Raw genomic sequence first — 57092 nt, forward strand, 5'->3', positions numbered from 1 at the left:
CCAGGCGAGCACCGGGGTGACCACGAAGTCGCTGACCGGGATCCAGAGCCGGGGCAGCTCGGCAAGCACAGTGACGCTGGCCGGGTCGAGGCCGACCTCCTCGTTCGCCTCGCGCAGCGCGGTGGCCGGGGCGTCGGCGTCCTCCGGGTCGGCCGCGCCGCCCGGAAAGGCCGGCTGACCGGCGTGATTGCGCAGGGTGGCGGCCCGCTGCAGGATCAGCACGTCCGGGCCGGTGCCGGGCTCCTCGCCGAGCAGCACCAGCACCGCGCTCTCCCGGCCGCCGTCGTCCGGGGTGGCCAGCCGGGTGAAGTCCTCGGTACGGGCGGTGCCGAGCCGGTGCAGCAGCGGCTCGATCCAGGCCGGTGGCCGCCGGTTCACGCCGGCACCGCCAGGCCCAGGTGCTGCCGGACCAGCGCGGCGAGGCGGGCATCGTCCAGCGCGCCGGACGCGTCCACGTGCCGCACCCGGCCCTGCCCGTCGACGAAGAGGGTGAGCGGGATGGCGTTGCGGCCCAGCGCCCGTTGCAGCGCCTCACCCTGGTCGACCAGGACGGGGAAGCGGACGCCGAAGTCCTCGCCGATGGACTGCGCCCCGGCGCGGCTGTCGCGGCTGTTCACCCCGAGCACCCGGAGCTGCCCGCCGGCCCGCTCGCTGAGCCGCTGGAAGGCGGGCAGCTCGGTACGGCAGGGCGCGCACCAGGAGGCCCAGACGTTGACCACGGCCGGGCCGCGGACGTCCCGGAGGGCGACCGGGGCGCCGCCGGTGAAGCAGTTCAAGGTCAGCTCGGGCAGCGGGTCGCCCCCGCCGGCCGGCGACCCGGTCGGCGCGCCGGTGGCGCCCGGGGCGGCGGTCAGCGCGGCGCAGTCCTGGAACGGCGACGGCCGGCTGGCGGCCGCCCCCTGCCGGGTAGGCGCCTCCTCCTGCCCGGTGGTGCCGGTGCAGCCCGCGACCGCCAGCAGCAGCGGGACGAGCAGGGCAGCGAACCGCCGCTTCATCTGCACACCGTTGGCAGAATGGGCTCCCGCGCGCTCACGGTGCCACCTCTGTTCGCGACTGCGGGGCTCGCAAACCCGGCTCACTCCTCGCGCTCACGGTGCCTCCGCGACGACCGCCTGCGCCGGCACCAGCTCCGGGTCGACCCCGGCGGCGACCGCGAGGTCGCGGGCCCGGGGGCCCTTGAGCAGCTTGGCGGCGGCGGCCGGCTCGGTCGGCCCGGTGCCGTACGAGGGGCAGAGCTTGGCCAGGGTGCAGGCGCCGCAGGCCGGCTTGCGGGCGTGGCACACCCGCCGGCCGTGGAAGATCACCCGGTGCGAGAACATCGTCCAGTCGCGCCGCTCGATGAGCGCCCCGATGGCGTGCTCCACCTTGACCGGGTCGGTCTCGCCGGTCAGCCGCCAGCGCCCCACCAACCGGTGGAAGTGGGTGTCGACGGTGATGCCGGGCACGTCGAAGGCGTTGCCGAGGATGACGTTGGCGGTCTTGCGGCCGATCCCGGGCAGCGTCACCAGGTCGGCCAGCTTGCCGGGGACCCGGCCGTCGAAGCGCTCGACCAGCGCCTGGCCGAGCTTGATCAGGGAGTCGGTCTTGTTCCGGTAGAAGCCGGTGGGGCGGATCAGCTCCTCCAGCTCGGCCCGCTGGGCGCCGGCGTAGTCGGCGGCGGTCGGATAGCGGGCGAAGAGCTTCGGGGTGACCTCGTTGACCTTCTTGTCGGTGCACTGGGCGGAGAGAATGGTCGCCACGGCCAGCTCCAGGGGGCTGGAGTGGTCGAGCTCACAGTGCGCGTCGGGGTGGGTCTCGGTCAGCACCCGACCGATCTTCCGGGCGCGACGTTTGCGGCCGAGATCGGTCTCGGCGGCACCGGGAGAGCTGGTGGTCACGCCGGCCAGCCTACGTCGCCGGTCCGACGAACCGCCGGGCCCCACGCGCCGAGCCGGCGGATCAGCCCTCCGCCGGCGGGCTGATCCGGCCGGAGTCGTCGAACCGGGCGCCGGTCTTCGGGAAGTCGCTGCGGGTCAGCTGCCGCACCAGGCCGAGGCCCCGGTCGTCGCGGTCCATGGTCGGCTTGCCGGCCGAGTTCATGTACGTCGAGACGAACGAGCCGCCGGCCCAGCTGCCGTCCGGCTTCAGCGACACCTTGAGCACGCCGCCCCAGCCCAGCCGGCCGGCGTTGCTCAGCGAGTTGCCGCCACCGGCGAAGTTGCCGAGGCTGTACGCGATCAGCCGACCCTTGTAGAACTCCATGCCGCGCAGCACGTGCGGGCCGTGCCCGACGATCAGGTCGGCGCCCGCGTCGATCATCGCCTTGGAGAACTTGACCGGATCGCCCCGGTTCTCGCCGAGGAACATCTCGGTGCCGGGCCGCACCCGGGTCTTGTCCGACCCCTCGCCGCCCATGTGCACCTGCACCACCACCAGGTCGGCCATCCCGGCCGCCTTGGTGATCACCTGCTTCGCCTCGGCGATGTCGACCAGACTGTTGGACCAGACGTACGACGAGAAGCCGGCGACCGCGACCTTGACGCCCTCCACCTCGACCACGGTGATCTGGTCGGGCGCCCCGGTGTGCGCGAGATCGTACTTCTCCAGCGCCTTCTGGGTGTTCTCGTAGCCCTTCGGGCCGTAGTCGTAGCCGTGGTTGTTGGCCTGGTTGAGCAGGTCGAACCCGGCGTCGCGCAGGTGCGCGGCGTACTCGGGCGGGGCCCGGAACTGGAAGCAGCGGGTGGAGTTCGCGCCGCACTTGCCGGTGCCGGTGTCGACGGTGAGCGGCTCCTCCAGGTTGCCCATCACCAGGTCGGCCTCGAGCGCCTTCTCGACCGAGTCGAAGAAGCCCTTGCCGCCGTTGGCGGGCAGCCGGTTCGGCGCGTTGCCCATGATGATGTCGCCGGTGGCGGAGAGCGAGATGGACTTCTCGGCCGGCGTCGCGGAGGCCGAGCCGACCGGGGCGCCGGTGCCGCCACCGCCCGCGCCGGGCTGCCAGACCGGCCCGTCCACCGACCCGTCGCCACAGCCGGCCGCGAGCAGGGCGGCGAGCAGCACGACGAGCGCCAGCGCCGGGCGGCGGCGCGGACGGGGGGTGGTGCAGGCGGCAGCGTACATCGCCCGCGACCCTACCGGGCGGCAAACGGGCCGGCGAGGGCCGATCGGCCAGGAATTCAGCCCGCCAGCCGATCCGACCAGGGGACCACGGTGCCGGCCCCGCCGGCCAGCACGGCGGCGTGCACGGCCCGGGCCAGCGGCGCCCCCCAGACCGAGCGGGGGCCGCCATACGCGGCGACCGGGCCGTCGGCCGGGCAGAGCACGGTGACCGCGTCGGTCGGGGTGCCGGTGCCCGCCATCCCCAGTTCGCCGATCGCCTGCGCCTTCGCCTCGGTGGCCGTGGCCACCGCGTTGACCAGCGCGGCGTCACCGAGCCGGGCCGGCACGTACAGGACGATGTTGACCGTGCCGACCCGCTGCCCGGGCGCCACCGGCGCGGGTGCGGCGGCCCAGACCGGGGTGCCGAGCCCGACCGTCGCCCAGGCCCGCACGCCGGTGTCGGTCCGGGCCACCACCTCCGCCACGTCGACGCCGGTCAGCAGGCCCACCCCCGGCCCGGCCAGGCCGAGCTGGTCGGCCAGGCCGGCCAGGTGGTCGGCGGGATCGTCCCGGTCGTACGACATCGGCACGGTCGCGTTGACCACCCACCGCCGCTCTCCGATGCCGCCGCCGAGCGGCGCGGAACTGACCGCGCGCAGCGGGCGGTCGGCTCGCCAGACCAGCAGCGGCACGTCCCGCCCGCCCTCGTGGCGGGTGGTCAGCAGGGGGTCACTCAGCACGCCGTGACCCTACGGCCCGGGCTCCCGGCGACCGGCCGGGGTCCGGAAATCGCGCGATCTTACTGGTCGGACGGGTCGGGTGGGTTACGCCCGGGGATCAAGATTCCAGGGGTGCACCTCTGATTCCCGCGCTGTTGTGCCTAGACTTGGCGGCGCGCGAGGGATCAGCGGACGGCGGACCCGGCCGAGCAGACGGCACGCGCAACCGGAGGTGCGCGATGGACGAGGTACTGGCCCGCAGCGGGATCTTCCAGGGGGTCGACCCGGAGGCTGCCGAGGCGCTCGCCAAGGAGATGGAGACGATCGAGGTCCGCAAGGGCGAGGTCGTCTTCAACGAGGGCGAGCCCGGCGACAGTCTCTACATCCTGCTGTCTGGCAAGATCAAGGTCGGCCGCCGAGCAGCGGACGGTCGGCAGAACCTGATCGCGGTGATGGGCCCGTCGGACATGGTCGGCGAGCTGTCACTGTTCGACCCGGGTCCGCGTACGGCGACCGCCACCGCGGTGACCGACACCCGGCTGGTGCGGCTGCGCAAGCAGGCGCTGCGACCGTGGCTGAACAACCGGCCCGAGATCGCCGAGCAGTTGCTCCGCGTGCTGGCCCGCCGGCTCCGGCGGACCAACGACTCGCTGGCCGACCTGATCTTCACCGACGTGCCCGGCCGGGTGGCGAAGAACCTGCTCCAGATGGCCGGCCGGTTCGGCACCCGCGACGGCGGCGTGCTGCGGGTGACCCACGACCTCACCCAGGAGGAGATCGCCCAGCTGGTCGGCGCCTCCCGGGAGACCGTGAACAAGGCGCTGGCCGACTTCGCCTCGCGCGGCTGGCTGCGCCTGGACGGCAAGAGCATCATCATCCTCGACCCGGAGCGCCTGGCCCGCCGCGCCCGCGTCTGACCACGACCGGGGCCCGTCCCCGGCCGCCATGGCAATCCCGGCCCGGACCGCGTCGTCGGTCCGGGCCGGTTCGGTCGTCTGTCTGCCCGGCGCAGAATTCCTGGACCTGACCCCACCGGTCCCGCACCCTGGACCGATGCTGAACCGGGTCGCTGTTCTCTCCGACATCCACGGGGCGTTGCCAGCGCTGGAGGCCGTACTGGCCGAGCCGGACGTCGCCGCCGCCGACCTGATCGTGCTCACCGGCGACATCGCGGCCGGCCCGCAGCCGGTCGAGGTGCTCGACCTGCTCGCCGGCCTGGGCGACCGGGTCTGCTGGGTACGCGGCAACGCCGACCGGGAACTGGTCGAGGCGCGCGCCGGCCGGAAGTCCCCGATCGACGTCTCGAACTGGGCCGCCGGGCAGCTCCGCGACGACCAGTCGGCCCGGCTGGCCGCGCTGCCGCTGACGGTGACCCTGGAGGTCGCCGGCCTCGGGCCGGTGCTCTTCTGCCACGCCACGCCCCGGGACGACGAGGAGGTCGTGCTGGTCGACACCCGGATGGCGCGCTGGGCGGAGGTGTTCGCCGGGGTACCGGCCGCGGTGCGCACGGTGGTCTGCGGGCACACCCACATGCCGTTCACCCGGCTGGTCGACCGGCGCATGGTGGTCAACCCGGGCAGCGTGGGCATGCCGTACGGCGGCCCGGGGGCGTACTGGGCACTGCTCGGGCCCGGGGTGGAGCTGCGCCGGACGGACTTCGACGTGGACGCCGCCTGCGCCCGGGTGGCCGCTGAGTCGACCTTCCCGGACGCCGCCGAGTGGGCCGACGAGTACCTGCGCTCCCGGCACAGCGACGCCGACGCGCTGGCCGTCTTCGCCCCGCGCGACGGCCGCTGACCCCGACCGGGCCCACCCCCGGCCCGGCCGCAGAAAAAGTCAGGCTTGACTGTTTGTTTCTCGGGCGGCACGCTGTCCCCGTGCCCGCCGCATCGATCCGCGTCCCTCAACAGGAACGCAGCCGCGCCACCCGCGCCCGGCTGCTGGAGGCGACCGTCGAGTGCCTGGTCGAGCACGGTTGGGCCGGCACCACCACGACGCTGGTCGCGGCCCGGGCCGGCGTCTCCCGGGGCGCGCAGCTGCACCACTACCCCACCAAGGCCGCCCTGGTCATCGCCGCCGTCGACCATCTCGCCGAGCGGCGGGCGGTCGAGCTGCGCACCGAGGCGGAGGCGCTGCCGGCCGGCCCGCAGCGGCTCGACCGGGTGATCGACCTGCTCGGCGCCGCCTTCACCGGGCCGCTCTTCGTCGCCGCCCTGGAACTCTGGGTCGCCGCCCGCACCGACCGCGAACTGCGCGAGGCCCTGGTGCCGCTGGAGGCCCGGGTCGGCCGGGAGATGCACCGGCTCACCGTCGCCCTGCTCGGCGTCGACGAACGCCGCCCGGGCGTACGCGAGGCCGTCCAGGCCACCCTCGACCTGCTCCGCGGCCTCGGGGTGGCCAACCTGCTCAACGACGATTCGACCCGCCGCACCGCCCTGCTCGCCACCTGGAAGCGCCAGCTCGCCACCGTGCTCACGCCCACGCCCTGACCGCCCGTTCCGACCGGAGGCACCATGGTCGACATCGCAGACCTGCTCGCGGATCTGGCCACCGAGTCCGAGCAGCTGGACGCTCTGGTGAGTCCCCTGGCACCGGCCGACTGGGCCCGACCGACCCCGGCGCCGGGCTGGACGGTCGGGCACCAGATCGCCCACCTCGCCTGGACCGACCACGTCGCGCTGCTCGCCGCCACCGACGCCACCGCCTTCTTCGCCTCGGTCGCCGCGGCCCCGGATCCGGCGCGGCTGGTCGATGACGGCGCCGAGGAGTTCCTCGCTCCGCCGGCCGAGCTGCTGGCCCGTTGGCGCGCCGGCCGGGCGGCGCTCACCGCCACCCTGGTGGCCGCCCCGCCCGGCGGGAAGCTGCCCTGGTACGGCACCCGGATGTCGCCCGCCTCGATGGCCACCGCCCGGATCATGGAGACCTGGGCGCACGGCGAGGACGTGGCCGACGCGCTCGGCGTCACCCGCCCGGCCAGCGCCCGGCTCCGGCACGTCGCGTACCTCGGGTTCCGTACTCTCGGGCACAGCTTCGCCGCCCACGGCCGGCCGGTGCCGACGGCGCCGGTACGGGTCGAGCTGGCCGCACCCGACGGGACGACCTGGAGCTTCGGCCCGGCCGACGCCGCCGACCGGGTCACCGGCCCGGCGCTGGACTTCTGCCTGCTGGTCACCCAGCGCCGGCACCGCGCCGACCTGGCCCTGACGGCCACCGGCCCGGTCGCCGACGAGTGGCTCGACGTGGCGCAGGCGTTCGCCGGCCCACCGGGCCCGGGCCGCCCACCCGCCGGTGGCCCGACCCCGGACGCCACCGTCGGGAGCGGAGCGCCGGCATGACCGGGGTGCTGCGGGTGGGCAACGCCTCCGGCTTCTACGGCGACCGGTTCAGCGCCTGGCGGGAGATGCTCGACGGCGGCGACCTGGACGTGCTGACCGGCGACTACCTGGCCGAGCTGACCATGCTGATCCTCGGCCGGGACCGGCTGCGCGACCCGGCCCTGGGCTACGCGAAGACCTTCCTCCGCCAGCTGGAGGGCTGCCTCGGCACCGCGCTGGACCGGGGCGTACGGATCGTGACCAACGCCGGTGGGCTGAACCCGGCCGGGCTGGCCACCGCGATCGGCGCGCTCGCCGAACGGCTCGGCCTGCCGGTCCGGGTCGGCTACGTCGAGGGCGACGCGCTGGACCGCCCGGACGCGCTCACCGCGAACGCCTACCTCGGGGCGTTCGGCATCGCGGCCTGCCTGGACGGCGGCGCGGACGTGGTGGTCACCGGCCGGGTCACCGACGCGTCCCTGGTGGTGGGCCCGGCGATCGCCCGGTTCGGCTGGGGCCGCGACGACCTCGACGCGCTGGCCGGGGCGACGGTCGCCGGCCACCTCGTGGAGTGCGGCGCCCAGGTGACCGGCGGCAACTTCAGTTTCTTCACCGAGCTGCCCGACGGCGGCCACCGCCCCGGCTTCCCGGTCGCCGAACTGCACCCGGACGGCTCCTGCGTGCTCACCAAGCACCCGGGCACCGGCGGCGCGGTCACCGTCGAGACGGTCACCGCCCAGCTGCTCTACGAGGTGGGCGGGCCGGCGTACCTGGGGCCGGACGTGGTGACCCGGCTGGACACGGTGACCCTGCACGCCGACGGCGCTGACCGGGTCCGGGTCAGCGGGGTACGCGGCACGCCGCCGCCGGAGACCCTCAAGGTCGGCGTCAACAACCTGGGCGGCTTCCGCAACTCGATGACGTTCGTGTTGTGCGGGCTCGACATCCCGGCGAAAGCAGCCCTGGTGCGCGGCCAACTGGAGGAGGCGGTCGGCAAGGAGGGGCTGGAGTTCACCCTGGCCCGCACCGACCACCCGGACGCCGCCGACACCGCGGCGGCGAGCGCGCTGCTGCACGTACACCTGCGCGCCGGCGACAAGGCGCGGGCCGGGCGGGCGTTCTCGGCGGCCGCGGTGGAACTGGCGCTGGCCTCCTACCCGGGCTGCACCCTCACCACGCTGCCCGGCGACGCGACGCCGTACGGGGTGTTCACCGCCGACACGGTGCCGCAGGACGCGGTGGCGCACGTCGCGGTGCTCCCGTCCGGTGAGCGGGTGCCGATCCCGCCGCCGACCCGGACCGCCCCGCCGGCAGCCGAGCCCACGCCGGCCGACCCGCCGCCGGCCGCCGCCGGACCAACCCGGCGGGGCCCGCTCGGCGAGCTGGTCGGCGCGCGCTCCGGCGACAAGGGCGGCGACGCCAACCTCGGCGTCTGGGCGCGCACCGACCGGGCGTACGACTGGCTGCGCGGCTGGCTCACCGTCGCGCGGCTGGCCGAGCTGCTGCCGGAGACCGCGTCGCTGGCCGTCGAGCGGTACGAGCTGCCGAACCTGCGCGCGGTGAACTTCGTGATCCGCGGGCTGCTCGGCCAGGGGGTGGCCGCGTCCACCCGGTTCGACCCGCAGGCCAAGGCGCTCGGCGAGCTGCTCCGGTCCCGGATCGTCGACCTGCCCACCGACCTCGCGGCCGGGCCGGCCGCCCCCACCGGGGAGGACTCGTGACCATCGTCGACACTCCGGAGCGCCGGCAGCTGCGGGAGCTGACCCGGTCGTTCGTCACCCGCGAGGTGCTGCCGCACCTGGCCGACTGGGAGCGGGCCGGTGAGGTGCCCCGGTCGCTGCACGAGACCGCCGCCAAGATCGGCCTGCTCGGCATCGGCTTCCCCGAGTCGGTCGGCGGCAGCGGCGGTGACCTGCTCGACTCGATAGTGGTCACCGAGGAGATCATCCGCGCCGGCGGGTCGTCCGGGCTGATCGCGGCGCTCTTCACGCACGGCATCGCCCTGCCGCACATGGTCGCCGCGGCCGGCGGCCGGAGCGGCGGCCTGCTCCGCGGCCGGCTCGCCGCTGGTCAATTCCGGGGTGACGACGACCTGGTCGACCGGTACGTCCGCCCCACCCTCGCCGGGACGATGATCGGCGCCCTGGCGATCACCGAGCCGGACGGCGGCTCGGACGTCGCCGCGATCCGCACCACCGCCCGCCGCGACGGTGACCACTACGTGGTGAACGGGTCGAAGACCTACATCACCAGCGGGGTCCGGGCCGACTTCGTGACCACCGCGGTCTGCACCGACTTCCCCGGCAGCGGCGAGCTCAGCCTGCTGGTGATCGACAAGGGCACGCCCGGGTTCACCGTGGGCCGCCGGCTGGAGAAGCTGGGCTGGCACTGCTCGGACACGGCCGAACTCTCCTTCGTCGACGTCCGGGTGCCGGTGGCCAACCGGATCGGCGAGGAGAACACCGGCTTCCTCGCGATCATGCAGCACTTCGCCACCGAGCGGCTCTCGCTGGCCACCCAGGCGTACGCGACCGCGCAGCGCTGCGTCGAGCTGGCCACCCGCTGGTGCCGGGACCGGTCCACGTTCGGCCGTCCGCTGGCCAGCCGCCAGTTGGTCCGGCACCGGCTGGCCGAAATGCACACCCGCGCCGAGGCGGCCCGGGCGTACGTGCACGAGGTGGCCGCCCGGGTGGCCGCCGGCGAGCCGGTGGTGACCGAGGTGGCGATGGCCAAGAACGTCGCGGTGGCCGCCTGCGACCACGTGGTCGACCAGGCGCTGCAACTGCACGGCGGCTACGGCTACCTGCGCGACGCCGAGGTGGAGCGGCACTACCGGGACGCCCGGATCCTCGGCATCGGCGGCGGCACCACCGAGATCATGAACGAGATCATCGCGAAGGGGATGGGGCTGTGACCACACTGGACACCGCGGTCGACCCGTCCGCGCCGGGGTTCACGGCCAACCGCGCGGCGCTGCTGGACCGCCTCGCCGAACTGGACGCGGCGCTCGACCGGGCCCGCGCCGGGGGCGGCGAGAAGTACGTGACCCGGCACCACGCCCGGGGCAAGCTGCTCCCCCGGGAACGGATCGAGCTGCTGCTCGACCCGGACAGCCCGTTCCTGGAGCTGTCGCCGGTGGCCGCGTACGGCACCGACTTCCCGGTCGGCGCGAGCGTGGTGACCGGGATCGGGGTGGTCGAGGGCGTCGAGTGCCTGGTCGTCGCCAACGACCCGACGGTACGCGGTGGCGCGGTCAACCCCTGGTCGCTGGCCAAGACCCGGCGGGCCGGCGAGATCGCGCTGGCCAACCGGCTGCCGATGGTGAACCTGGTCGAGTCGGCCGGTGCCGACCTGCCCACCCAGGCGGAGATCTTCATCCCGGGCGGGCGGGTGTTCCGCGACCTCACCCGGCTCTCCGCCGCGAGGATCCCCACGGTCAGCGTGGTCTTCGGCAACGCCACCGCGGGCGGGGCGTACGTGCCGGGGATGTCCGACCACGTGATCATGATCCGGGACCGGTCGCAGGTCTACCTCGCCGGTCCGCCGCTGGTGAAGATGGCCACCGGCGAGGTCACCGACGACGAGTCGCTGGGCGGGGCGGCGATGCACGCCACCACCTCCGGCCTGGCGGACTTCCTCGCCGAGGACGAGCGGGACGGCATCCGGCTGGCCCGGCAGTGCGTACGCCGGTTGAACTGGCGCAAGCAGGGCCCGCCGCCGCGCACCCCGGTCCCGCGTCCGCCCAGGTACGACCCGGAGGAGCTGCTCGGCCTCGTCCCGGCCGACCTCAAGGTGCCGTTCGACCCGCGCGAGGTGCTGGCCCGGCTCCTGGACGGAAGCGAGTTCGACGAGTTCAAGCCGGCGTACGGCAGCGCCCTGGTCACCGGCTGGGGCGAGCTGCACGGCTACCCGGTCGGTGTGCTGGCCAACGCCCGCGGCGTGCTGTTCAGCGAGGAGGCGCAGAAGGCGGCGCAGTTCATCCAGCTCGCCAACGCGGCCGACACCCCGCTGCTCTTCCTGCAGAACACCACCGGCTACATGGTCGGCACCGAGTACGAGCAGCGCGGCATCATCAAGCACGGCGCGCTCATGATCAACGCGGTGTCGAACTCGACGGTGCCGCACCTGACGGTCAACCTCGGGGCCTCCTACGGGGCCGGCAACTACGGCATGTGCGGTCGGGCGTACGAGCCGCGGTTCCTGTTCACCTGGCCGAACGCGAAGTCGGCGGTGATGGGGCCGGCGCAGTTGGCCGGCGTGCTCTCCATCGTGGCCCGGCAGGCCGCCGCCGCCCGGGGCCGGGAGTTCGACGAGGAGTCCGACGCCGCCATGCGGATGATGGTCGAGCAGCAGATCGAGTCCCAGTCCGGCGCGCTCTTCCTCTCCGGCCGGCTCTACGACGATGGGGTGATCGACCCCCGGGACACCCGTACCGTGCTCGGCCTCTGCCTCTCAGCGATCCACAACGCACCGGTGAAGGGCGCCGACGGCTTCGGCGTCTTCCGGATGTGAGGGGGTAGGTCATGATCAACAGACTGCTGGTCGCCAACCGGGGTGAGATCGCCCGCCGGATCTTCGCCACCTGCCGCACGCTCGGGATCACCACCATCGCGGTGCACTCCGACGCCGACGCCGACGCGCCCTTCGTCGCCGAGGCCGACCTGGCCGTACGGCTGCCCGGGAACACGCCGGCCGAGACGTACCTGCGGATCGACCTCATCCTCGACGCGGCCCGCCGGGCCGGCGCGGACGCCGTCCACCCCGGCTACGGCTTCCTCGCCGAGAACGCCGAGTTCGCGACGGCGGTCACCGACGCCGGGCTGACCTGGGTCGGGCCGCCGGCCAAGGCGATCGCCGCGATGGGCGACAAGATGGCGGCGAAGGCGCTGCTCGCCGAGGCCGGCGTGCCGATGCTGCCGACCTGGACCGACGCCGACCAGGTCACCGGCTTCCCGGTGCTGGTGAAGGCGTCCGCCGGGGGCGGCGGGCGTGGCATGCGGGTGGTCCGCGACGCCGATGGGCTCGCCGAGGCCGTCGCCGGTGCGCGCCGCGAGGCGGCCTCGGCCTTCGGCGACGGCACGGTCTTCATCGAGCGGTACGTCGAACGCGGCCGGCACGTCGAGGTGCAGATCTTCGGCGACACGCACGGGACGGTGGTCGCCCTCGGTGTCCGGGAGTGCTCGATCCAGCGCCGGCACCAGAAGATCGTCGAGGAGGCGCCGGGTGTCCTCCCCGACGAGGTGCGGCAGCGGCTGTACGAGGCGGCGGTGGCCGCCGGCCGGACGGTCGACTACGTCGGGGCCGGGACCGTCGAGTTCCTGCTCGCCCCGGACGGCGACATCCACTTCCTGGAGATGAACACCCGGCTCCAGGTGGAGCACCCGGTCACCGAGCTGACCACCGGGCTGGACCTGGTCCGGCTGCAACTGCTCGTCGCCGAGGGCGAGCCGCTGCCGGTGGCGGCGGCTCCGCCGGCCGTCGGCCACGCGATCGAGGTACGCCTCTGCGCCGAGGACCCGGCCCAGGGGTACCGGCCGGCGACCGGCTCCCTGCACCGGTTCGCCCTGCCCGGCGTGGCCGTCGAGTTCGGCCCGCTGGCCGGGCCGGGCCTGCGGCTCGACGCCGGCGTGGCCGACGGCTCGGTGGTGGGCGTCCACTACGACTCGATGCTCGCGAAGGTGATCGCCTGGGCGCCCACCCGCGCCGAGGCGGCCCGCGCCCTGGCCGGCGCGCTGGCCCGGGCCGAGCTGCACGGCGTGGCCACCAACCGGGACCTGCTGGTCCGCATCCTGCGCAGCCCGGAGTTCGCCGCCGTCGACATCGACACCGGCTTCCTGGACCGGCACCCCGAGGTGTTCGCCCCGCTGCTGCCCGCCGACCAGGTCCCGGTGGCCGCGCTGGCGGCGGCACTCGCCGGGGCCGCCGGACGTCGCGCCGCCGCGCCGGTGCTCGCCGGTCTCCCCTCCGGGTGGCGGAACGTCCCGGCCTTCCCGCAGGTCGTCCGCTACGCCCTGGGAGACGACGAGATCGAGGTCCGCTACCGCTTCGACCGCGTCGGCGCGCTGGCCGGGTGGTCAGTGGCGGCGGCCGGCGGGCCGGGCGACGACGACGCCGAGCGGCCGGCCGTGACGCTGGTCGAGGCCACCCCCGAGCGGGTCGTGCTGGACGTGGCCGGGGTGGGGCGGGCGTACCGCGTACACCGGGTGGGGTCGAAGGTCTTCGTGGACGGCCCGGACGGGGCGGCGAGCCTGACCGAGCTGCCCCGTTTCCCGCTGCCCACCGCGGAGCTGGCCGCCGGCTCGCTGCTCGCGCCGCTGCCCGGGACGGTGACCCGGGTGCACGTCGAGGTCGGCCGGCCGGTCGCCGCCGGCGACCTGCTGCTCACCCTGGAAGCGATGAAGCTCGAACACCCCGTGCTCGCCCCGACCGACGGCGTGGTGGCCGACCTGCCGGTGCCCGCCGGCGGCCAGGTCGACACCGGCGCCGTGCTGGCCGTCGTCGACCCCGATCTGGAGGCCCCACGATGAACTTCGACCTCACCCCGGAGCAGGAACAGTTGCGCGACGCCGTCCGGTCGCTCGGCCTGCGGTACGGCCACCGGTACTTCGTCGAGAAGGCCAAGGCCGGCGAGCACACCACCGAGCTGTGGCACGAGGCCGGCCGGCTCGGCTACCTCGGCGTCAACATCCCCACCGAGTACGGCGGTGGCGGCGGCGGCATCACCGAACTGGCCCTGGTCTGCGAGGAACTGGCCGCCGCCGGCTGCCCGCTGCTGCTGCTGGTGGTCTCCCCGGCCATCGCGGCCACCGTGATCACCCGGCACGGCACCGACGAGCAGCGGAAGCGGTACCTGCCCGGGCTCGCCGACGGCTCGCAGAAGATCGTCTTTGCGATCACCGAACCGGAGGCCGGCTCGAACTTCCACCGGCTCGGCACGGTAGCCCGGCGCGACGGCGACGACTGGCTGCTCTCCGGCCGCAAGTGCTACATCTCCGGCGTCGACGAGGCCGGGCACGTCCTCGTGGTGGCCCGCACCGAGGACGCGGCGAGCGGGAAGCTCAAGCCGGCACTGTTCGTCGTGCCGACCGACGCGCCCGGGCTGACCTGGTCCAAGCTGGACATGGAGATCCTCTCCCCGGAGAACCAGTTCCTGCTCTACCTGGACGACGTGCGGCTGCCCGCCGACGCGCTGGTCGGCCAGTCGCTCGACGCCGGCCTGCCGGCGCTCTTCTCCGGGCTCAACCCGGAGCGGATCACGGTCGCCGCGATGGGCGCCGGCACCGGCCGGTACGCCATCGAGCGCGCGTCGGAGTACACCGCCAGCCGCAAGGTGTGGGGCGGCCGGAGCATCGGCTCGCACCAGGGGGTGTCGCACCCGCTGGCGCACGCGGCGGTGCAGGTGGAACTGGCCCGGCTGATGATCTACAAGGCGGCCAGCCTCTACGACGCCGGGCGCGACCTGGAGGCCGGGGTGGCCGGCAACATGGCCAAGTACGCCACCGGCGAGGCCGCCGCGCTGGCCGTGGACACCGCCGTCCAGGTGCTCGGCGGCGCCGGCATGACCACCGAGTACGGCGTGGCCACCCTGCTCGGCGCGGTCCGGGCCGGCCGGATCGCCCCGGTCAGCCGGGAGATGATCCTCAACTTCGTCGCCCAGCACGTCCTCGGCCAGGACAGGTCCTACTGAGCGGTCGGCCGAGAGCCGGCGAGGTCGCGCGTGGCACGAAAACGGCATCGGCAACGCCGTGGCCTGCACCTGACGCAATGTTGCGCGTTACCGACGCCAGCGAAACAACTCCGCTACTTCCTTGATGATGCCCGGACGATCCTTGGGGTCAGCACCCCGCAACGCCAGAGCGGTAACGACACCCGGGGTGGGCCGGGGTACGGCGGGCGCCCGATCGCCCGCCGTACCCCGGGTCTCTCAGCGGACGGTGTGCGTGCCGACCGCCGGCAGCGGCGCGACCACCGGCGGGGTTCCTCGCGACATGTGGACGCCTTCCGGTGGGCGACGGGACAGGTCGAACCGAACTCGACCCCCCGCCACTCTAGAGACGTCAAGCTATGAATGCGCACCACGAAACGGCAACAAAGCCGACTTTCGTCGGAGACGGTGTAACGAATTCACCTCGGTCGGCGCTGTCATTGCCCGATCGGAATGCCGGAAACCAGCCGCAGCCGGTCAGTCGACCTCGGCGAACCAGGCGGGCGCCGGCCCGGACGACGACCCGTCCGCCGGGAAGTCCGGGACGTACGAGTCGACCACCCGCCAGCCGCCGGCGTCCTCGCCGAGCAGCAGGAAGGCGTCGATCTCGCTGAACGGGGCGCCGATCCCGTACACCTCGCCACCGTCCACCGTGGCCTTCGGCAAGGCGCAGACGCCCCGGGTGCCCGGCTGGACGTCGGCGCAACGGCCGACGTACCGGGTGTCCGGGCCGTACGTCTCGGCGACGAACCGGGCGATCGCCTGCTCCACGGTGAGCGGCGCGGCGCTCGTCGGCCGGCTGGCGGCCGGTGCGCTGCCGGTCGGGGCCGTCACCGCAGGCGCCGGCCCGTCCCCACAGGCGCCCAGCAGACCCGCCACCAGCAGTACCGGCACGATCCGGATCGGTCGACTCACGCCGCCCCCTCACCGTCACGAAAATGATCTCCAGTGGATGGTAAGCCGCCCCACCCCGCTCCTCCGCGGCGCACTTTCCCCGAAAGAGTGGCCAAATCCCGCGGAACAGCCACTCTTTCCGAGAACGAGCGGCGCTGGTCGGGACGGGCGTGGCGGGGTGAGGGCGGTTGACAGGCGGCCCGGCGGAGACATGCTGGACGGATGAGGTTGCCCGGTGCGGACGCGCGGACGGTGGCGGCGGTCGCCGCGACGGTCGCCGTCGCGCTGCTGGTGACGCTCGTCCTCTGGCGCCGGGAGGATCTCGTCGGCGTGGTGCTGGCGCTGCTCTGCGTCCTCTCCGCCACCGTCGCGGGAGTGTCGCTGACCGCCGTCCGGCAGCGCGACGACGCCGAGCCGGACGCCGCCACGACGGCGGGGCAGCCGGTGGACGGGTTGTCCGGCATCGACGCGGACACCCTGGAGACGCTGGACAACCTGGACGCGGTGCGGGCGATGCGGGAGCGGCACCGGGACCGGTTCAGCGACCGGTGAGGGTGGGCGAGGCGAGCGCGTCCAGCCCTCGCCCCGCCAGGCAGCGGTAGGTGCGGTCGGCGCCGGCCCCGGCCGGCGGCAGCACCTCCAGGTTCCACCCCGCCGGCTGGGCGATCCCGCTGGTGAGCCGGAAGGTGGTCTCGTTGCAGACCCGGCGGACCGCCGGGTCTGCGCTGATCTCGGCGTGACCGGCGCCGACCAGGGTGGCCGGCAACTCGCCCTGGGCGTAGCTCTCCCAGGTGTGCTGGCCGTCGCAGGGCACCCGGTCGGCGACGGCGCGCTGGCCGCGTACCCGCACCGGGCCGAAGCACTCCAGTTCGGCGCCGCAGCGCGCGCCGTCCGGCAGTTCGGCCGAGCCGACCGCACAGGCGGGCAGCGCGGCGGGGGTGGCCGCCGCCGTCTCCACCGTCGGGGACGGGGTCGGCGCGGGCGCGCCGCCGGCGATCCACGCCCCGGCGGTGGCCGAGCCGGCCAGGGCGAGCACTCCGGCGCCGCCGAGGAACCAGCGCCGCCGCCAGCGCCGGCCGGTGGTGGGCACGGTGGGGTGGGCGTCGTCCACCGGGCCGCGCGGAGCGGGCCGGCTGGACCGGCCGGCCGGGTACGGGCCGGTGGGGGCGGGACCGCCGGTGAGCGGTACGCCGGTGGCGGGCGCGCCGCCGGCCGGGGCGCCGGTGGACTCCAGCGGCAGGCTGGCCAGCAGGCCGCGCAGTTCGGCGGCGGAGGGCCGGTCGGCCGGATCGTTGGCCATCCCGGCGCGGAGCACGTCGACCAGGGCCTCGGGCACGCCCGGCAGGCCGGGGATCGGCTGGTGGAACATCTCCAGCACGGTGACCAGGCTCGGGTTCCGCTCGGACCGCCAGCGGGGCGGCCGGCCGTGCATCACCGCGTAGAGGGTGGCGCAGAGGGCGTAGACGTCGACCGCCGGCGACGGCGGGCTGTGGTTGAACATCTCCGGTGGCGCGTACGCCGGGGTGAGCACCTCCAGCGCCACCGAGGCGTCCCGCATCTCGCCGAGCACGGCCAGCCCGAAGTCGGCCAGCACCGCCGGGTTGAAGTGCGAGTAGAGGATGTTCGCCGGCTTCACGTCGCGGTGCAGCACGCCGGCCCCGTGCGAGTGGGCGATCGCGTCGGCGATCTTGACCCCGAGGTCGCGGGCCTCCACCGGGCCGAGCGGCGAGGTCCGCATCCGTTCGGCGTACGACCCGTCGCAGAGCTCCATGATCAGGTAGGGGTGCTGGTCGACGGTGACCCCGACGTCGAATAGGTCGACCACGTGCGGGTGGGACGACATCCGGCCGGCGGCCCGCGCCTCGCGCAGGAACCGCGCCTGGTCGCGCTCGCTGTCCAGCGTCCGGTTCTCCACCTTGACCGCCACCTCGCGGCCGACCGAGATCTGGGTGGCCCGGTAGACGGTCGCGTAACCGCCCCTGGCAAATACCCGCAAGTCGGTCAGACCGGGCACGAGGGGCGTCGGCAGGGCGCCGGGCGGGGTGTCGGTCACGGCTCGAAAATACCCAACCGGGCGGGGCGCTCAGCGCACCGCGTCCGTGGCCGGCGCGGCCTCGGCCGGCACGGGCGGCTCGGCGGAGCCCGATCGGCGGGCGTCCCACCAGAGTCCGACGGCCGTCGCCACCGCCCCCGCGCCCTCCCAGGCGGCCACCCCGAAGAACCGCCCCGGGGCGATGTCGGCCAGCACGGCGATGCTGAAGACGGTGAAGGTGACCAGCCGGAAGAACACCGTGAACCGGTAGAACGCGCGCCACTCGGTGGCGGTGGCGAGCAGGTAGTAGACCCCCATGTTGAACGAGGCCATCGACGAGGCCATCAGGAAGGTGCCGGTGTGGTCGCCGGCCGCCCGCTGCGCCGGCACCTCGAAGCCGAGCATCCGCAGCAGCGCCTCTGGCCAGAGCAGCCCGACCGCGCCCATGAGCAGCGCCAGCGCGCCGAACACCGCGATCGTCCAGCCGGCGCCCGAACGCGGCAGCCTCATGACGGCCCTCCCCAAGCCAGGTACGGCCGCCACTGTGGACGCCGCATCGATCTGACAGGCTAGCGGCGGGTTCCGCCGGGGCACATCGGCAGAACCGCCACAATCCCACACCCCACCGGGCCGCCTTCGGAGCGTGTCGATACCGCTGCGCGGCGGTGGCCCGGCCGGGTCAGCGGGGGCCCAGGCGGGCGAGGAGCGCGTCGGCGGCGGCCCGCTCGCTGCGCTGCTCGGTGGCGTACGCCAGCCGCACCGCCTCCTCCGCACAGGCCAGCGCCTCCACCGTCCGGCCGCAGGCGGCCAGCGCCTCGGCCAGCACGCTCGCCGCGATCACCTGGCTGCGTACGTCCTCCGCCGGGGCGGCGACCGCCCGCCGCGCCCAGTCCAGCGCCTGCTCCCGCTGCCCGTGGGCGAGCAGCGCGGAGGCGTACCGGGCCATCGTCTGGCGGCGCGAGAAGAGCAACGACGGGCTGTTCGCGGCGGCGGTGGCGACCGGGGCGAGCAGCCCGACCGCGGTGGCCGGGTCGCCGGCCGCCAGCCGGGCCATGGCGAGCAGCACCCGCGGCCCCACCTGCGCGGGCGCCTGCGGGTTGTGCGGCTCGACGGCGGTCAGCACCGCCCGGGCGTCCCGCTCGGCGGCGGCCCCGTCGCCCAGGTCCAGCGCCACGAACCCGCGCAGCGTGCCGGCCATCCCGGTGAGCAGCGGGTGCGACGTCCGGTGGGCGTAGGACAGCGCGTCGGTGAACAGGTCGGCGGCGTGCTCCGGCTCGCCCAGCCCACGGGCCACCACACCCCGGACGACCAGCGCGAACCCGCGTCCCCAGTCGTCGGAGGCGGCGGCGAAGTCCCGGTACGCCCGGCGCGCCTCCCGGTCCGCGTCGGCCAGCTCGCCGAGTTCCGCGGTGGCGAACGCCTCGACCGCGCGGAGCGTGCCGACCGCCCACGCCTCGCCGACCCGCTCGCCGAAGGGCAGGAAGACCCGCGCCAACCGGTCCGCCTCGCGGAGCCGCCCGGCGAGCAGCCGGGCGAACGCGGTGGTGCCGCGCAGCCAGGCCCGCCCGTACGGGTCCTTCAGCTCGGCGAAGAGCCGGGCGGCCCGGCCGAGCACCGCGTCCGCGCCGGCGAAGTCGCCCCGGGTGGTGGTCACCCACGCCAGGTTCTGCAACGACCAGGCCTGCCCCCGGCGGTCACCCACCGCCCGGCTGACCTGGTACGAGGCGGCGAGCCGGCTGCTCGCCTGGCCCAGCCGCCCGGCGATGAAGTCGGCCATCCCGAGCCGGCGCATCGCCGATGCGCGCAGCGCGGGCAGGTCGGCGGCGGTGGCCACCTGCAACGCCTCGTGCCAGCAGGCCGCCGCCCGCGCCTGGTCGCCCATGGTCTGGTGCGCCTGGCCGGCGAGCAGCAGCGTGCTGGCCCGGACCCCCGCCTCGTCGCCGGCGTTCGCGGCGATCTTCTCGGCGTAGGCGAGCGCGTCGGCGGGCCGGCCGACCTGGAGCAGCGCCCGGGCGTGCACCACCCGGTCGGCCGCCGGCACGCCGTCGCGGCCGAGTTCGGCGGCGCGGTCGGCGTACTCCACGGCCATCGCCGGCTCGCCCACGTGCAGGGACCGGCGGGTGGCCCGGCCGAGCGCGGCGACGCCGAGCGGCGCCACCGCCCGCGCCGGCGCGTCCGGTCGCAGCCCGACGGCGTCGGCCAGCGCGGCGGCCCGCTCGACGTGTTCGGCCACGAAGTCGTCCCGGGCCGACTCGGTGAACCCGCCCGGCGGCGTCGACCCGTCCGCCGGTGGGAGGCTGGCCCAGCGGGCCAGCGCGGCATGCCGCTCGGCCAGCTCGGCCTTGCTCACCCCGGCGTACGCGGCCTCCCGCATCAGCGGGGTGGCGAAGGCGTATCCGGTGCGGGTGCGGTGCAGCATCCGCCGTTGCAGCAGCTCCTCGACGGCCCGCTCCAGCTCGACCGCGGCCACCGCCGCCGGCCGGCCGGTCAGCCCGGCGCGTTGTTCGCGCAGCGCCTCCAGCGCGCCCTCCGGCACCGTGTCGCCGACCACCGCGGCGTCCCGCAGCACCGAACGCGCCTCGGCCGGCAGCGCGTCGATCCGGGCGGCGAGCACGGCGGCCAGGTCGCGGGAGAGCAGCCGGCTGCCCAGCGAGCCGGGCACCAGCCGCCAGCGCCCCGGGTTCGGCGCGCTCCGGTCGGCCACCGCCGTGAGCGCCCCGCGCTCCATCAGCAGGGTGACCAGTTCGGCCAGGTAGAACGGGTTGCCCTGGGCGGTGGCGAGCAGCCGGTCGGCGTCCGCCTGGGGCAGCCTGCCGCCGCCCAGGTAGCTGGTGAGCAGCCGGGCCGCGTCGGCGCCGCGCAACGGCGGCAGCACGTGCACCTCGGCGTCGGCCACCCGGGTCAGCGTGCCCGCGGTCCGCACCAGCTCCGGCCGGCCCAGCAGCAGCACCAGCACCGGCCCGGTGAGCCGGGACAGGGTCACCCCGAGGGACCGGATGGTCTCGGCGGTGGCGTCGTGCAGGTCGTCCACGACGACCACCAGCGGCGCCTCCTGGGCCAGTGCGCTGAGCAGGTCGGCCACCGCGTTCGGCACCGCGTCCGCGTCGGCGGGCGGCTGGGTGGTGCCCCACTCGCCCTGGTCGGTCGGCCCGCCGGCGGGCAGCTCGGCGTACCCGAGCAGGGCCAGCAGTTGGTCGCTGGCGATCGGGACCGGTTCGCCGGAGCGGCCGAGCCGCTGCCCGAGCCGGCGCAGCCGCTCCTCCACCGCCGGCCGGGTGACCGCGGTGGCGGTGTCGCCGGGCAGGCCGACCGCGGCCCGGACCAGGTCGGCCAGCGGGGCGAGCCGGCGCCGCTCCCCGAACGCGGCACAGCGCACCGAGAGCACCCGGGCGCCGGTGTGCGCGGCGTACCGGCCGGCGCCCACGTCGTAGCCGGCGGCGAGGCGTTCCACCTCGGCGGCGAACCGGGACTTGCCGATCCCCGCCTCGGCGGTCATCAGCAGCACCCGGGGCTCGCTCCGGTCGATCACCTCGGCGAGCCGGCCGGCCACCCGGCCGATCTCGGTCTCCCGGCCCACGAACGGCGCCTCGTCGCCGAGGCCGGACCGGGTGCCCGGGGCGTCCAGGAGGCCGAGCAGCTCGTACGCCTCGACCGGCTCCCGCTTGCCCTTGAGCCGCAGCGGCCGCAGCGCCCGCCAGGAGGCGACGTGCCGGGTGGCGGCGGAGGTGCGCGCCCCGGCGTAGATCGCGCCCACGGCGGCGGCGTCGGCGAGCCGGGCGGCGGTGTTCACGGTGTCGCCGATGACCGTGTACTCGATCGCGGCCTGGATCCCGGCGATCACGTCGCCGGTGTTGAGGCCGACCCGCAGGCCCAGCGGAGCCCCGCCGCCGCGCTCGTCGTCCAGCACCCGGCGGACCGCGCGCTGCATGGACAGCGCGGCGCGGACCGCCCGCTCGGCGTCGTCCTCGTGCGCCACCGGTGCGCCGAAGACCGCCATGATGCCGTCGCCGGTCAGCTTGTCGACGTGCCCGCCGAAGGTCTTCACCGCGCCGGCCAGCGCGGCCAGCACCCGGTCGGTGACCGCGCCGACCCGCTCCGGGTCGAGGTCCTCCGACCAGGAGGTGAAGTCGGACAGGTCGCCGAAGAGCACGGTGACCACCCGGCGCTCGGCCGCCGGCAGCGTCGCGGCGGCCGGCAGGGCCGCCCCGCAGTTGTGGCAGAACCGCGCGCCGGGTACGGCGACGGTTCCGCACACCGGGCAGGTCACGCTTGCTCCAACCCGCTCACCCCGGGGTCGGATTCCCCGGTGTCGACCCCGAGGTGTTCCAGCTGGGCGCGGACCGACCACTCGGCGGCCCACCACAGCGACCGGTCCACGTCCGCGTAGACCACGGCGACCACCTCGGCCGGGGTGCGGGCGCCCGCGTCGACCGCGGCCCGGACCTGGTCCAGCCGGGCGCGGCGGTGCGCGAGGTAGAACTCGGCGGCGGCGCCGCAGTCGGCCAGCGCCGGGCCGTGCCCCGGCAGCGCCGGGATCCCCCGGTACGTGCTGAGCAGTTCCAGGCTGGTCAGGTAGTCCCCGAGGTGCCCGTCCGGGTGGGCCACCACGGTGGTGCCCCGGCCCAGGATGGTGTCGCCGGTGAGGACCACCCGCTCGTCGGCGTGCTCGGCCAGGAAGCAGACCGAGTCGCCGGTGTGCCCGGGAGTGGGCAGCAGCCGCAGGCCCAGGCCGGCGCCGTCGATCCGGTCGTCGCCCGGCCCGGCCAGCGGCGGCCCGTCCAGGGTGTGCGCCGGGTCGACGGCCCGGACGGGCACCCCGCCGAGCAGCTCGGCCAGCCGCCGGGCGCCGTCGGTGTGGTCGCCGTGCCCGTGGGTGATCAGCACGAACGCGACCGGGCCGTGCGCCACGATCCGGGACAGGTGCTCCTCGTCGGCCGGGCCGGGGTCGACCACCACCGTGCGCTCCGCGCCGGGTGCGCGCAGCAGCCAGGTGTTGGTGCCGTCGAGCGTCATCGGCCCCGGGTTCGGGGCGCGCAGCAGCGTCACCCAGTCCGGCAGCTCGTCCGCGAGGGCGGCCGCCGGAGCCGTGAAGTGCCCGGTCATGGCTGCGATCGTACGGCCCCGGCGACAACTCCCCGCGATCTTGCGCGATCGGCCCGGGATACCTGCCGCTTCACGGCTTTTGCCCGGCCGGGCGGCGCAGGATCGCGGGGAGCGTGGCGGGTCAGGCGACCTCGACGATGACCTCGACCTCGACCGGGGCGTCGAGCGGCAGCTCGGCGACGCCGACCGCGCTGCGGGCGTGCCGGCCGGCCTCGCCGAAAACCGCGCCGAACAGGTCGGAGGCGCCGTTGATGACGCCCGGCTGGCCGGTGAACCCGGGAGCGGAGGCGACGAAGCCGGTGAGCTTTACGATCTTGACGACGTTCTCCAGGCCGACCAGCGAGTCGATCGCGGCCAGCGCGTTCAGCGCGCAGCGCTGCGCCAGGTCCTTGGCCTGGTCGGCGGAGACCCCGGCGCCGACCTTGCCGGTCGCCAGCAGCTTCCCCTCGGCCATCGGCAACTGGCCGGAGACGTACACGTGCTGCCCGGACTGCACGGCCGGCACGTAGCTGGCCACCGGCGGCACCACCTCGGGCAGCGTCAGCCCGAGCTCGGCGAGCTTCGCGTGCGGACCGTTGCTCATGCCTTCGGCCGCTTCAGGTAGGCGACCAGCTGGTCCGGGTTAGGGCCGGGGATCACGGCGACGAGTTCCCACCCGTCCTCGCCCCAGTTGTCGAGGATCTGCTTGGTCGCGTGGACCAGCAGCGGGACCGTGGCGTATTCCCACTTCTGCATCGGTGGAGGGCTCCCTCGGTGGCATTGACACTTCGAGGGACAGCCTACGGTCCGGCGGCCGGCCGGGGTGCGGGACGCTGCTCGGGCGCGCTCGGCAGTTCGCCGCACGGGCCGCTGTGCTCGTACCGCTGCGGGCAGCGGGTGCGGTCCGGCAGCAGCAGATCGCAGAAGACCCGGTGCCGGTTGTTCTGGTCGTCGGCGGTGGACACGGTGGTCTCGCCGGCGTCGAGTTCGGCGAGGAAGCCGAGCGAGGTGGCGACCGTGCCGGCCAGGGCGGTCGCGGCGGCCAGGTCGGGGACCCGGATCGGCAGGTGGATGACGTAGCCGGGCTCCTCGTCGTCCCGGGTCCGCTCGGCGGGGCGGGCCAGCGTCCGCACCACCTCGACGGGCTCGACGATCCGCCGGTACGACCGCTCGTTGATCGGCAGACCCGCGGCGACCCCCTCGCCCTCGCCGGCGGAACCGGAGCCGGACAGGCGCCCCGTCGGGAACTGTGCTCGGGGGTGGTTGTCCGCGTCGCGCATCGCTGCCTCCGGGCGTCGTACCTGGTCACGTCATCGCCATCCGGCCCGGGCCCGACGCCCGGCCCGGTCCCCCGGCGCAGGTCAGAACGTAGGTCGGCGGCCCGAGTCCCGTAAACAGGACGCGCGCGCCGGGGTGGCCGAAAGTCACATATGCGACACAGTGTCCGATGCGGCACCGGCCGACCCGCCCCTCCCCCACGATCCCGTGCCGACCGCTACCCTTCCGGTCGGACGGGCGCGCAGGGCTCGCCCGCCCACTCGAAAACGCTCGTCGCCTCCGGTGGTGACGACGTCGCACCCCGGGGGAAGAGATGACCCAGCCACCCAGCGGCGCGCCGGCCGGCCAGCCCGCGGCCCCGAGCCCGGCCGCGCCGGCCGCCCCGCCCGGCGTTCCCAGCGCGGGCCCGGCGAGCCCGGTGCCACCACCGCCCGGGTACCCGCCCTACCAGGGCCCGGCGGCCCCGAAGAAGAAGCGCGGCCTGCTGATCGCGGCGATCGCCCTCGCCGTGGTGCTGGTGCTCTGTGTCGGCGGCGGCGTGGCGGCGTTCTTCACCCTGCGCAACGCGGAGACGGGCACCGGCGCCGAGGAGCCGGCGGTCGCGGTCGACGAGTTCCTCACCGCGGTCTACAAGGACCGGGACCCGGCCAAGGCGGCGAACCTGGTCTGCTCGGCGGCTCGGGACGACGACCGGATCGCCGCCAAGGTGGCCGAGGTGGAGAAGTACGTCGGCACCTACCAGAACCCGCGATTCCGGTGGACCAAGCCGAAGGTCGACAACCAGACCGGCGACCGGGCCACGGTCAGCACCAAGGTGACCATGACGACCGCCGACGAGAAGGTCGCCGACCAGGAGCTGCGCTTCACCGTGGTGCGGAAGACCGGTTGGTGGGTCTGCGAGGTCGCCTGAGCGCCGGCGCTGGATAGGCTCGACGGGTGCGAGCAGCTGAGCGACCGGCCGACCCGGCCGAGGGGTGGCCGGGCCGCCTCCACGTGGTGACCGGCAAGGGCGGCACCGGCAAGACCAGCGTGGCGGCGGCGCTCGCCCTCGGGCTGGCCGCCAGCGGCCGGCGCACCCTGCTGGTCGAGGTCGAGGGGCGGCAGGGCATCGCCCAGCTCTTCGGCACCGAGCCGCTGCCCTACGAAGAGCGGCACCTCGCCGACGCGCCGGGCGGCGGTGAGGTGCGGGCGCTGGCGGTGGACGCCGAGGAGGCGCTGCTCGAGTACCTGGACATGTTCTACAAGCTCGGCGCGGCCGGCCGGGCGCTGCGCAAGTTCGGCGCCATCGACTTCGCCACCACGATCGCCCCCGGCCTGCGCGACGTGCTGCTCACCGGCAAGGTGAAGGAGGCGACCACCCGCACCGCCGGGCAGCGCCGGGTGTACGACGCGGTGGTGCTCGACGCCCCGCCGACCGGCCGGATCGGCCGGTTCCTCAACGTCACCGCCGAGACCGCCCGGCTGGCCAAGGTCGGCCCGATCAAGACGCAGAGCGAGGGGGTCTCGGCGCTGCTGCGCTCGCCGATCACCGCGGTGCACGTGGTCACCCTGCTCGAGGAGATGCCGGTCCAGGAGACCGTCGACGCGATCGCCGAGCTGACCTCGTTCGGGTTCCCGGTGGGCCGGGTGATCGTCAACGCCGCCCGGCCCCCACTGCCGGCCGGCCGGGCGGTGACCCCGGCCGAGCTGCGCCGGGGGCTGGTCGCCGCCGGGCTGCCCGCCGACCGGGACACCGTCGCCGGGCTGCACGCCGAGGCCCGCGACCAGACCGTCCGGCGCGAGCTGGAGGACTCGCTCCGAGCCGACCTGGTGGAGCTGGGCCTGCCGATGACCGAGCTGCCGCTGCTGCCCGAGGGCGTGGACCGGGCCGGCCTGGACCGGCTCGCGGAGGCGCTCGTCCGGGCGGATTGACTCACACCTGCCGTCGGCACCGGCGCGTGGACCCAGCCGGCCCGATACGCTCGATTGGTGCCTTCCGAAGACGCGGCGCCGCAGCTGGACGTCGACCAGATCCTCGCCGATCCCGGCGTACGCATCGTGGTCTGCTGCGGGGCGGGCGGGGTGGGCAAGACCACCACCGCGGCCGCACTCGCGCTCCGGGCCGCCGAGCAGCACGGCCGGCGCACGGTGGTGCTCACCATCGACCCGGCCCGCCGGCTGGCCCAGTCCCTCGGGCTCACCGAGCTGGACAACACCCCGCGCCAGGTCAAGGGCATCGACGTCGAGGCCAGCGGCGGCGAGCTGCACGCCATGATGCTCGACATGAAGCGCACCTTCGACGACGTGGTGCTCCAGCACACCGACCGGACGAAGGCGGCGGAGATCTTCGCCAACCCCTTCTACCAGGCGATGAGCTCGACCTTCGCCGGTACGCAGGAGTACATGGCGATGGAGAAGCTCGGCCAGCTGCACGCCCGGGGCGAGTGGGATCTGATCGTGGTCGACACCCCGCCGTCCCGGTCGGCGCTGGACTTCCTCGACGCCCCCGCGCGGCTGTCCCGGTTCCTCGACGGCCGGATGCTGCGGCTGCTGCTGGCCCCGGCGCGCAGCGGCGGGCGGAGCATGTTCAGCCTGGTCACCGCGTCCTTCGGGATGTTCTCCAAGGTCGTGCAGAAGGTGCTCGGCGCGCAGTTGCTCACCGACCTGTCCGGCTTCGTGGCCGCGCTCGACTCGATGTTCGGCGGGTTCCGGCAGCGTGCCGAGCAGACGTACCGCATCCTGCAGGCGCGGGAGACGGCGTTCCTGCTGGTCGCGGCGCCGGAGCCGGACGCGGTCCGGGAGGCCGCCTACTTCGCCGGCCGGCTGCGGGCGGAGCGGATGCCGCTGGCCGGCCTGGTGCTCAACCGGGTGCACCGTCCGGCGGTGCCCGACCTCGACGCGGCGGAGAGCCTGGCCGCCGCCGAGCGGCTGGTCGACCTCGGTGGGCACGAGGCCACCGTGGACGTGCTGCGGGCGCACGCCGCGCTGGTCCAGCAGGCGCGCCGGGAGCAGCGGGTCGCCGAGCGGTTCACTGCGGAGTTCCCGGCGGTGCCGGCGGTGTCGGTGACGGCGCAGCCCGCCGACGTGCACGACGTCGACGGGCTGCGGACGATCGGCGCGGCGATCAGCCGGGCCTGAGGCCGTGACGGCCGGTCCGACCTGAGCCGTGGCGGCCGGACTCGCCAGAGCCGAATGGCTGGTCGAGCCTGAGCCGTGGCGGCCGGTCGGGCCCGGACCGTTCGCGGTCGGCCGGGCCCGGGCGCTGCGGTCAGCCGGCGGCGGTGACCAGGATCTTGTCCTTGCCGGCCTTGTCCTTGCTGTTCTTCTTCATCGCGGCCTCGAACATCTTGCGCCAGCTCGTCACCTGCGGGTGACGGCGCAGCAGCGCGCGGCGTTCGCGTTCGGTCATGCCACCCCACACACCGAACTCGATCCGGTTGTCCAGCGCGTCGGCCAAGCACTCGTACCGAACTGGGCAGCTCCGGCAGATCCGCTTCGCCACGTTCTGTTCGGCGCCCTGTACGAACAACGCGTCCGGGTCCCCGTTCTGACATGCCGCCAGCGACGGCCAGTCAGTGATCATGCCCATGTGTACACGTCCCCCCTTGCAGTACCTACCGACGTCGTGCGGACCAGCCGGCAATTCCCCCCGGTCGCCCGGGCCGGCCTTCCCCAAGGCGGCACGGACGACATGTGGCGCTGTCGCCGCCCCCATCATGCTCCGTAGTCACCCGATTACGCAACGTTGTCGGCTAAATCCATCATTCCGGACACTCCCGGCTTCCCGGGCGCTCGACCGGCGCTTACCCCTCCCCAGTACGTGAAAACGCTGCAGCCGTCCCCCGAATGGAGGAGACTCGGCGCCGGGTTCACGCAACCACGCACCAGGGGTCGTGCGTTTAGCACAACGAGGTCGGCGCGCGCAGGAAATGGGGAAAGAACGCCCCAGCGCCCCTCGTTACCTGTTCGCGTACCCTGTCGAGGTGACCTGGATGCGGAAACGTGACCACAATGTGCTGACCAACGCCGCATCGCTGCTGATCTGCGGCCTGTTGGCCGGCGTGGTCGTCGCGGCGGCGGCCTTCCCCGCGGTGGCGATGTCCGGGCTGGCCGCCAAGGCCGGCGCCGAAACCTTCGGCGCGCTGCCCAAGGAGCTGACGGTGGCCCGCGCGCCGCAGATCAGCTACCTGTACGCGGCCGACGGCAAGACACAGCTGGCGACCATGTACGACGAGAACCGGCGCGACGTGAAGCTCGCCGACATCTCGCCGGTGATGCAGAAGGCCATCATCGCCGCCGAGGACCACGACTTCTACAAGCACAACGGCGTGGACCTCAACGGCGTGGCCCGCGCCTTCGTCAACAACCAGAACTCCGGCGCCGACCGGCAGGGCGCCTCCACGTTGACGATGCAGTACGTCCGGCTGGCCATCGCGTACTCGGCCACCCACCCGGCCGACGTGGTCGCCGCGACCGAGGACACCAGCGCCCGCAAGCTGCGCGAGATGCGCTACGCCCTCCAGATCGACAAGGAGCTCTCCAAGGACGAGATCCTGGAGCGCTACCTGAACATCGCCGCGTTCGGCAACGGCGCCTACGGCGTCTACGCCGCCAGCCAGGTCTACTTCGGCAAGCCGCCGAAGAACCTCAAGATCGAGGAAGCGGCGATGCTGGCCGGCATGGTGAAGGCGCCCAGCTCGTTCGACCCGACCACCAAGAGCGGCTACCCGCTCGCCGTCGATCGGCGCAACTACGTCATCGAGAACATGTTCGAGATCGGCGCGATCACCCGCCAGGAGGCGGACGCCGCCAAGGCGACCAAGCTGGTGGTCAAGGACAAGCGCACCCCGAACGGCTGCGTCGACACCGCGGAGAAGGGCTGGGGCTTCTTCTGCGACTACCTCTACCGCTGGTGGATGGGGCAGGAGACGTTCGGCTCGACCTCGTACGACCGGGAGCGGCGGCTCAAGAGCGGCGGCTACCACATCGTCACCACGCTCGACCCGCAGGCGCAGCGCGGGGCCGACAAGGCGGTCCGCAAGGCCAAGAAGGAGACCGCCAAGGAAGCCGCCATGGTCGCGGTGGTCGAGCCGGGCACCGGCCGGGTCCGGGCGCTGGCGGTGAACCGCAACTTCAAGCTGGACGACCCGAAGAAGCCGACCAACAAGGCGCACAGCGACCCGAAGCAGCGCAAGAAGGGCAAGCGCGGCAACTATCCGAACACGGTCAACCCGCTGCTGACCGGCGGTGACGGCATCACCGGGTACCAGGCCGGCTCGACCTTCAAGATCTTCACCATCGTCGCGGCGCTGGAGAAGGGCATCCCGCTCAGCTACACCATCAACGCGCCGCAGACGTTCCGGTCGGAGTACATCGTCGAGCGGAACAGCCCGGCCGCCTGCCCCGGCACCAACCTGTACTGCCCGCAGAACTCGGGCAAGAAGGCCGGCGGCGTGCAGACCATGTGGAGCGCGTTCAGCGCCTCGATCAACACCTACTTCGTGCCGTTGCAGCAGCAGGTCGGCGCGGAGAACGTGGTCGACGTGGCCAAGCGGCTCGGCATCCAGTTCCGGGCCAGCAACGACGCCCGCTTCGCCAGCAACAAGGACTACGCGCACGACTGGGGCGCCTTCACGCTGGGCGTCTCGCAGACCACCCCGCTGGAGCTGGCCAACGCGTACGCCACCCTGGCCGCGGACGGCAAGTACTGCGAGCCGATCCCGGTGCAGGAGATCCGGGACCCGGAGGGCAAGAAGCTGGACATCGCCAACCCGCGCTGCGAGAAGCGGATCAGCACCGACGTGGCCCGGGCCGCGGTGGACGCCGCCCGCTGCCCGGTCGGTGACAACCCGGCCAACGGCAGTTGCGGCGGCAGCCGGACGGCGTCCAACGTGAAGGGCATCGTCAAGGCGCCGGTGGCTGGCAAGTCCGGCACCACCGACTCGGAGAAGAGCGCCGCGCTGGTGGCGATGACCAAGCAGTACGCGGTGGCCGGCATCATGGCCGACCCGGACTGGCCGCAGACCAACGTCAAGATGGGGCACAACGTGCCCAACGGCATCAACCCGCCGGTCTACGAGACGCTGCGGGACGCGATGAAGGGCAAGCCCCGGATCGACTTCGAGCCGCCCGGCAAGAAGATCTCCGAGGGTGACCAGCGCTCCATCCCGAACGTCAAGTGCCAGTCGGTCGAGACGGCGAAGAACCGGATCGAGGGTGCCGGCTTCGACGCGGTCGTCTCCGACGTCAAGGTGCCCTCCAGCTGCCCGCCGGGCACCGCCGCCGGCACCAGCCCCGACGGCCGGACCATCAAGGGTGGCGTGGTCACCATCCAGATCAGCAGCGGCGGCGGCGCCAAGCCGGGCACCCCCGGCGGCCAGCCGACCAACCCCAGCCGGCCACCGGGCCGCCCCCGAGGCTGACGTCGCAGGACACGACGACGGGCGGGCACCCCACGCGGGGTGCCCGCCCGTTCTCGCGTACGCCGGCCGGGGCCGGCGGGGTCAGAGACCGAGCTGCCGGCGTACCTCGGCGGCCACCCGGCCCCCCTCGGCCCGGCCGGCCACCGCGCCCTGGGCCGCCTTCATGGCCGGGCCCATCTGCGCCTTGCCGGTGAACCCGCCGGCGGCGAGCGCCCCAGCGACCAGCTCGGCCAGCTCGGAGTCGGAGAGCTGCTTCGGCAGGTAGCGCTCCAGCACCTCGCCCTCGGCGGTCTCCTTCGCGGCCTGGTCGGTGCGGCCCGCGTCGGCGAAGGCGGTCGCGGCCTCCCGCCGCTTCTTCGCCTCCTTGGTCAGCACCGCGAGCACCTCGTCGTCGGTGAGGTCACGCTTGGCCTTGCCGGCGACCTCGGCGGTGCCGACGGCCGCCAGGGCCATCCGCAGCGTCGAGGTGGTCAGCTCGTCGCGCGCCTTGAGGGCGGCGCGCATGTCGGCGGTGAGACGGTCCTTCAGCGTGCTCATGGACGGTCAAACTACCCTGAACGCCATGCGAAAGCGCACACTATTCCGGCTCGCGGCCGGAACCGCCGCGGTGGGCGGGGCCACCCTGGCCTACGCGTCGCTCATCGAGCGCAACATGTTCACCCTGCGGCGGTACGACGTGCCGGTGCTGCCGGCCGACGCCGAGCCGCTGCGCGTGCTGCACCTGTCGGACCTGCACATGATGCCCAACCAGGCGCGCAAGCAGCGCTGGGTGGCCTCGCTGGCCGCCCTCGACCCCGACCTGGTCGTGGTGACCGGGGACAACATGGCGCACCCCGACGCCGTGCCCGGGGTGCTGCGGGCCCTGCAACCGCTGCTGGACTACCCGGGTGCCTTCGTCTTCGGCTCCAACGACTACACCGGCCCGGTCTGGAAGAACCCGTTCACCTACTTCCTGCCGGACCGGGAGTACACCGAGGGCGTCGAGCTGCCGCACGAAGAGCTGCGCGAGGTGCTCGCCGGCGCCGGCTGGGTGGACCTGAGCAACGCCCGGACCACGATCAAGGCCGGTGGTCGCGTGATCGAGCTGGCCGGCGTCGACGACCCGCACATCGAGCGGGACGACTACGCCGCAGTGGCCGGGCCGGTGTCCCCCTCGGCCGACCTGTCCATCGCGCTCAGCCACTCCCCCGAGCCGCGGGTGCTCGACCAGATGGCCGCCGACGGCTTCGGGCTGCTGCTCGCCGGGCACACCCACGGCGGCCAGGTCTGCGTACCGGGCTTCGGCGCGCTGGTGACCAACTGCGGGCTGCCCCGGTCGATGGCCCGGGGCCTGCACCGGTGGCCCGACTCGGACTCCTGGCTGCACGTCTCCGCCGGCCTCGGTACGCACCCCACCGCCCCGGTCCGCTTCGCCTGCCCGCCCGAGGCCAGCGTCCTCACCCTCATCCCCCGCTGACCGCCCCGCCCCGGTCCGGCGGCCCGCCCGCCCCGTCGCCCCCGCTGGCGCGGGCGGTGGGGGCCCAGGATCCGCGCAACATCCGGGAAGTAGTGGTGTCGACGGCCTGGTGAGGCCACTACATCCGGGAAGTTGTGCGGATCTGGGCCGGTCCGCGGGCGGTCGGGCGGCGGTGGGGGTACCGAGTTTGACCGTCGAAGCGGGTGGGCTACTATTTGTCGGCACGCCTCGGGGTGTGGCGCAGTTTGGTAGCGCGCTTCGTTCGGGACGAAGAGGTCGTCGGTTCAAATCCGGCCACCCCGACCAGAGGTAATCGCAGGTCAAGGCCCCTCCACGGAGGGGCCTTGATTCGTTTCCGGCGATCACGGCTCAGCTTGCGGCAGCGAGAAGGCAGCAACGACGCGAGCACCCGCGATCCCGATCACGCGTCGAGTGGACGCCAGGCCGCCCGTCAGAGCAGCGGCCGACGTTCCTATAGTTCTGCTGGTGGCGATTCCATCAGCGTTGCAGGAGTCATTGCACGATCCGGTGTTCTGGGCGCGGTACACCTTCGCCCACGAGGAGGGACCCGGGGCGGATCGGCTTGGTGACCTCGAGGGCCTCCTAAACGACGACGATGACGATGACGATGAGGATTCCGCCGACTCGTCGCTCGACGTGGCCTTCGAGATCGGCGACGGCCACCAGGTCGTGTTGAGCATCGACGCCTCGGTCGACTCCTACAGCCTGGGTGTCACCACCCCCGACCTGGCAGAGCCCGCCGAGCTCGGTTGGGACGACCTCGCACACTGGCACCCGCACGCGTTGCGCTGGGCCGAACTCGACCTGATCTGCCGGGCGATCGCCGTGCGGAATCCGCGGCTGCAGCACCCCGGGGCCGCGTTGGCCCTGCTCTGCCGATTCGCCGCCGTCTTTGACGATGACGACGTGGACCAGGCCGTCGCCGCCGTCGACGAGGCGTACGCCGCGTTACGCCCGCCGCACTGGAAGGGCTACTGGCCGTGCGGCGCCGACTGGCTCGAACGCGCCGACTTCCGTGCTGCGAACGTCAGCTGGCAGCGCGACGAGGCCGGCAACCTCTGGGCCCGTCAGGACGACGCCGACCGCGACGGCGAACCCTTCTACAGCACCCGGCTAGGGCCGGACACCGGCGACGGGTTTCCACACGTCCCGCTCCGGGCCGTGCTGACCGCTGCCGCGGCGACGGTGGCCGATCCGCCCGAGTCGGCCGGCCGCCAAGCGGGATAGGCGGCGAGGAGGCAGCGAAACGACCAGCAGCGGCCGGCAGGAGACGGCCCAAGGCAGCGGAGAAGGCCGTGCTCTGCAGCGCAGGACGGCATCGGATGGCATTGATGTCCGGCGAGCCTGTCGGCCGGGCTTCGCGACCGCTTCACCGGCTTGTGCGTTCGATACCGCGCCGGACGAGACCGCGTACGCCCGGAAGGGTGATCGCACGGATGGCCGCGTCATTCAGCCAGACGTGGAACCGGCTGGGCGGCGCGTACTGGCGCATTCCCCGGTGAGCGAGCGCCTGTCGCTTGGCGACCTCCGGCCGCAGGCCCGCTTCCCACTCGGCCAGGGCGGCCGGGATGTCGTCGCCGCGCCGCTCCAGCGCCGCGCCGAGCTGGTCGGCGCCGGCTAGCGCGAGGGCCGCGCCGTGCCCGGCGAAGAGTGTGACGCACCAGGCCGCGTCTCCGAGCAGCACCACCCGCCCGGTGCTCCAGCGCGGCATGACCACCTGGCTGACCGCGTCGAAATAGGCATCGGCCGGATCCCGCTCGAGGTGGCGGAGGGCGTCCGGCACGCCTGCGCCCAGGTCTCCGAACGCCGCGCCGAGCGCATCCACCGGTCCGCGTCGCAGCTGCGCGGCCGGGTCTGCGGATCGGTACGTGAAGAATGCCGACGACCGGCGCGGGCCCAGGTTGACGATCGCCGCCGTGCGTCCCGGCCCGATGAACGTCGTGGCGGACGACTCCGGCACGCCCGCCACCGGATGGTCGAGCGGGAACGCCGCCACGACGTACGGGAGGTCGACCCGGTGCCCGGAGCCGAACATCGCCCTGCGGGTCGCGGAGTGAACCCCGTCGGCACCGACCACGAGATCGGCGTCCTCGCTGGTGCCGTCGCTCAACACCACCCGTGACCGGTCGGCTCCCTGGTCGATGGACCTGACAGTGGTGCCGAAGCGGAACTCGGTGTGGTCGCGTACCGCTTCGTACAGCGCGGCCTCCAGGTCGCCGCGGAACACCGACATGGTCCGCTTGCCGAGGGCGGCCTCGGCGATGGCGGACGGCACGGTGAACTTGGGCTTCCCGTCGGCCCGGACCAGCACGGTGGTGAACAGACCCAGTTGCCGGGTGGACAGCGCGGTGAGCAGGCCGAGGCGCTCGGCGGCGTCGTAGCCCGGCCCGAGCAGGTTCACCAGATAGCCGCTGCTCCGCCGGCCCGGAGCACGCTCCACGACGACCGTGCGCCACCCGTCCTGTCCGAGACGTAGGGCCGTGGCCCGCCCGGCGATACCACCGCCGACGATCACCGCGCGTTTCATCCGTGCTCCCGAGTCAATAATGAGCATTTGTTCAAACCAGTATGAGCAGATGCTCATACTGGCGCAACAGCCGCGGTGGTCCGCACGCCTAGAATTCGGGCATGCCACGCGGCGTCGCCATCCCCGAACTCAGGCAGCAACTGTTCGCTGCCGTGGAGCGGGTGATCGCGGAAGACGGGCCAAGCCGCCTCACCGGCCGGGCCGTGACCCGCGAGGCCGGCGTCGCCACCGGGCTGCTGTACGCGCACTTCGCCACCTTCGACGACTTCCTGGTCGGCTACGCGGTCGATCGGGCGTTCCAGGTCTCAGGCGAGGTGGCCGGCCTTCCGGCTCGTGCCGGGACCGGCACTGTCGCTGGGAATCTCAGCGAGGCCATCCTGGCGACACCGCTGCGCGTGCTGGTGGCATCGACCCGGCTGCTGGCCTACCGGCCGGAACTGGCGGCGAACGTCGAGGCGGTGCTGGGGAACGGGAACGCCGGACTGCAGGCGGTCGAGCGTGCGGCCGCCGACTACCTGACCGCCGAGCAACGACTCGGGCGGGTGCCCGCGAGTGTCGACACCGCGGCCCTGGCCCTGGCGGTGGTCAGCGTGCTGCACCACGTCGCACTCACCTGCGACGCCGGCCCGCCGGTAGGCACCCGGATTCGTCGGGTTCTGACCGCGCTGACCGACGGCTTTCCGGCAGCCGCCCCGTCCTGACCCGGCCCCTCCCAGCCGAGGAACCGGCCTTCGACTGGCGGTTGATTCGGGTGCGGCAGCAGGACCGCCGGCGCCGTCGAGCCGATCCAGACCTGGTCGCTCCTACTTCGTGCGCTCGGGGTGCATGTCGCCCGGAGACACGGGACGACCGGGGACGCTGATGCACAACTGTCCCGGTTCCGCCCCGCACACCGGGCAGGGCCGGTACGACTCGACCGGCCCGGGGTCGAGGCCCCTCGCCAGGGCCGCCTGGACGATATCGTCGGCCGCGTCGTGCAGCTCAGGGTCCCGATGTCTGACGGCAGCCTGGTGGATTCGCTGGAGCGCGCTTCGCGCCAGCTCCCCTGGATCAGTCATCCGACCGACCTTCCCGCTGCGCTCGCCGTCACACGCGCCCGGCACTGCGACCGGATGAGGGCTGTCTCTCCCCGGGCACAGCGGCCACGCACGGTCAAGCCGGTCACGGCTGCCACCGCTGGCCTACTACGTCACCTACCGGCTCTACCCCGGCCTGCAGCGGTCGCGTCGGTCACCCGGTGGCGCCGAGGCGGTCCCGGATCAGCGCGATCACGGTGTCGGCGGTCCGGTCGAGGTAGCTGCGGCCGTCGGGCAGCCGGGCCTCCGGGCTGATGTAGCTGCGGGGACCGACGTGGGTGGCCGGATCGAGCCGGTGCACCGTGATCTTCCCTGCGCGCTCGGCCCGGTTCCATCCGCTCCAGCGGAACAGCCGCCATCGCTGCGGGAACATCCACGCGCCGGCCCGCTCGATCCGGTCACCGGCACTGGTGAGCTGGCAGAGCCCGCGGGCGTGGGTGATGTCGTTGGCGCCGTTGTGGAATCCGCCGAGCGTGATCAGCCAGAGCGGGCAGCGCAGCTCGGACCAGAGTTCGTTCACCGCGCCGGTGGCCACCTGCGCGCCACCGCTGTAACAGAGCAGCACCACGGGTACGCCGCTGTCCGGCCGGTAACCGGCGAGCCGGAGCTGGGTGGCGATCTGCGAGCCGACGGCACGGTTGTACAGAGGACGGTACCGGCGATCGGCGGCGACGAAGATCTGCACCACGTTGTGCAGGAACAGCACCAGCCCGATGTGGCGGCGCAACCAGACCCACACCGGCCGGTTGGCGAGCGGGTTGGCCAGCGGAGAGTAGGGCTGTACCTGGCCCAGCACCCGGAGCTCGGGCGCCCCCGCGATCACGGACTTCACCAGCCGGCCGCCGTCCCGGGTGTCGTGGAAGCGGCGTTTCCCGATACCGTCCAGATAGACCAGGTAGGCGTCCGGCGGGCGGTCCGGGTCCGCGCCCCGGGCGTACGGCATGCCCGCGGGGAGCGCGGTGGTGGGCGTCCGCCAGCGCGCGGCATAGGCCAGCACCTCGTAGCGGGCGAGCAGCGCTTCGGCGATCAGGACCGGCCCGATCCCGGCGAGCAGCAGCAGGAGCGCGAACTCGATCATGTGGCAGGCTCCGGCGCTCTTCGGGTGTTGAGCCGCACGACCAGGCGGCGGACGCCCTCGACGGCGACGCCCAGCCCGACCCCCGCGACAGCGACGCAGCCAGCGGCGTCCCACCAGCCGACGCCCGCCGTCGCCGCGAGCGCGGTGGCGAGGCCGGCCCCCACTCCGGCCATGAGCAGCAGGTGCAGCAGCGGCCCGAGCAGCGGGAACGCGAGGACGGCGGCGAGCAGCAGCGGGGCGGCCAGGCCGGGTGTCCAGACCAGCGCGGCCTCGTCGGCGGGAGCTGTGGTCAGCACCAGTTCGGCGAGGGTCCACGCGGACAGCGGCCAGAGCGCGAACACCGCGCCGTCGACGACGGCGCCGGCCAGCATCAACCCGACCACCCGCTTACGCGAGGCGCCGGACAGGCGGGCCACCACGGGCAGGAGACGCCCGGCGGCCTCGGACAGCCCGGCGAGCAGCAGCAGGATGGCGACGACGGGGGGCATTCGTCAGTCCTGTGCCGGCTGATCGGTGGCGACCGGCTGGCTGCCCGATCCGGTCCGTTGCGCGTAGCGCTCGAGTTCGTCGGCGGCGCGTGAATAGCCGCCGGCCGCACGCTGGGCGGCCCGCAGGGTACCCGCGGCGGCCCGGAACCGGGGCTCGTCGAGCAGACGCTGGGCGAGCGCGCGGACGACCTCGGCGTCGACGTCCTCGGTGCGTACCGAGAGGCCGGCGTCGAGCTCGGCGACGCGGGCAGCCACCAGTGACTGATCCGCACCCTGCGGGACCACGAGCATCGGCACCCCGGCGTACAGGGCTTCGTTGACGCTGTTCACCCCGCCGTGGGTGATGAACAGCGCCGCGCGGGCCAGCACCTCCGGCTGCGGCACGGAGCGGTGGGCGAGCACGTTGGCCGGCAGCGGACCGAGCGCGTCCGGGTCGGTCTGCCCGGTGGAGATGACCACGGTGCCGCCCAGCGGGGCGAGCGCGGTGGCGAGGTTGCGCAGCAGCTGCGGGTCGGCCTTGAACACCGTGCCCAGCGAGGCGTACAGCACCGGGTCTCGCAGCCGATCGACCGGGAACGACGAGTCGGCCGGGCGGGCGCCGACGCTCGGCCCGACGAACCGGTAGGACTGGTCGAAGCTGTCGGCCCCGGGGTGGAACGCCCGCGAGGTGTAGACCAGGTTCAGCGGCTGACGGATGTTCGCCAGGTCGACCAGGGGCACCGCACCCGTGTCGTAGCGGCGGCGCAGCTCCCAACGCGACCTCAGGTACCCCCCGACGTAGCGGGGCCGGCCCGCCGCCGCCGCGAGCAGTTCCCAGGAGGCACGGGTGGGGCTGGGCACGTGCCGGTTGAACGCGAACGTGGTGAACGACGACGCCGCCGGCACGTCGAGTTCCCGCGCGGCCACCGGCCCCCAAAGGCACAGGGAGTCGTGCACGATCAGGTCGGGCCGGGCGCCGCGCAGATCGGCGAGGACGGCGGGCAGCACGCGTACGGCGGTGCGGGCGAGCTGCTCCATCACCGTGACCGGCGTCGGCGGGCCGGAGAGCGGCACGTCGTCTCCGGAGTAGCGGAACACCCGCGCACCGGTGGCCGCGACCTGCTCGGCGTAGCCGGACGGCGCGTGGTAGGTGACGGAGTGGCCGCGCCGGACGAGCTCGGCCACGACCGGCAGGGTCGGATTGACGTGCCCGTGCATGGCGATGTTGAGGAATGCGATAGCGCTCATCGACCGACCCCGGACAGCCATGGAGTCAGTGCCCGGCAAGATGTCACGGTCACGATCCGCCCTTCCGGTGACAGCGTAGACGCTGCCGAACGGCGGCGTGCCGGGGACCAGGTACTCGCCTTCTGTTCCGCGAGCAGGTTCGAGCGGCGGGGGCATCCGCCGCCGTTGCGGGCGGCGATCGGCTCGCTGTCGCCGCCGACCTCGACCACCGTCGGTCGGTGGGTGGAGCCCCTCGGTCATCCGGCTCATTGCCCGCGCTCGTATCGATCTCCTATGGTCATCGCGCCGGGAGATCGCCCGGCGTCCCGCGCCATCGACCTATCCATGGGGGAACCGTGCGCACCCTACGTGGCGCCCTGGTCGGCGCCATCGCCGTCCTACTGACATCCACCACAGTGGCCGCCCCGGCCCGGGCCGAGGCCGCCGAACCACCCGTCGCCCCGCACACCGCCTTCACCATGCACTTCGACGGCTGGGGCTACATCGACGGCAACTTCTCCTACGAGGCCTCCCGCAACACGCTGGAGATCTACCAGCAGAACGCGAACGGCTACGCGCTGGTGATGCGCGGCTTCGACGGCAGCCACTGGCACGACCTGAATGTCACCCCGCCGGTGGGCACCCGGTTCACCGCCGGGCAGTCCTACGAGACCAGGACCAACTTCAGCCCGCAAGACTCGATCACCACGCTCAACGTCTCCGGTGACGGGCAGGGCTGCAGCAGCGGCGCGACCGGCACGCTGGACGTCGCCGAGGCCGAGTACGACGACGAGACGGGCAAGTTCACCGCCTTCGCCGCCAGCTTCTCGATCCCCTGTGGCGGCACCGATACGGCCAAGGGCGAGATCCGGTTCCGGTCGAGCATCGGGTACCAGGCCACCGACAGTTGGGAGTACCGGCTGCAGATGGGGCGGCAGCCGGCCGGCGCCGCCGGCACGCCGCAGGACGTAACCGTGGAGGTGAACGGAACGGAGCCGACCACGTTCGGTGCCGCCTCGCTCTCCGGGGCGAACCCGGCCGCGTTCGAGATCTCGGCGAACACCTGCTCCGGCCGGACCCTCTCGTACGGCGAGACCTGCAAGCTGACCATCACCCCGAAGGCGTCGGCGATCGGTGAGCAGACCGCGGTGCTGACCCTGGTCGAGAACTCGATCGCCGGCAAGGTGGCCCGGCTGCTGTCCCTGGAGGGCTTCGACGCCCGGGACGCCACCGCCTCGCCGCCGTACTTCGACTTCGGCTACGTCGCGGCGTACGAGACCTCGGCGCCGAAGACGGTGACCCTCACCGGGGCGGGCGACGCGCCGATCACCTTCGGCACGGCGTCGATCGTCGGCGCGAACGCGGCCTACTTCAAGATCACCAATGACGCCTGCTCCGGCCGGACCCTGGCCAAGGGGCAGACCTGCGCGATCACCGCCGTCGCCCGGCCCGCCGAGAACACCCTGGGTGGGGCGGTTATCTCGCTACCGGACGACAGCTTCGCCGGCTCGACGCAGATATCGCTGGGCGTCAACGGGTACAAGTCCGACAAGGGCACCTACTCCACGATGTCGCCGTACCGGATCCTGGACACCCGCTCCGGCAAGGGCGCTCCGAAGGCGATGGTCGGCTCGGGGAAGGTGGTGTCGCTCCAGGTCACCGGGGCGGGTGGCGTGCCCACGGACGCCTCGACCGTGGTGCTCAACGTGACCGTCACCGGCCCCACCGGCAGCGGCTTCGTCACGGCCTACCCGTCGGACGTGGCGCGCCCGAACGCCTCGTCGCTGAACTACGTGAAGGGCTGGACCGGAGCCAACTCGGTCACCGTCAAGGTCGGCGCTAACGGCAAGGTGAACCTCTACAACGCCGGCGCGTCGACGCACATCGTCGCGGACGTGTTCGGTTACTACTCCAAAGGCCACGAGTGCTGCTCCGGCTACGACGGCGGGCAGTACCACGCGCTCGCCAAGCCGATCCGGCTGACCGACACGCGGACCTGGGGCTCCCGCCTTCCGGCCGACCACTACCTCAACTCGGTCGCGAACTGGAACAGCACCATCAACCCGCGGGTCCGCGCGTTCGCGGTCAACATCACCGCCACCTCGCCGACCGGTTCCGGCTTCCTGACCGCCTGGAGCGGATACGCGTACGGGCTGCCCAACACGTCGACGTTGAACTACGTGAAGGGCGCCACGGTGCCGAACTTCGCGGTGGTGCCGACGACGCCCTGTGACGACTGCGGCAGCGCCACCGGCCTGCCGTCGATCGGGGTGTACACCAGCAGCAGCTCACACGTCATCGTGGACCTCGTCGGGTTCTACGACGACGGAACGCTCCCCAACGGGCTGCGCTTCTCGCCCGCCGTACCGACCCGGATCGCGGACACCCGCGCCGGGCAGGGCTGGCCGGCGCGGCTCGGGCCGGGGCAGACGGCGACGATCGCCGCGCCGGCCCCGGTGACGGACGCCGACACGCGGGCGCTGGCGACGAACGTGACCGCCGTCAAGCCGACCCGGACCACCTTCCTGACGGTCTGGCCGGCGGGCATCGACGGCATCGGCCGGCCGAGCACCTCCAACCTGAACCCGACCGCCGGGTCGGTCGTGCCGAACGCGGTGCAGACCATGGTCGGGCCGGACCGCCGATTCAACGTCTACAACGCCAGCGGCTACTGCGACGTGGTGGTGGACGTGGTCGGCACCTTCCACCGGTACCCGCCGTCGGCGCCAGCCGACTGGGAAGCCGGTGTGCGGGCGCGGGACGCCGCCCCGGCGGATCCCTCGGCGGTGACCCCGACGGCACCGGCGCCGGGCCGGGCCAAGCAACTGTGACCAGGTGAGAGCCGGGGACCGCGCGCGTATCCACTGCGGGCGGTCCCCGGCACCATGACCGGACGGCGGAGGAGCGCATCCGATCGGATGCGCTCCTCCAGTACAAGGCGCGGCAGTTGGGCGCCTTCCTAACTCGATCGGCAGCGGTGGCGACCCGGCGACCGACGACCTGCGCTCGACCCCGACCCTGCGCTGACTCTCGCCGTCAGTCGTGCCGCTCGGTGCGCTCGATCTCGGCGAACGCGGCGGCCAGATAGCCGTCGAGCGGGCGGCCGGTGACCGCCAACAGGTCCGCGACGAGCAGGGGCGCGTGCCGGGCGACCGCCACCGGGTCGGGCGGGTTGTCGTCGTCGCCCGGGTCGTACACCCCGAGCGCACCGGCGAGCAGCACCAGCACCACGTGCGGTTCGACGTCCGGCCACCAGCCGGCGGCCGACCGGACGCAGCGTTCCAGCACCTGCCGTACGTCGTCGCCAGCCAACCCGTCCGGGTGGGTCTCCTCCAGCAGCAGCCGGACCACCGCGCCGAGCACGAGGCCCGAGCGTTCCGCCCCGGCCAGCCGGCCGACGGACGTCTCGTAGATTTCCGGGTCACGGGTCCGCGCGGCATCGACCGCCTCGGCGGCCGCGACGGCGATCTCACGGGCGGGCGCGGGCAGGTGTCGCCAGGTCACGGTCACCGCGCCAGCATGGCAGAGCACCCCGACACCGCCGTCAGCCGAGGCCGACGCGGCCGGCCCGAGGGCGATACCTCCGGACCGATCGGGCCGACGATGCGGTCGAGGTGCGAGACGCGGATCGGCCGGCCCGCGCCGTCGGCGGCTGCCCGTGGTCTTGGTCACTCGGCGGCCGGGCGTACGCCTGGGCCCAGGTAAACGGCTCGCCACCTGTCGTACCCGGCGAACAGAATCGCGGCATGCTGCGTCGCGCCCTACCCCGTCGTCCGGAAGCCCGCCGGATCCTCGTCGGCACCCTGCTCTCGGCGATCGGGCGCGGCCTCACCCTGCCGTTCCTGTTCATCTACCTGACCGACGTACGCGGGCTCACCGACGCTCGGGCCGGCCTGGTGATCGGCTGGTACGGCGCGGTGACCCTGGCGCTGTCGCCGGTCGGCGGCACGCTGATCGACCGGTTCGGCGCCCGCCGGGTGGTGCTGCCCTGCCTGCTCATCGAGGCGGTGGGCACCGGGTCGCTGGCGCTGGTCGACTCGACCGGCTCGGCCTTCCTGGTGATGACCGTGATCGCCATCGGCAGTTCCGCCATCTGGTCCGGGCAGAACACCATCCTCGCCTCGCTCACCGACGACGGCGAGCGGCAGCGGGTCTTCGGGCTCAACTTCGCCCTGCTCAACCTCGGTATCGGCGTCGGCGGCCTGACCTCCGGCGCGATCGTCGACACCGGCCGCCCGGTCACCTTCCAGCTGATCTACCTGCTGGACGCGGTTACCTACCTGATGCCGGCGCTGATCCTGCTGACCCTGCCCGGCGTCGGGCACCGGCTCGCCACCCGTACGGCCGAGGGCAGGGCCCCGAGCGGCGGCTACCTGACCGTGCTCCGCGACCGCCCGTTCCGCCGGCTGGTGATCTTCGGTCTGGTCCTCACCACCTGCGGCTACGCCCAGATCGAGGTCGGCTTCACCGCGTACGCCGTCCGGGTGGCCGAGGTGACCCCGCGGGTGGTGGCCTGGGCGCTGGCGGCCAACACGGTGATGATCGTGCTCGCCCAACTGGTGGTGATCCGCCGGCTGGAGGGGCGCAGCCGTACCGGCGCCCTCGCGGTGGTGGGCGCGGTCTTCGCGACCGCCTGGCTGGTCCTCGGCTTCGCCGGCGTGATCGGTACGGGCAACGCGCTGCTCGCGGCGCTCTGCGTGATGGCCTGCTCGGCGATCTTCGGCTTCGGCGAGACCATGCTCTCGCCGGTGATGCCCGCGTTGACCAACGCGCTGGCCACCGACGAGCTGCGCGGCCGCTACAACGCGATGAGCTCGATGATCTTCGGGATCAGCGGGGTGATCGGCCCGGTGACCGCCGGTCCGCTGATCGGCGCGGCCGACGGCCGGATCTGGGTCGCCTTCGTGGTCGGTGGCTGCCTGGTCGCCTCGCTGCTCGCGCTCTCCCTGCGGCGGCTGCTCACCCCCGGGCAGGACGGCCGCGTGCCGGCCCCCACCGCGACCCTGGAACCCACCCCGGCCGCCGTCTGACCGTCGGTCTGGAACGGGTCGGGCCCCGGAGCGCATCGCTCCGGGGCCCGATCCGCGTCGGTGCTGCCGTCAGGCGGCGGCGACCTCGGCGGTGGTGCGGATGCGGTCCAGCGCCGGGGCCGAGACCGGGGACTCCGCGGTCAGGTAGGCCACGAAGGCGTCCAGGTCGATCATGCCGGTGACCAGGTTCGTGCCGCCGGTGAGGACGCTGAAGCCGTCACCGCCGCCGGCCAGGAAGTTGTTCACCGTGACCCGGTACGTGGCGGCGGTGTCGACCGCCACCCCACCGAAGGTGAGGCTGCCCCCGACCACCCGAGTGCCGGCGCACGGGTCCGTGCTGGGGCCGGTGGTGCCGTTCGGGTCGACGACGTAGCGCACGGTCGACGACGGGTAGAGCGTGCGGTTGGTGATGAACTGCTGCTCCAGCAGGCAGTACAGCTGCGCGCCGGTGAGGTCGAGGGTCACCAGGTTGTTGGCGAACGGCTGCACCGTGAACGCCTCCTCGTAGGTGACCGGGCCGGTGTCCAGGTCGGCTCGGACGCCGCCCGGGTTCATGAACGCGGCGACCGCGCCCTGCTCGTCGTCGGTGGCGGCGAGCTGCGCGTCCGCGATCAGGTTGCCCAGCGCGGACTCGCCCATCTGCGTACCGAAGAGGGTCTCCTGGGCCCGGGTGATCGCCTCGCTGGTCTGGCCGACCTCGCGGTCGGCCACCGGACCGAGCACCTCCTTGTACCGGCTGATCAGCGCGGTCTGCGCCGGGTCCTGAGCGACGTCCCGGGTGACCACGACGTTCTCGGCGCCGGCGGTGAGCACGTCACCGGTCCGCCGGTCGATCTTCAGGTCGATGTCGGTGACCAGGCGACCGAAGGAGCTGGCGCTGGTGACCAGCTTGTCGTTGATGTTGCAGTTGTACGCCTGGTGGGTGTGCCCGCTGACCACCACATCGATCGACGGGTCCATCCGGTTGGCGATGTCGACGATCGGGCCGGTCATCCCGACGCAGTCGTTGATGCCACCGCCCGCGGCCTGGCTGCCGCCCTCGTGCAGCAGCACCACGATCGCCTCGACGCCCTTGCGGCGCAGCTCGCGGGCGTACCGGTTGGCGGTGTCCGCCTCGTCGGCGAAGCTCAGCCCGGCGACCCCCTCCTGGCTGACGATCTGCGGGGTGCCCTCCAGCGTCATGCCGATGAAGCCGATCTTGACGCCCTGCACCTTGTGGATCGCGTACGGGGGCAGCAGCGGCCGGCCGGTCGCGGTCTTGAACGCGTTGGCCGACAGGTACTGGAAGCCGGCGCCCTGGTACGGGGTGCCGTCGGCGCAGCCGTCGACCGGGTGGCAGCCGCCGTTCTGGATGCGCAGCAGCTCGGCGGCGCCCTCGTCGAACTCGTGGTTGCCGACGCTGGCGTAGTCCAGCCCGGCCATCGACAGCGCCTCGATGGTCGGCTCGTCGTGAAACGCCGCGGAGAGCAGCGGGGACGCGCCGATCAGGTCGCCGGCGGCCACCGTGATGGTGTTCTTCTTCTTGGCGGCCGCGCGCAGCTCGGCCAGGTGGGTGGCGAGGTACTCGACGCCGCCCGCCGGCTGCCCGGCGATGGAGCCGCTGGAGCCGCTCGGCGGTTCGAGGTTGCCGTGGAAGTCGTTCAGGGCGAGCAGAGTGACGTCGACCGGCCTGGGCCCGGCTTCCGCCTGTTCGGGGGTTGTGGCGACCGCGCCGAACGCGGTCACGGCGAGCGCGGTCAGGCCGATGGCGGCCCGACGCATCCCGGGGATGGACATGGAACTCCTCATGGGATACCGGCGCGGCGGGTACCCGGTCGGTGGTTCGCGTCGGGCCCCGGCCCCGCCGTCGGCAGGGTTCGATCGCGGGTGGCAGCGGTGGGGGCCGCCGCCCCGCCGGGGACAGCCTCTCATCCGAGCCGCGAACGGTCGACCTGGGCAGCACACCAGAGCTGCGGCAATCGCCGGTGACCCGGCCGGGACGACCGGGCGATCAGGACATGACGGTCAGGTGACGAGCACCGCACGGGTCGTCGACGGGCTGGCCTGGAAATAGGTCCGGACGGCGGACCGGGGCGAGGACGTCCCGATGAGCGACACCGACCGGGCGGTGGAGCCGACGCGTCCGGCCGGCGGCACCCGATCGGCTACCCCGGCGCGCACCGCCGCCGCCAACCACCCGGGCGGTGGCAGCCGTTGCGGGACCAGGGCGGACCCGCACGTCCCGGCCCCGCCCTTGTCCGTCCGGGTCATGCTGGGGCGTCCACCCCGTCGAGGGCGCGGGGCGGCCTGCCGCTGCCGCGTCGAACCCTCAGTAGGTGCAGGTCAGGCCGGCGGCGTGGCTGACCTCGACGGTGTGGGTCACACAGCCGGCGCCGGCCAGCCGGTGCAGCAGGAAGCCGGTCGGCTCGGCGACCCAGCCGATCGGCTCGTCCGGGCTCATGGTCAGCGACGCCTGCCGCCAGGTGCTGGGTGCGGTGGTGAGCACGGTGCCCGCGAAGGCCGCCGTCACCGGCCGGTGCAGGTGGCCGGCGAGCACCCGGACCACGTGCGGGTGCCGGCCGACCACCTCGGCGAGGGCGTCGCCGTCGGCGAGCCGGACCGCGTCGGCGGCGGGGAGGCCGACGTCGATCGGCGGGTGGTGCAGGCAGACCAGGGCGGGCGTGTCGGGCCGGCCGGCGAGCACCCCGTCCAGCCAGCCGAGCTGCTCGTCGCCGAGCCGCCCGCCGCCCGAGCCCGGCACCAGCGAGTCCAGCACCACGATGGTCACGTCCGGGTGGTCGACGTGGTAGTAGGCGGAGAAGCCACCGCCCAGCAGGGGCGTACCGCCGAAGGTGTCGAGCAGCGACTCCCGGTCGTCGTGGTTGCCGCCGACCAGGTGCACCGGCAGCGGGAAGCGCCCGATCACCTCGCGCAGCGTGACGTACTCGTCGGTGCGGCCGTGGTCGACGAGGTCGCCGGTGATCACCACGCAGTCCGGCCGGGGGCGCAGCGCCAGCACCCGGCCGAGCGCGCGGTGCAGCCCGGCGGCCGGCTCGGCGCCGAGCACACCGGTGGTCAGGTGCGGATCACTGAGCTGGGCGATGAGCATCGTGCCTCCACTCGACCGGTACCCCCACGCTATCGTCGCGGCCCGCGCAGCGCGGGCCGCCCGGCCCACAGCCAGCGTCCACAGCCTGTGGATAGCACATGTGTACGAAGCCGTTCGCCCAGCTCGGCCAAGGGCGGATCGGCTCGGCGCTGAGTACCCTTGATCGCGCCTCCCGGCCCCGGGCCGAGCACCCCTACCTGGAATGACGTGCGAATGGATCACCAGCGAGTCATCCGTGACGTCACGGTCCGCCTCCCCATGGCGTCGACCGCCGTCGAGGCCTGCCAGTGGACCGTCACCGCGCTGGCTCGCTACGCGCCGGCCACCATCTCGGTGCTGTTGCGGGTGCACGACCGGCTCCGCTGCGTCGCGGCGACCGGCTCCTGGCAGGTCTTCTCGACCGTCCCGCCGCGGACCGGGATCGTCGGCCGGGTGTACGACTCCGGCCTGACCGCCGTCGTCCCGGACGTCGCCGCCGACCCCGACTACCTGCCGGTACGCCCCGACGTCACGGCCGAGGTGTGCGTACCGGTGCTGGACCCGGCGGGTCGCCCGATCGGCGTGCTCGACCTGCAGTGGTGCGAGCCGGTGGACCTCGCCCCGTGGCGGGAGACCGCCGAGCGGCTGGCCGCCCGGCTCGGCGCCCGGATCGTGGCGCTCGGTGGGCCGCCGGCGGAGAGCCGCAGCGAGAAGCTGCTCCGGCACGCCGCCGCGCTGACCTCGGCGGCGACCGAGTGGGACGTGCTGAGTGCCGCCGTCACCGCAGCCCGGGACGTGTCGGCGCTCCCCGCCGCCGTACTGGTGCTGGCCGGTCCCGCCGGTCCCCGCCTCGACCCGCCGACCGGCGAACCGGGCGAGTTGGAGGCGCGGATCCGGGCCGAGCTGGCCGAGGCCGGGCCGGCGGCGCTGGGCCGGATGGTCGGTCGCGCCCACCGCTACGGTGCCGGCTACACCCTCGGCGAACCGGGGCACCCGCCGGTCGCCGACCACGAACCCCTGCTCCGGGCCGGCGTTCGCACCCTGATCGTGGTGCCGGTCGGCCCGGCCGGCGAGGGCGGCGCGCTGCTGGTCGCCGACGAGCGCCTGCTCCGCCCCGACCCGACCACGGTGAACCTGGTTGAGCTGCTCGCCGGGCAGGCGTGGAGCTGCCTGGACCGGCTGCGCACCCTGGCCCGGCTGCGCGAGCAGGCCAGCTCCGACCCGCTCACCGGGCTGCGGCACACCGGGCCGTTCGGCCAGCGGATCGCCACGGCCACCCCGGGGCGTACGGCCCTGCTGGCGATCGACGTGGACGGCTTCAAGACGGTCAACGACACGTACGGCCACCAGGCCGGCGACCGGGTGCTGGTCGGCCTGGCCCGGGCGCTGGAGGGGGCGCTGCGCCAGGGCGACGAGCTGTACCGGATCGGCGGCGACGAGTTCGTCGCGGTGATCGAGGTGAACCGGCCCGAGGAGGCGGTCCGGATCGCCGAACGACTCACCGAGGCGGCCCGGCGTACCGGCCGGACGATCAGCATCGGTGTCGCCCTGCCCCGCCCCGGCGAGTCCCCGGAGCTCACCCTCCGCCGCGCCGACCAGGCCCTCTACGCCGTCAAGCGGCACGGCCGCGACGGCGTCCACCTCGCCGCCGCCTGATCCCGCCCGCGCCCGCCGCCCGCGCACGTTCAGAGAATGAGTGGCCATCAGGCGCTGGATAGGCACTCTTTCTCTGAACGTGCGCGCAGGGTCACGGCGCGTGGGGGTGGGGGTGGATCAGCGGGGGGTGAACTCGGTGGCGAGGAGTTCGGCGATCTGGGCGGTGTTCAGGGCGGCGCCCTTGCGGAGGTTGTCCCCGGTGACGAAGAAGTCCAGGGCGCGGGGGTCGTCGACGGCGCGGCGGATCCGGCCGACCCAGGACGGGTCGGTGCCCACCGCGTCGATCGGCATCGGGAACTCGCCGGCGGCCGGGTCGTCGACCAGGATCACCCCGGGCGCGTTGCGCAGCACCTCGCGGGCGCCCTCGGCGTCGACCTCGGTGGCGAAGACCGCGTGCACCGCGACCGAGTGGCCGGTCACCACCGGCACCCGCACGCAGGTGGCGGAGACCTTGAGATCGGGCAGCCCGAGGATCTTGCGCGACTCGTTGCGCAGCTTGAGCTCCTCGGACGACCAGCCGGCGTCGGCCGGCGAGCCGGCCCAGGGCACCACGTTCAGCGCCAGCGGCGCCGGGAACGGACCGAGCTCGTCGCCGACCGCCTGGCGTACGTCGCCGGGGCGGGAGCCGAGCCCCCGGTCGCCGGCGATCTTGCCGAGCTGGGCGTGCAGCGTGTCCACCCCGGCCTGACCGGCGCCGGAGACCGCCTGGTACGAGGCGAGCACCAGCTCGCGCAGGCCGTACTCGCGGTGCAGCGGGGCGACCGCGACGATCATCGCGAGGGTGGTGCAGTTGGCGTTGGCGATGATCCCCTTGGGCCGGTTGCGCACCTGCTCCGGGTTGATCTCGGGAACCACCAGCGGGACGTCGCGGTCCATCCGGAAGGCCCCGGAGTTGTCCACGGCGACCGCGCCTCGGCTGACCGCGATCGGGGCCCAGTGCGCCGAGACGTCGTCCGGCACGTCGAACATCGCCACGTCGACGCCGTCGAACGCCTCCGGGGTGACCGCCTGGACGGTGAGGTCCTCGCCGCGGCAGCGGACCACCTTGCCGGCGGAGCGTTCGGAGGCGAGCAGCCGGATCTCGCCCCAGACGTTCTTGCGCCCGGTGAGCAGTTCGCACATCACCGTGCCGACGGCCCCGGTCGCGCCGACCACGGCGAGGGTGGGCAGCGGCGCCACGGGCGCTACCGTCCCGTCCCCGCGTAGACCACGGCTTCGGTGTCGCCGCCCAGGTCGAAGGCGTCGTGGATGGCGCGCACCGCGGCGTCGAGGTCGGTGTCCCGGCAGACCACGGAGACCCGGATCTCGGAGGTGGAGATCATCTCGATGTTCACACCGGCCTGGCCGAGGGCGGCGAAGAAGCCGGCCGCCACGCCCGGGTGCGACCGCATGCCGGCGCCGATCAGCGACACCTTGCCCACGTGGTCGTCGTAGAGCAGGCCCTTGAACTTGACCGACTCCTGGATCTTGCTGAGCGCCGCCATCGCGGTGGGGCCGTCGGTCTTGGGCAGGGTGAAGGAGATGTCGGTGCGGCCGGTGCCCTCGGTGGAGACGTTCTGCACGATCATGTCGATGTTGATCTCGGCACCGGCCACCGTGTCGAAGATCCGCGCGGCGGCGCCCGGCTCGTCCGGCACCCCCACGATGGTGATCTTGGCTTCGCTGCGGTCGTGGGCGACCCCGGTGATCAGTGCTTGCTCCACAGGAAGGTCCTCCATCGATCCGGTGACCATCGTGCCGGTGTTGGTCGAGTATGACGAACGGACGTGGATCGGCAACCCCGCCCGGCGGGCGTACTCCACGCTACGCAGGTGCAGCACCTTCGCCCCGCAGGCGGCGAGTTCGAGCATCTCCTCGTAGGTGATCTGCTTGATGTGCCGGGCGTTCGGGACGATCCGCGGGTCGGCGCTGAACACGCCGTCCACGTCGGTGTAGATCTCGCAGACGTCCGCGTTCAGCGCGGCGGCGAGCGCCACGGCGGTGGTGTCGGAACCGCCCCGGCCGAGCGTGGTGACGTCCTTGGTGTCCTGCGAGACGCCCTGGAAGCCGGCCACAATGACCACCGCGCCCTCGTCGATCGCGCCCTTGAGCCGACCGGGGGTGACGTCGATGATCCGGGCCCGGCCGTGCACCGAGGTGGTGATCACGCCGGCCTGCGAGCCGGTGAACGAGCGGGCCTCGTAGCCCAGGTTGTGGATCGCCATGGCGAGCAGCGCCATCGAGATGCGCTCGCCCGCGGTGAGCAGCATGTCCAGCTCGCGGCCCGGCGGCAGCGGGCTGACCTGGTTGGCCAGGTCGAGCAGCTCGTCGGTGGTGTCGCCCATGGCGGAGACCACCACCACCACGTCGTCGCCCGCCTTGCGGGCCGCGACGATGCGCTCGGCCACCCGCTTGATCCGCTCGGCGTTGGCGACGGAGGACCCGCCGTACTTCTGCACCACGAGTGCCACGACGGTGCGCTCCCTCCAGTGACCCTGAGCGTGCCGACGCCGCCGGCACCGGGGCCGGCGGCGCGCGTCAGACGCCCTCAGCGTATCGGGCGGCGCGCGCCGCCGGGTCGGGTGATCCCACGATCCGGCCGGCGGAGGCCCGGTGGCGTGGCCCGCGACACGCCGGGCCGGCCACCGCCACACGGGTCCCCACGGCCCGGCCGGGCGGCCCAGAATGACCGGGTGCACGCCCACCTCCGCCCGGCCCGACGCCTGGCCGGCCCGCTCGCGCTGGCCCTGCCGGCCGTCCTCGCCGCCTGCACCGCCGACCAGCCGGCCACGCCACCGCCCACCCCGACCAGCGCCCCCGCACCCGCCGAGCGGGACGCGGCCCGGGACGAGCTGGCCGCCCTGGCCGCGGCGGCCCAGGACCGGCACCTGGTCGCCAGCTACACCCTGCGCGCACCCGACGCCCCGGCCCGGACGATCGTGGTGACCAGCGCGAACGACGGCACCTGGCGGGTGGACGTGCCGGGCGGGGCGCTCGGCGGCACCGCCGACATCTCACTCGCCGCGACCGCCGACGGGCTCTTCCAGTGCGCCCTGCCGTCGGCCAGCCGGCCCGAGCCGCCGAGCTGCGTACGACTCGGCGACCCGGACGACGGCCTCCCCCGGCGGCTGGACCCGCGGGTGCAGCACCCGTTCACCGACTGGCTGGCCGTGCTCACCGACCGGCGCGCCCCGCTGGCCGTCTCCCCGGCCACCCCGCCGCCCGGGGCCACCGGCGCCTGCTACGCGGTGGAGACCACCTCGGCCTCGATCAACCCCCCGCTCGACGTCGGCATCTACTGCTACGACGCCGACGGCACGCCCACCGCGGTGCGGACGGCCGCCGGGACGCTGACCCTGGCTGGTACGCCCGCCCCGGCACCGGCCACCGTGCAGCTCGCCGGGCCGGTGGTGGAGGGCGAGGCGCTCGGCACCGCCTCCCCGCCGCCGCCCGACTCGTCGGGGAGTCCGAGCGCCGGAACGTTCTGACCTTCGTTCCGTTACGGGTGCGATTGCCCACATTTGACCAACCAGCTCCGACGGGCGAAACGCCCATAGGGGACGCTCTACCCATGGCCGACCTGACCCCGCTGCTCGCGATCCGCTGGAGTCCGCACTCGTTCGACCCGACCGCGGAGCTGACCCCGGCCGAGACGTCCTCGCTGCTGGAGGCGGCCCGGTGGGCGCCGTCGGTGGGCAACCGCCAGCCCTGGCGGTTCGTCCTGGGGCACCGCGACGACGAGACCTTCAAGCGGATCCTGGTCAACCTGCCCGCGCGGGACCAGCGCTGGGCGGGACGGGCGTCCGCGCTGCTGCTCGCCGCGCACCTGGCCGACCCGGCCGGGCACACCGCGCAGCCGACCGGGCACGCGGGTGGGGCCGACCTTGCCGGGCACGCCGCGTACGACCTGGGGCAGGCGATCGCGCACCTCACCGTGCAGGCCACCGCGCTCGGCCTGCACGTCCGCCAGGTGCTCGACCTGGACCGGGCCGGCCTGGCCGCCGACCTCGACCTGCCGCCCGACGTCCGCCCGTACGCGGCGGCGGCCGTGGGTCAGCTGGGTGACCCGCTGAGCCTCCCCGCTGACCTGCTGTCGGAGGAGACCGCGCTGCGACGCCGCCGCCCGCTCACCGAGCTGCTGCTCGCCTGATCGGCCGCAGCCGGGTCGGGTCATCCGCCGCTGCTGGCCCGGAGCAGGACCGTCGCGGCTTCGGTGTTGCGGTAGAGGACGTGCCGGCCCTGCCGGGAACGGTGGACCAGGCCGGCGGCGTGCAGCGCGGCCAGGTGCTGGGAGACGTTTCCGGCGGACATCCTGGCGAGTCGGGCCAGGTCGGTGGTGGTGGCCGCAGTGTCGAGCAGGTGCAGCAGCACGGCCCGGCCGGGGCCGAGCACCCGTGCCAGCGGGTCTCCGGACGGCGTCCCGATCGCCTCCCAGAGCGTTCCGACCGCCCGGACCGGGTACGCCCCGGCCGGCAACGAGTCCTCCAGCAGGTTCCACAGCACCCGTCGGTCGGTGAACACGCCCGGATTCAGCGCCAGCCCGCGACCGCGAAGGTCGAAGTCCCGCTCGAACGGGTCGTCGCTGACCACCCGGTCGCCGAGCCAGCGCAGGCTCGGGTGGAGCTGCTCGAAGAACCGACCGGCACCGCCCTCGGCGAGCTGAGCGGCGCGGTACGCCACGTCGGCGTTGAGCAGCGCCCGCATCCGCGGCCAGTCCGGGGCGATCGCCTCGTCGTACCAGACCCGCACGGCGTCGATGAGATGTGGCAGCAGCCCGCGGGGATCGGCGAGCAGCGCCAAACCGAACGGGCTCAGCGGCCCGCGCGGGGTGGTCGCCAGCAGATCCCGGACCACCACGTCCGGCGGCGTCGCCGCGATCTGGTCGAGCTGCTCGGCCATCTCCAGGTTCGGCCGGGCCGCCGGGGTGAGGAAGTCGGGCAGCCAGCGATGCGGCCGGGTCAGCTCCACCAACGGTCGGACCCGGTCGGCCACCTCGGGACGACGCAAGGTCACCCGGGCCCGGTCGATCCAGGGCAGGTGCACCGCGTAGCGGACTGGATTGGCCAACGCCCACATGCTCATGACCGTCTCGTTGGCCGGCGACACGGCGAGCCGCACTCCCGCGACGTCGGCCAGACTGAACCGCAACTCGGACACACGACCCCCCGGACGCAGGATTCGACCCAGCCTAAAAGGCTCGACCGGGGCCGTGGTGGCCCGGTTCACTCACCGGCCATGAGGGCCAGAGAAACCATCCGCACCGCTGTCCGGAACGTCGTACCGCCGGCCGGGCTGACCCGCGCCCTGGCCGTGCAGGCCATGGTCTACGCCGTCGGCAGCGGCCTCTTCCAGGCCGGCAGCGCCGTCTTCTTCACCCGGGCGCTCGGGCTCAGCGCCGCCCAGGTAGGGCTGGGTCTGTCCATCGCGGCGGGGGTGTCGCTGCTGGGCACGGTGCCGCTGGGCGGGCTCACCGACCGGTACGGGCCGCAGCGCGTCTGGGTTCTCGGGCTGGTGCTGGAGGCAGCGCTCTTCGCGACCTACCCCTACGTGGGCGGCTTCGCCGGCTTCCTCGCCGTGGTGGTGGCGCTGGCCGCCGTGGACGCCGCGGCCGGCGTCGCCCGGCAGGTCTACTCGATCAACGCACTCCCCCCGGCCGAACGGGTCACCGCGATGGCGTACCAGCGCTCTTCGCTGAACGTCGGGTTCGGGCTGGGCGCGGTGATCAGCGGCCTGGTGCTGGCGGTGGACACGATCGAGGCGTACCGGGGAATGATCTGGTTCATCACGGCGGTCTTCCTGGTGACGGCTCTGTTCGTGCGGCGACTGCCCCGGCTGCCCCAGGTGGCCCGGTCGGCGGAGCCGATGAGCCGGCTCGCCGTGCTCCGGGACCGCCCGTTCATGGCGGTGTCCCTGCTCTCCGGGCTGCTCACCGCGCACCAGACGCTCTACCTGACGGTGCTGCCGCTCTGGATCCTCGCCCACACCGACGCTCCGAAGACGCTGATCGCCGGCCTGGTGCTGCTCAACACGGTCCTGATCGTGCTGCTTCAGGTACGCGCCAGCCGGGGCGCCGACACCGCGCCGGGCGCCGCCCGGGCGTCCCGCCGCGGCGCCCTGCTGATCGCCCTGTTCTGCCTGGCCCTGCCGATCTCCGGGGCGACCCGGGGCACGCTCACCGTGGTGGTCCTGGTGGCCGCCGCGACCCTGCTGATCGTCGCCGAACTGGTCGAGTCGGCCGGCACCTGGGGGCTCACCGCCACCCTGCCGCCGGCCGCCCAGCGCGGCGCGTACGTGGGGGCGTTCCGGCTCGGCACGCAGTTGCAGTACCTGATCGCCCCGGCCGGACTGACCGCGCTCGGGGTGACCACCGGCGGCTGGGGCTGGTATCCGACTGCCGCGATCTTCGCCCTGGTCGGGCTGGCGATCGTACCCGTGGTGTCCTGGGCGGGGCGGACGCCGCGGCTGGGCGCGGAGTGCACGGAGGCGGCAGTGAGCCCGATCCCATAATCCGGACCTGCCTTCCCACTGCCCCTACCACCACATAGGGTGACCTTGTCATGTGGCGGGCGTTCCTTCTCCTTGGCTGCCGCGACGAGGCCTGACCGGCCGGCACCTCGTCGCGGAGTCGAACCGCGCCGTCCAGCACATCCGAACTTCTCCTCGGCCCACCGGGCACCGTCGCCCGACGTCGCGCCGACACCTTCCGATTGCTGACGCCACATGTTCCCAGGGAGCAGCACGCCAATGGCTCAACCCGTCACCGACGCCGAGACCGATCCGATCGCCCGGCAGCGCCCCAGCCGGATGCCCTACCACCGCTACCAGCCCTACCAGCAGCAGTTCCGGATCGACCTGCCGGACCGCACCTGGCCGACCCGCCACGTCGAGGTCGCGCCGCGTTGGTGCGCGGTGGACCTGCGCGACGGTAACCAGGCGCTCATCGACCCGATGTCGCCGGAGCGCAAGCGCCGGATGTTCCAGCTCCTGGTGCAGCTGGGCTACAAGGAGATCGAGGTCGGCTTCCCCTCGGCCAGCCAGACGGACTACGACTTCGTCCGGCAGCTGATCGAGCAGGACCTGATCCCGGAGGACGTCACGATCCAGGTGCTGACCCAGTGCCGGGAGCACCTGATCGACCGCACCTTCGAGTCGCTGCGCGGCGCGAAGCGGGCGATCGTGCACTTCTACAACTCGACGTCCACCCTCCAGCGGCGGGTGGTCTTCGGGCTGGACCGGGACGGCATCGCGGACATCGCCACCCAGGGCGCGCGGCTCTGTCAGAAGTACGCCGAGATCCACACCCCGGACACCGACATCCACTACGAGTACTCACCGGAGTCGTACACCGGCACCGAGCTGGAGTACGCGCTGGAGGTGTGCAGCAAGGTCATCGAGGTGATCGACCCGACCCCGGACCGGAAGCTGATCATCAACCTGCCGGCGACGGTCGAGATGGCGATGCCGAACGTCTACGCCGACTCGATCGAGTGGATGCACCGGCGCCTGCCGCGCCGGGACAGCCTGGTGCTGAGCCTGCACCCGCACAACGACCGGGGCACCGGGGTGGCCGCCGCCGAGCTGGGGCTGCTGGCCGGCGCCGACCGGATCGAGGGCTGCCTGTTCGGCAACGGTGAGCGCACCGGCAACGTCGACCTGGTCACCCTGGGGCTGAACCTGTTCTCCCAGGGCATCGACCCGATGATCGACTTCTCGAACATCGACGAGATCAAGCGGGCCGTCGAGTACTGCAACCAGTTGCCGGTGCACGAGCGCCACCCGTACGCGGGCGACCTGGTCTACACCGCCTTCTCCGGCTCGCACCAGGACGCGATCAAGAAGGGCTTCGACGCGCTGGCGGCGGACGCCGCGGCGGCCGGGGTGCCGGTGGACGAACACCCGTGGGCGGTGCCCTACCTGCCGATCGACCCGAAGGACCTGGGCCGCACCTACGAGGCGGTCATCCGGGTCAACTCGCAGTCCGGCAAGGGCGGCGTCGCGTACATCATGAAGACCGAGCACCAGCTCGACCTGCCGCGCCGGCTCCAGATCGAGTTCTCCGGCGTGGTCCAGCAGGTCACCGACCACTCCGGCGGCGAGGTCGAGCCGGGCGCGATGTGGCAGATCTTCGCCGAGAACTACCTCCTCGACCACCAGCTCGACCCGGCGGTCACGCTGACCGGCTACGCCATCGGCACCGCCGAGGGCAAGGTCGAGATCGAGGCCCAGGTGGGTCTCGGCGGCCAGCGGCGGTCGCTGACCGCGGTCGGCAACGGCCCCATCGACGCGTACGTCAACGCGCTCCAGTCGGTGGGTGTGGCGGTACGGGTGCTCGACTACCACGAGCACGCGCTCTCCTCCGGTGGGGACGCGCAGGCCGCCGCGTACGTCGAGTGCGAGGTGGACGGGCGGACGGTGTGGGGCGTCGGCACCGACGCCAACATCGTCACCGCCTCGATCAAGGCCGTCACCAGCGCCGTCAACCGCGCCCGCGACTGACCCGGCGACCCCGCCGGGCAGGACGCGGGGTCGACCCGGCCGCGTGACGTCGGGGTGTCGGAGCCGTTCCGGCACCCCGGCGTCGGCGACGCCCGGGCCATCCGCCCCGGGTGCGCGGACGTGGTCCCGTGGCCGGTCGGCCGAGGCACCGCCCGCGCAGGCATTGGATCGACCCACGCGGGCGGCGGTGGCGCTACGCGGCGGCCCCTCCGTCGAACACCAGGTCGGTGCCGACAGCGAAGCCGGCGTCGGGCGAGGCCAGGTACAGCACCGCCGCGGCGACCTCGTCGAGGGTGCCGACGCGGCCGATCGGCAGCTGGGCCGCCATCCGGTCGGCACGGTCCGCCGGACTCTCCCCGGGCAGGAGAGACATCGCGGTGTCCACGGGTCCGGGGCTGACGCTGTTGATCCGGATCCCCTCCCGGATGTGGTCCAGTGCGGCGTTGCGGGTCAGCGCACTCACCGCGGCCTTGGTCGCGACGTACGCACCGAGCCCTGCCCGCCGGGCGTGG

At 73.6% G+C, this 57092-nt stretch carries 52 protein-coding genes and 1 tRNA gene (2 of these 53 cut by a window edge); 25 read left to right on the forward strand and 28 right to left on the reverse strand.

The features are described 5' to 3' along the window. The 5 genes from FHX32_RS08010 to FHX32_RS08030 form a co-directional block, all read right to left on the reverse strand. Positions 1-378, reverse strand: partial view of an NUDIX hydrolase gene (locus FHX32_RS08010; RefSeq protein WP_167180124.1) — the 5' portion only. The gene continues 315 nt to the left of window position 1, outside the view; 378 of the gene's 693 nt are visible here — the first part of the coding sequence; the start codon lies at positions 376-378; its stop codon lies beyond the left edge, outside the window. Next, a complete protein-coding gene (locus tag FHX32_RS08015; RefSeq protein ID WP_167180125.1) occupies positions 375-995 on the reverse strand; it encodes a TlpA disulfide reductase family protein in 621 nt (206 codons plus the stop codon). The genes FHX32_RS08010 and FHX32_RS08015 overlap by 4 nt, the downstream gene beginning before the upstream one ends. A 93-nt stretch (positions 996-1088) precedes the next feature. Then, entirely contained in the window at positions 1089-1877 is a 789-nt protein-coding gene (nth, locus tag FHX32_RS08020; RefSeq protein ID WP_167180126.1) for an endonuclease III, read from the reverse strand. A 61-nt stretch (positions 1878-1938) separates the two neighbouring features. Further along, positions 1939-3096, reverse strand: coding sequence for a CapA family protein (locus FHX32_RS08025; RefSeq protein ID WP_167180127.1), 1158 nt, complete (start codon positions 3094-3096; stop codon positions 1939-1941). Positions 3097-3152: 56 nt separating this feature from the next. Further along, complete coding sequence (locus FHX32_RS08030) at positions 3153-3815, reverse strand: adenosylcobinamide amidohydrolase (RefSeq protein ID WP_167180128.1); 663 nt, start codon at positions 3813-3815, stop codon at positions 3153-3155. 218 nt (positions 3816-4033) lie between these two features. On the opposite strand from FHX32_RS08030, the gene FHX32_RS08035 reads away from it, so the two are divergent. From FHX32_RS08035 to FHX32_RS08075, 9 genes are all read left to right on the forward strand, one after another. Beyond that, entirely contained in the window at positions 4034-4711 is a 678-nt protein-coding gene (locus FHX32_RS08035; RefSeq protein WP_007073398.1) for a Crp/Fnr family transcriptional regulator, read from the forward strand. Positions 4712-4847: 136 nt separating this feature from the next. Next, positions 4848-5591, forward strand: coding sequence for a metallophosphoesterase family protein (locus tag FHX32_RS08040; protein ID WP_167180129.1), 744 nt, complete (start codon positions 4848-4850; stop codon positions 5589-5591). A gap of 80 nt (positions 5592-5671) precedes the next feature. Beyond that, positions 5672-6283, forward strand: a complete 612-nt coding sequence (locus tag FHX32_RS08045) for a TetR/AcrR family transcriptional regulator (RefSeq protein WP_167180130.1) — start codon at positions 5672-5674, stop codon at positions 6281-6283. Between the two features lie 24 nt (positions 6284-6307). Then, entirely contained in the window at positions 6308-7129 is an 822-nt protein-coding gene (locus tag FHX32_RS08050) for a TIGR03084 family metal-binding protein (RefSeq protein ID WP_167180131.1), read from the forward strand. Continuing rightward, on the forward strand, positions 7126-8829 hold the full coding sequence (locus FHX32_RS08055) for an acyclic terpene utilization AtuA family protein (protein ID WP_167180132.1): 1704 nt from the start codon (positions 7126-7128) through the stop codon (positions 8827-8829). Before FHX32_RS08050 ends, FHX32_RS08055 begins: the two co-directional genes overlap by 4 nt. Next, the gene (locus FHX32_RS08060) at positions 8826-10022 is read left to right on the forward strand and encodes an acyl-CoA dehydrogenase family protein (protein WP_167180133.1); all 1197 of its coding nucleotides are present in this window, start codon (positions 8826-8828) and stop codon (positions 10020-10022) included. The genes FHX32_RS08055 and FHX32_RS08060 overlap by 4 nt, the downstream gene beginning before the upstream one ends. Continuing rightward, positions 10019-11620, forward strand: coding sequence for a carboxyl transferase domain-containing protein (locus FHX32_RS08065; protein ID WP_167180134.1), 1602 nt, complete (start codon positions 10019-10021; stop codon positions 11618-11620). Before FHX32_RS08060 ends, FHX32_RS08065 begins: the two co-directional genes overlap by 4 nt. Positions 11621-11631: 11 nt before the next feature. Further along, positions 11632-13635, forward strand: coding sequence for an ATP-binding protein (locus FHX32_RS08070; RefSeq protein WP_167180135.1), 2004 nt, complete (start codon positions 11632-11634; stop codon positions 13633-13635). Continuing rightward, positions 13632-14795: an acyl-CoA dehydrogenase family protein gene (locus FHX32_RS08075; RefSeq protein WP_167180136.1), complete on the forward strand. Its 1164-nt coding sequence runs from the start codon at positions 13632-13634 to the stop codon at positions 14793-14795. The genes FHX32_RS08070 and FHX32_RS08075 overlap by 4 nt, the downstream gene beginning before the upstream one ends. Before the next feature lie 495 nt (positions 14796-15290). On the opposite strand, the gene FHX32_RS08080 is transcribed toward FHX32_RS08075, so the two are convergent. Continuing rightward, positions 15291-15728, reverse strand: a complete 438-nt coding sequence (locus FHX32_RS08080) for a hypothetical protein (protein ID WP_167180137.1) — start codon at positions 15726-15728, stop codon at positions 15291-15293. Between the two features lie 201 nt (positions 15729-15929). Between FHX32_RS08080 and FHX32_RS08085 the strand changes: the two genes are divergently transcribed. Next, complete coding sequence (locus FHX32_RS08085; RefSeq protein ID WP_167180138.1) at positions 15930-16259, forward strand: hypothetical protein; 330 nt, start codon at positions 15930-15932, stop codon at positions 16257-16259. Here the strand turns inward: FHX32_RS08085 and FHX32_RS08090 are convergent. The 7 genes from FHX32_RS08090 to FHX32_RS08120 form a co-directional block, all read right to left on the reverse strand. Next, positions 16246-17760: a serine/threonine protein kinase gene (locus tag FHX32_RS08090; RefSeq protein ID WP_167180139.1), complete on the reverse strand. Its 1515-nt coding sequence runs from the start codon at positions 17758-17760 to the stop codon at positions 16246-16248. The genes FHX32_RS08085 and FHX32_RS08090 overlap by 14 nt on opposite strands. Positions 17761-17790: 30 nt before the next feature. Then, positions 17791-18249 (reverse strand): hypothetical protein, encoded by a 459-nt coding sequence (locus tag FHX32_RS08095; RefSeq protein ID WP_167180140.1) that lies wholly within the window; start codon positions 18247-18249, stop codon positions 17791-17793. Positions 18250-18418: 169 nt separating this feature from the next. After that, positions 18419-22006 (reverse strand): adenylate/guanylate cyclase domain-containing protein, encoded by a 3588-nt coding sequence (locus FHX32_RS08100; RefSeq protein ID WP_167180141.1) that lies wholly within the window; start codon positions 22004-22006, stop codon positions 18419-18421. After that, positions 22003-22842 carry an MBL fold metallo-hydrolase gene (locus FHX32_RS08105; protein ID WP_167180142.1) on the reverse strand — a complete coding sequence of 280 codons (840 nt, stop codon included), beginning with the start codon at positions 22840-22842 and terminating at the stop codon, positions 22003-22005. Before FHX32_RS08105 ends, FHX32_RS08100 begins: the two co-directional genes overlap by 4 nt. Positions 22843-22963: 121 nt before the next feature. Further along, positions 22964-23425: a RidA family protein gene (locus FHX32_RS08110; RefSeq protein ID WP_088996458.1), complete on the reverse strand. Its 462-nt coding sequence runs from the start codon at positions 23423-23425 to the stop codon at positions 22964-22966. Next, positions 23422-23577, reverse strand: coding sequence for a Sp36 family protein (sp36, locus tag FHX32_RS08115; RefSeq protein WP_088996459.1), 156 nt, complete (start codon positions 23575-23577; stop codon positions 23422-23424). Before sp36 ends, FHX32_RS08110 begins: the two co-directional genes overlap by 4 nt. Before the next feature lie 44 nt (positions 23578-23621). Further along, entirely contained in the window at positions 23622-24101 is a 480-nt protein-coding gene (locus FHX32_RS08120) for a hypothetical protein (protein ID WP_167180143.1), read from the reverse strand. A 311-nt stretch (positions 24102-24412) separates the two neighbouring features. Between FHX32_RS08120 and FHX32_RS08125 the strand changes: the two genes are divergently transcribed. The 3 genes from FHX32_RS08125 to bagB are packed head-to-tail and all read left to right on the forward strand — an operon-like array spanning position 24413 to position 27216. Beyond that, positions 24413-25009, forward strand: a complete 597-nt coding sequence (locus FHX32_RS08125; protein ID WP_167180144.1) for an Rv0361 family membrane protein — start codon at positions 24413-24415, stop codon at positions 25007-25009. A gap of 26 nt (positions 25010-25035) precedes the next feature. Next, complete coding sequence (gene bagA / locus FHX32_RS08130; RefSeq protein ID WP_167180145.1) at positions 25036-26010, forward strand: ATPase BagA; 975 nt, start codon at positions 25036-25038, stop codon at positions 26008-26010. 54 nt (positions 26011-26064) lie between these two features. Continuing rightward, positions 26065-27216, forward strand: a complete 1152-nt coding sequence (gene bagB / locus FHX32_RS08135; protein ID WP_208418003.1) for an ArsA-related P-loop ATPase — start codon at positions 26065-26067, stop codon at positions 27214-27216. 130 nt (positions 27217-27346) lie between these two features. Here bagB and FHX32_RS08140 read toward each other — a convergent pair whose 3' ends face one another. Next, complete coding sequence (locus FHX32_RS08140; RefSeq protein WP_167180147.1) at positions 27347-27667, reverse strand: WhiB family transcriptional regulator; 321 nt, start codon at positions 27665-27667, stop codon at positions 27347-27349. A gap of 403 nt (positions 27668-28070) precedes the next feature. Here FHX32_RS08140 and FHX32_RS08145 point away from each other — a divergent pair, with 403 nt between their 5' ends. Further along, complete coding sequence (locus FHX32_RS08145; RefSeq protein WP_167180148.1) at positions 28071-30500, forward strand: transglycosylase domain-containing protein; 2430 nt, start codon at positions 28071-28073, stop codon at positions 30498-30500. Between the two features lie 81 nt (positions 30501-30581). On the opposite strand, the gene FHX32_RS08150 is transcribed toward FHX32_RS08145, so the two are convergent. Beyond that, complete coding sequence (locus FHX32_RS08150; RefSeq protein ID WP_088996465.1) at positions 30582-31037, reverse strand: GatB/YqeY domain-containing protein; 456 nt, start codon at positions 31035-31037, stop codon at positions 30582-30584. Positions 31038-31062: 25 nt separating this feature from the next. On the opposite strand from FHX32_RS08150, the gene FHX32_RS08155 reads away from it, so the two are divergent. The 3 genes from FHX32_RS08155 to FHX32_RS08165 all read left to right on the forward strand — a co-directional run bounded on the left by FHX32_RS08155 (position 31063) and on the right by FHX32_RS08165 (position 33204). Next, the gene (locus tag FHX32_RS08155) at positions 31063-31956 is read left to right on the forward strand and encodes a metallophosphoesterase (RefSeq protein ID WP_167180149.1); all 894 of its coding nucleotides are present in this window, start codon (positions 31063-31065) and stop codon (positions 31954-31956) included. Positions 31957-32185: 229 nt separating this feature from the next. Next, positions 32186-32262, forward strand: a tRNA-Pro gene (locus FHX32_RS08160). A gap of 126 nt (positions 32263-32388) precedes the next feature. Then, positions 32389-33204, forward strand: coding sequence for a hypothetical protein (locus FHX32_RS08165; RefSeq protein ID WP_208418004.1), 816 nt, complete (start codon positions 32389-32391; stop codon positions 33202-33204). A 142-nt stretch (positions 33205-33346) separates the two neighbouring features. Here FHX32_RS08165 and FHX32_RS08170 read toward each other — a convergent pair whose 3' ends face one another. After that, complete coding sequence (locus tag FHX32_RS08170) at positions 33347-34561, reverse strand: FAD-dependent oxidoreductase (RefSeq protein WP_486480957.1); 1215 nt, start codon at positions 34559-34561, stop codon at positions 33347-33349. Positions 34562-34605: 44 nt separating this feature from the next. Here FHX32_RS08170 and FHX32_RS08175 point away from each other — a divergent pair, with 44 nt between their 5' ends. Beyond that, positions 34606-35205 (forward strand): TetR/AcrR family transcriptional regulator, encoded by a 600-nt coding sequence (locus FHX32_RS08175; protein WP_167180150.1) that lies wholly within the window; start codon positions 34606-34608, stop codon positions 35203-35205. Between the two features lie 102 nt (positions 35206-35307). On the opposite strand, the gene FHX32_RS34940 is transcribed toward FHX32_RS08175, so the two are convergent. The 4 genes from FHX32_RS34940 to FHX32_RS08190 all read right to left on the reverse strand — a co-directional run bounded on the left by FHX32_RS34940 (position 35308) and on the right by FHX32_RS08190 (position 38373). Continuing rightward, positions 35308-35562 (reverse strand): zinc finger domain-containing protein, encoded by a 255-nt coding sequence (locus FHX32_RS34940; protein ID WP_486480958.1) that lies wholly within the window; start codon positions 35560-35562, stop codon positions 35308-35310. Positions 35563-35734: 172 nt separating this feature from the next. After that, positions 35735-36658, reverse strand: coding sequence for a hypothetical protein (locus FHX32_RS08180; protein WP_167180151.1), 924 nt, complete (start codon positions 36656-36658; stop codon positions 35735-35737). Further along, positions 36655-37146, reverse strand: coding sequence for a hypothetical protein (locus FHX32_RS08185; protein ID WP_167180152.1), 492 nt, complete (start codon positions 37144-37146; stop codon positions 36655-36657). The genes FHX32_RS08180 and FHX32_RS08185 overlap by 4 nt, the downstream gene beginning before the upstream one ends. Before the next feature lie 3 nt (positions 37147-37149). Further along, positions 37150-38373: a macrolide family glycosyltransferase gene (locus FHX32_RS08190; protein WP_167180153.1), complete on the reverse strand. Its 1224-nt coding sequence runs from the start codon at positions 38371-38373 to the stop codon at positions 37150-37152. Positions 38374-38708: 335 nt separating this feature from the next. Between FHX32_RS08190 and FHX32_RS08195 the strand changes: the two genes are divergently transcribed. Further along, on the forward strand, positions 38709-41183 hold the full coding sequence (locus tag FHX32_RS08195; protein WP_167180154.1) for a choice-of-anchor D domain-containing protein: 2475 nt from the start codon (positions 38709-38711) through the stop codon (positions 41181-41183). A gap of 205 nt (positions 41184-41388) precedes the next feature. Here FHX32_RS08195 and FHX32_RS08200 read toward each other — a convergent pair whose 3' ends face one another. Then, positions 41389-41862: a hypothetical protein gene (locus FHX32_RS08200; RefSeq protein ID WP_486480959.1), complete on the reverse strand. Its 474-nt coding sequence runs from the start codon at positions 41860-41862 to the stop codon at positions 41389-41391. 236 nt (positions 41863-42098) lie between these two features. Between FHX32_RS08200 and FHX32_RS08205 the strand changes: the two genes are divergently transcribed. Continuing rightward, positions 42099-43382: an MFS transporter gene (locus tag FHX32_RS08205; protein WP_167180156.1), complete on the forward strand. Its 1284-nt coding sequence runs from the start codon at positions 42099-42101 to the stop codon at positions 43380-43382. Positions 43383-43451: 69 nt separating this feature from the next. On the opposite strand, the gene FHX32_RS08210 is transcribed toward FHX32_RS08205, so the two are convergent. From FHX32_RS08210 to FHX32_RS08220, 3 genes are all read right to left on the reverse strand, one after another. Then, positions 43452-45158, reverse strand: a complete 1707-nt coding sequence (locus FHX32_RS08210; protein WP_167180157.1) for a bifunctional metallophosphatase/5'-nucleotidase — start codon at positions 45156-45158, stop codon at positions 43452-43454. Between the two features lie 228 nt (positions 45159-45386). Then, on the reverse strand, positions 45387-45632 hold the full coding sequence (locus FHX32_RS08215) for a hypothetical protein (RefSeq protein ID WP_167180158.1): 246 nt from the start codon (positions 45630-45632) through the stop codon (positions 45387-45389). 58 nt (positions 45633-45690) lie between these two features. Further along, entirely contained in the window at positions 45691-46470 is a 780-nt protein-coding gene (locus FHX32_RS08220; protein ID WP_167180159.1) for a phosphodiesterase, read from the reverse strand. 213 nt (positions 46471-46683) lie between these two features. Here FHX32_RS08220 and FHX32_RS08225 point away from each other — a divergent pair, with 213 nt between their 5' ends. Next, positions 46684-48105 carry a diguanylate cyclase gene (locus FHX32_RS08225; RefSeq protein WP_167180160.1) on the forward strand — a complete coding sequence of 474 codons (1422 nt, stop codon included), beginning with the start codon at positions 46684-46686 and terminating at the stop codon, positions 48103-48105. Positions 48106-48222: 117 nt separating this feature from the next. Here the strand turns inward: FHX32_RS08225 and FHX32_RS08230 are convergent, their stop codons facing one another. Together FHX32_RS08230 and FHX32_RS08235 are read right to left on the reverse strand one after the other, a co-directional pair. Then, on the reverse strand, positions 48223-49284 hold the full coding sequence (locus tag FHX32_RS08230) for an aspartate-semialdehyde dehydrogenase (protein ID WP_167180161.1): 1062 nt from the start codon (positions 49282-49284) through the stop codon (positions 48223-48225). A gap of 5 nt (positions 49285-49289) precedes the next feature. Continuing rightward, positions 49290-50555 (reverse strand): aspartate kinase, encoded by a 1266-nt coding sequence (locus FHX32_RS08235; protein ID WP_088996480.1) that lies wholly within the window; start codon positions 50553-50555, stop codon positions 49290-49292. A gap of 222 nt (positions 50556-50777) precedes the next feature. Between FHX32_RS08235 and FHX32_RS08240 the strand changes: the two genes are divergently transcribed. After that, a complete protein-coding gene (locus FHX32_RS08240; RefSeq protein ID WP_486480960.1) occupies positions 50778-51572 on the forward strand; it encodes a hypothetical protein in 795 nt (264 codons plus the stop codon). A gap of 83 nt (positions 51573-51655) precedes the next feature. Beyond that, a complete protein-coding gene (locus FHX32_RS08245; RefSeq protein WP_167180162.1) occupies positions 51656-52234 on the forward strand; it encodes a nitroreductase family protein in 579 nt (192 codons plus the stop codon). Positions 52235-52254: 20 nt separating this feature from the next. On the opposite strand, the gene FHX32_RS08250 is transcribed toward FHX32_RS08245, so the two are convergent. Continuing rightward, a complete protein-coding gene (locus FHX32_RS08250; RefSeq protein ID WP_167180163.1) occupies positions 52255-53241 on the reverse strand; it encodes a winged helix-turn-helix domain-containing protein in 987 nt (328 codons plus the stop codon). Between the two features lie 78 nt (positions 53242-53319). Here FHX32_RS08250 and FHX32_RS08255 point away from each other — a divergent pair, with 78 nt between their 5' ends. Together FHX32_RS08255 and leuA are read left to right on the forward strand one after the other, a co-directional pair. Then, positions 53320-54591: an MFS transporter gene (locus FHX32_RS08255; protein ID WP_167180164.1), complete on the forward strand. Its 1272-nt coding sequence runs from the start codon at positions 53320-53322 to the stop codon at positions 54589-54591. 237 nt (positions 54592-54828) lie between these two features. After that, entirely contained in the window at positions 54829-56580 is a 1752-nt protein-coding gene (gene leuA, locus FHX32_RS08260; protein ID WP_167180165.1) for a 2-isopropylmalate synthase, read from the forward strand. Positions 56581-56773: 193 nt separating this feature from the next. On the opposite strand, the gene FHX32_RS34445 is transcribed toward leuA, so the two are convergent. Continuing rightward, positions 56774-57092: the 3' portion of a glucose 1-dehydrogenase gene (locus tag FHX32_RS34445; RefSeq protein WP_208418005.1), read on the reverse strand. It continues 2048 nt past the right edge of the window; the window shows 319 of its 2367 coding nt (coding positions 2049-2367); its start codon lies beyond the right edge, outside the window; its stop codon occupies positions 56774-56776.

This window comes from Micromonospora sp. CNZ280, assembly GCF_011759515.1.

Excerpts from the sequence above, each read along its gene's own strand:
- FHX32_RS08015 (WP_167180125.1), bottom strand. The coding sequence starts at position 995 with ATGAAGCGGCGGTTCGCTGCCCTGCTCGTCCCGCTGCTGCTGGCGGTC.
- FHX32_RS08025 (WP_167180127.1), bottom strand. The coding sequence starts at position 3,096 with ATGTACGCTGCCGCCTGCACCACCCCCCGTCCGCGCCGCCGCCCGGCG.
- FHX32_RS08035 (WP_007073398.1), top strand. The coding sequence starts at position 4,034 with ATGGACGAGGTACTGGCCCGCAGCGGGATCTTCCAGGGGGTCGACCCG.
- FHX32_RS08040 (WP_167180129.1), top strand. The coding sequence starts at position 4,848 with ATGCTGAACCGGGTCGCTGTTCTCTCCGACATCCACGGGGCGTTGCCA.
- FHX32_RS08050 (WP_167180131.1), top strand. The coding sequence starts at position 6,308 with ATGGTCGACATCGCAGACCTGCTCGCGGATCTGGCCACCGAGTCCGAG.
- FHX32_RS08055 (WP_167180132.1), top strand. The coding sequence starts at position 7,126 with ATGACCGGGGTGCTGCGGGTGGGCAACGCCTCCGGCTTCTACGGCGAC.
- FHX32_RS08070 (WP_167180135.1), top strand. The coding sequence starts at position 11,632 with ATGATCAACAGACTGCTGGTCGCCAACCGGGGTGAGATCGCCCGCCGG.
- FHX32_RS08075 (WP_167180136.1), top strand. The coding sequence starts at position 13,632 with ATGAACTTCGACCTCACCCCGGAGCAGGAACAGTTGCGCGACGCCGTC.
- FHX32_RS08085 (WP_167180138.1), top strand. The coding sequence starts at position 15,930 with ATGAGGTTGCCCGGTGCGGACGCGCGGACGGTGGCGGCGGTCGCCGCG.
- FHX32_RS08095 (WP_167180140.1), bottom strand. The coding sequence starts at position 18,249 with ATGAGGCTGCCGCGTTCGGGCGCCGGCTGGACGATCGCGGTGTTCGGC.
- FHX32_RS08105 (WP_167180142.1), bottom strand. The coding sequence starts at position 22,842 with ATGACCGGGCACTTCACGGCTCCGGCGGCCGCCCTCGCGGACGAGCTG.
- FHX32_RS08110 (WP_088996458.1), bottom strand. The coding sequence starts at position 23,425 with ATGAGCAACGGTCCGCACGCGAAGCTCGCCGAGCTCGGGCTGACGCTG.
- sp36 (WP_088996459.1), bottom strand. The coding sequence starts at position 23,577 with ATGCAGAAGTGGGAATACGCCACGGTCCCGCTGCTGGTCCACGCGACC.
- FHX32_RS08120 (WP_167180143.1), bottom strand. The coding sequence starts at position 24,101 with ATGCGCGACGCGGACAACCACCCCCGAGCACAGTTCCCGACGGGGCGC.
- FHX32_RS08125 (WP_167180144.1), top strand. The coding sequence starts at position 24,413 with ATGACCCAGCCACCCAGCGGCGCGCCGGCCGGCCAGCCCGCGGCCCCG.
- FHX32_RS08140 (WP_167180147.1), bottom strand. The coding sequence starts at position 27,667 with ATGGGCATGATCACTGACTGGCCGTCGCTGGCGGCATGTCAGAACGGG.
- FHX32_RS08145 (WP_167180148.1), top strand. The coding sequence starts at position 28,071 with ATGCGGAAACGTGACCACAATGTGCTGACCAACGCCGCATCGCTGCTG.
- FHX32_RS08150 (WP_088996465.1), bottom strand. The coding sequence starts at position 31,037 with ATGAGCACGCTGAAGGACCGTCTCACCGCCGACATGCGCGCCGCCCTC.
- FHX32_RS08155 (WP_167180149.1), top strand. The coding sequence starts at position 31,063 with ATGCGAAAGCGCACACTATTCCGGCTCGCGGCCGGAACCGCCGCGGTG.
- FHX32_RS08170 (WP_486480957.1), bottom strand. The coding sequence starts at position 34,561 with ATGAGCATCTGCTCATACTGGTTTGAACAAATGCTCATTATTGACTCG.
- FHX32_RS08175 (WP_167180150.1), top strand. The coding sequence starts at position 34,606 with ATGCCACGCGGCGTCGCCATCCCCGAACTCAGGCAGCAACTGTTCGCT.
- FHX32_RS34940 (WP_486480958.1), bottom strand. The coding sequence starts at position 35,562 with ATGACTGATCCAGGGGAGCTGGCGCGAAGCGCGCTCCAGCGAATCCAC.
- FHX32_RS08180 (WP_167180151.1), bottom strand. The coding sequence starts at position 36,658 with ATGATCGAGTTCGCGCTCCTGCTGCTGCTCGCCGGGATCGGGCCGGTC.
- FHX32_RS08185 (WP_167180152.1), bottom strand. The coding sequence starts at position 37,146 with ATGCCCCCCGTCGTCGCCATCCTGCTGCTGCTCGCCGGGCTGTCCGAG.
- FHX32_RS08190 (WP_167180153.1), bottom strand. The coding sequence starts at position 38,373 with ATGAGCGCTATCGCATTCCTCAACATCGCCATGCACGGGCACGTCAAT.
- FHX32_RS08205 (WP_167180156.1), top strand. The coding sequence starts at position 42,099 with ATGCTGCGTCGCGCCCTACCCCGTCGTCCGGAAGCCCGCCGGATCCTC.
- FHX32_RS08210 (WP_167180157.1), bottom strand. The coding sequence starts at position 45,158 with ATGTCCATCCCCGGGATGCGTCGGGCCGCCATCGGCCTGACCGCGCTC.
- FHX32_RS08215 (WP_167180158.1), bottom strand. The coding sequence starts at position 45,632 with ATGACCCGGACGGACAAGGGCGGGGCCGGGACGTGCGGGTCCGCCCTG.
- FHX32_RS08220 (WP_167180159.1), bottom strand. The coding sequence starts at position 46,470 with ATGCTCATCGCCCAGCTCAGTGATCCGCACCTGACCACCGGTGTGCTC.
- FHX32_RS08225 (WP_167180160.1), top strand. The coding sequence starts at position 46,684 with ATGGATCACCAGCGAGTCATCCGTGACGTCACGGTCCGCCTCCCCATG.
- FHX32_RS08245 (WP_167180162.1), top strand. The coding sequence starts at position 51,656 with ATGGCCGACCTGACCCCGCTGCTCGCGATCCGCTGGAGTCCGCACTCG.
- FHX32_RS08255 (WP_167180164.1), top strand. The coding sequence starts at position 53,320 with ATGAGGGCCAGAGAAACCATCCGCACCGCTGTCCGGAACGTCGTACCG.
- leuA (WP_167180165.1), top strand. The coding sequence starts at position 54,829 with ATGGCTCAACCCGTCACCGACGCCGAGACCGATCCGATCGCCCGGCAG.